The following is a 55,712-nucleotide window of genomic DNA, read 5'->3' as shown; positions in this document are numbered from 1 at the left end:
TCACACGGGCGGTCTCGGCCTCGAGGGCGGCCACTCCGCCGTCGATGACGAAGGCTCCGGTGTGGCGGCCGCGGTGGTGCGGCGTCCCGGCGAGCAGCAGGCGCGCGCTCGGACGCCCGGGCGTGGCGAACCGGCTGGCCATCACCGCCTGGTCGCCGGAGAGCAGGGTCACCGCCCAGCGGTCCTGGCGCAGCAGCACCTCGCACAGGTACCCGGTGGAGGCCAGGCTGAGCAGCACCATGGGCGGGTCGGCCGACAACGAGGTGAACGTCGTCACCGTCGTGCCGATGTCGTCCCGCTCGTCCCGCACGGCGACCACCACGACCCCGGCGGCCAGCTGCCGCATCGCCTCCACGAACTCGTTCATGGCCCCCACTCCTACCACCGATCACCGACCCCCCGGCGCCCCGGGCGCGCCAGACCACGCCGACCCTGGCGCGTCGGTCCACGCCGACCCGACACCCCAGCCCCACGCCGCCCCGGGCGCCCAGCCCACGCCGACCTGGTCGCGTACGACCCATGCTGACCTGGCCGCGCCCAGCCCGCGGGGGTGACAGCGGGTCATACCCTGCGGGGTATCGCCGCGGGCACGGCGGCTCGGATACAACGGGGCGGTGAGCACGACAATGGAGGACACGCGGTTCGGCGAGGAGCTACGGCGCTGGCGCGAGCGCCGCAGGGTGAGCCAGCTCGAGCTCGCCATCAGCGCGGGCACCACACAGCGCCACCTCAGCTACATGGAGCGGGGCCGTTCGATGCCCGGCCGCACCATGGTCGTGCGGCTGGCCGAGTCGCTCGGCCTGTCGCCGCGCGAGCGCAACGGCCTGCTGCTCACCGCCGGATACGCGCCCGTCTTCCCCGAGTCGCGCCTGGACGAGCCGCTGCTGCGCCCGGTGCTCGACGCCCTGACCGGCGTCCTGGACGGCCACCTGCCCTACCCTGCGGTGGTCCTGCGCCCGTACGGGGAGGTGGTGGCGGCCAACAGCGCCATAGCCGTGCTCACCGAGGGGGCCTCGCCGGAGCTGCTCCGTCCGCCGGTCAACGTGCTGCGGCTGGCCCTGCACCCCGACGGCATGGCCCCGCGCGTGCGCAACCTCGCGGCCTGGGGCCGGCACATCATCGAGAACCTGCGGGCCATGGCCGCCAGGAGCCCCGACGCGCGGCTGGAGGGGTTCATCGCCGAGCTGTCCGGCTACGTCCCCGCGGCCGACCCGGGGCCCGACCACCTGGGCTTCGCCGTGCCGCTGCGCCTGTGGTCGCCGGAGGGCGAGCTGCGCCTGCTCACCACGATCACCTCCTTCGCCACGGCCGTCGACGTCACCCTGGCCGAGCTGCACCTGGAGGCGTTCCTGCCGGCCGACGAGCCCACGGCCGCCCTCCTGCGCGCCCGAGCGGCCCGCCACTGACGAGCACCCCACCAGACGGCGGCCCGCCACTGACGAGCGCCCGCCCGACGGCGGCCCTCCGCCCCGGCTGTGTGCCGGATGTGATCGGCGCCGGGTCGGCGGGTCGTCATGCGGCGATGCCGGCGCCGGCTACGGCGCCCGGCCCCGGTGAACGCTCGTGGAGGCCCACCGGGGCCTGTTTCCTGGATCTTGCTTTCGAGACTGTGACCTGGCGTGCGTTTGATCGTTTTCGCATAGTTTGGCTCGTGCAGGTCAGTCGGGGGTGTGGATGCGTTCTGAGTCGGGCTGGGTGGATGAGGCCACCGCGGGCGATCTGTTGGCTGCGGCCCGGGAGGGTGATGGGGAGGCGTTCGGACGTCTGGTGGGGCCCTTGCGGGAGGAGTTGCGGGCGTACTGCTACCGGATGCTGGGGTCGGTGCATGACGCGGATGACGTGGTGCAGGACACGTTCGATCGGGCCTGGCGCAGCCTGGGGCGGTTCGAGGACCGCGGATCGATCCGACCGTGGCTGTACAAGATCGCAACGAACAGGTCGTTGACGCTCATCGAGCGGCGGGGGCGGCGAGAGCTGCCCACCGATCTGAGCCCCCACGGCACATCGCCGGCCGAGGCCGGATGGCTGGAACCGTACCCGGACCGGCTGATGAGCTGGACGGCGGATCTGGGCCCGGAGGCTCGTGTGGTGGCGCGAGAAAGCGTGGAGCTGGCCTTCGTCGCGGCGCTGCAGCATCTGTCGGCGTCGCAGCGGGCGGTTCTCCTGCTGCGTGAGGTTCTCGGGTACGGCTCTGGGGAGGTCGCCGAGCTGTTGGAAACCACAGTGGCGGCGGTCAACAGTGCGCTTCAACGGGCCCGGAAGGCCGTCGCCGGTCTGCTGCCTGAGACGACCCAACAGCAGGTGTTGAGCTCGCTGAGTGAGGCGGCGCGGCGGGAGGTGGCCCGGCGGTATGTGGCCGCCTGGGAAGCCGGAGACGTCAACGCCATTGTGGCGATGCTCACCGAGGACGCGAAGTACTCGATGCCGCCGCTGACGGCCTGGTATGAGGGCCATGACGGCATCCGCGGCTTCCTGGCTCGAACCGCGGCGACGCGACGCTGGCGCTTCTTGCCCGCGCGGGCGAACGCGCAACTGGCGTTCGGCACGTACCTGTGGGACGAGGACCGGGGCGTGTACGTCGCCGCAGGTCTGGATCTGCTCGTTCTGCGCGGGGGGCGGATCGCCGAGGTGGTCTCCTTCTTGGGCGCCGATTTCTCGATGTTCGACCTGCCGGCGGAGCTGAGGGCAAGTGATTCCGCGGCGTGCGATGATTTCGGCGATCCGGGCGGGTTGTAGTCGTGACGAACCCGTTGACCCGGAAGGACGCGGTTGAGCCATGGCCACCGACGAAGAACAGATCCGCACCCTGATCGAGCGTTGGGCCGAGGCGGTCCATGCCGGTGACATCGACAAAGTCGTGGCCGACCACGCCGGCGACATCGTCATGTTCGATGTGCCGCCGCCGTATGAGGGCGTACGCGGCTTGGACACCTACCGCGAGACCTGGCCGCCCTTCTTCGAATGGCAGGCACAAGGTGCCTCGTTCGAGATCGAGTCGCTGGACATCACCGTCGGTGACGTCGTCGCGTTCGCGCACGCCCTGCTGCGGTGCGGCATGCCCGAGCAGTTCGCCGACAACCCCGACCTGCGCCTACGGTTGACCCTGGGCCTGCGCAAGGAACACGGCCAGTGGGTCGTCGCTCACGAACACCACTCGTTCCCTGTCGTCGACCTCGCGCGCGATGACGCCGCCGAGCAGGAGATACGCCGGCTGCACCAGCGCTGGTCCGACGACACCGCCGCCAGGGACCTGGACGGCATGATGGCCGCCATCGCCGATGACGTCGTCTCCTACGAGCACGAAGAACCTCTTCAGCACCTCGGTGTCCAGGCCGTACGGGACGTCTGTGAACGGAGCTTGGACGCCTCCGCCGATGCCATGGTGACCTGGGACGTTCCGGACCTGAAGGTCATCGCACGGGACGGCCTCGCTGTCGCATGGGGGCTCAACCACGTTCGGGTCGAGCACGCCGACGCCCAGGCGTTCGACGGTTGGTCACGCGGAACGCGGGTGTTCCGGCGAACGGAGGGCACATGGGTGATGATCCATCAGCACCTGTCCGTGCCGTTCGACCCCGCCACCGGTGAAGCGAGGACCGCCCTGCACCCCGAATGAACCGCGACAACGGCGAGTACGGTCGACCGGCACTCGCCCAGGCGTGACACGGTCGACCGGGACCCGCCCGGGCGCGTCGCGGGCTGCCGGCGTCATTGCGTACGGTCGTCGTATGACCGAGACGATGCGCGCGGTGGCCTACCGCAGATCCCTTCCCGTGTCCGACCCCGGCAGCCTGGAGGACGTCGAGCTGCCCGTTCCCACGCCCGGACCGCGTGACCTGCTCGTGCGCGTCGAGGCGGTGTCGGTGAACCCGGTGGACACCAAGGTCCGCAAGGGCGACGATCCCGGGGGCACGCCGAAGGTGCTCGGCTGGGACGCCGCGGGGGTCGTCACCGCCGTGGGCTCCGAGGTCACGCTGTTCGAGGTGGGCGACGAGGTGTACTACGCCGGCTCGATCACCCGTCCCGGCTCCAACTCGCGCTACCACGCCGTGGATGAGCGCATCGTCGGCCACAAGCCGCGGACGCTGGGCTTCGCCGAGGCCGCCGCGCTGCCGCTGACCACGATCACCGCCTGGGAGACGCTGTTCGACCGCTTCCGGCTGGACGCCGGCAGCACCGGAACCCTGCTCGTCCTCGGCGCGGCCGGCGGCGTCGGCTCGATGGTCGTCCAGCTCGCCCGCGCGCTGACCGGCCTGACCGTCATCGGCACCGCCTCGCGGCCCGAGTCGCGCGAGTGGGTGCTCGGCCTGGGCGCCCACGAGATCGCCGACCACCACGACCTGGTCCGCAGCGTCCGGGCCGTGGCGCCCCGGGGAGTGGACTACGTGTTCTCCCCCAAGACCGACGGCCAGATCGAGGCGTACGCCGAGCTGCTGCGGCCCGGCGGGCACATCACCGCCATCGACGAGCCGGAGGGGCTGGAGCTGCTGCCCCTGAAGTCCAAGAGCATCGCCTTCCACTGGGAGCTGATGTTCACCCGGTCGCTGTACGAGTCCGACGACATGATCGCCCAGCACGACCTGCTGGAGAGGGTCGCCGAACTGATCGACGCGGGCACCCTGCGCACGACCCTCACCACCGAACTGGCCCCGATCGAGGCCGCCACCCTCCGCAAGGCCCACGAGATGCTGGAAAGCGGCCGCACAATCGGCAAGGTGGTCATCACCGGCTTCTGACCGCCCCTGCCGCCGGCCCTTATGGCCGGCGGCATCCATGACCCATCGGATCCGAGAGAACCGGCTGTCGTCGGTGACGCTGCTGCGCCGGTTGGGCAACCACTCCCGCAAGAATCGCCTGTATCGGGCCTTTCGCAGCGGGCGCGCTCGCGCACGTTTCCGTTCCATCACCCCCGCGCCTTCGGCGGCGGGTCCACAACCGGAAGGAACGCCGCTTGTCGCCACCGCCGCCCGCACGGGCTCAGAACCGGTAGCGGAGAATGCGTGCCCCTTGCCGAGACAAGGCCGTACTGCGGGCGGTGAGACGGGTCAGCGCGCGCAGGGGTTGCGGGAACCCGGCTATTTCCGGTGCGCGGGTGAGGATCTGCTCCTCGATCAGTTCGAGGCCGGCGTCCCAGGACTCTGGTTCGCGTGGGTCGTCGAAGCCCTGGGCGGCTTTGATGCCCAGGGCCTTGATGGTCGGGTGGTACTTCATGGCCCAGGCCGCGAATCGGGTGTAGCCGTTGAGCGCGAGCTCGCCCGAAGGGAAATGGCCGGTCAGCGCGCGGGTCATCGCCTGGAAGGAGTCGCCGGGCACGAAGGGGAGCAGCCCCTCGGCGACGATCATCGCCGGCCGGTCACCGGGGATGGCTGTGAGCCAGTCGGAGCTGGTGAGGTCGGCTCCGACCAGGTGGGAACGGCCGGGCAGACATTCGGCCCGCAGGTCCACCACTTCCGGGAAGTCGATGTCGTACCAGTCGACGCCGGGCGGAGGATCACAGCGGAACATCCTGGTGTCCAGGCCGCAGCCCAGGTCGAGCACCACGCATCCGGGGTGCGCGGCGACGTAGGCGCGGACGACACCGTCGAGCTTCTTGGCGCGCAGTGCCGTGGTGAGGACGAGGTTGGGCTTGACCTTCAGCTTGCCGAAGTCGTAATCGATTCTGCCGGCCAGGTCGGCGGAGAGCGTGTCGCCGAGGATCGGGCTGGCTTGCCCGGCGTCCAGGGCTCTGGCGTGGAGAGTGAGCAGCAGCGTTTCCTGGATCAGTCCGAGTTTCGGTTGCCGGCGGTGCATTGGGTTCCTCAACGGTGTAGCGGATGGCGGGCCGCGAGGTTCTGCAGCCACGTCAGGGAGTCGTGGGCGGCCTTGATGCGCTCGGTGCGGTGCCCCTCGCCGCCCGCGATGTCGAGCCCTTCGTCGGCGATCTCGCCGAACGCGCTCAGGCTTTCGAGCTTGCGCTGGATGACCTTCTGCCAAGCGTCGTCTTCAATGCGGTAGTAGGAGACGCGATCGCCGGGCCTTCTCACCTTCTTGACCAGGCCGATGGCCGTGAGGAAGCGCATGTTGGAGGTGAGCGAGGCCCGGCTGGCCTGGATGACGTCCGCGATCTGGCCGGCGGACTGCTCGGCCGGGTCGCAGATCATGAGCCAGCCGAGGATGCGTCCGGTGATGGGCGGCAGCCCCCACTCCTCGACGCAGAAGGCGGCCACCCGTTCCACCCAGCGGAGCAACCGGTCCTGCGGTTCCTCAGTGCTCATCGTCGCGTCCTCTGTTGTCGATCGTGTGCCGGTTCACTCGAGGCTGTTGAAGGTCACATGTTCCATGGATCGCTCCCTACACAAGATAGCTAGCAATTTCAAACATGACTGAAATAGCTAGCAATGTCAATCTGGAAGGCCGTACAGGGTAAGGGAAGAGGTGGCGCACCGCCGCTCACGCCGGCGCATCGGCGGCATCCACGAGTGACAGGGTATTTCCATTACCTGTCACATCTGGCGTGTCGGCGCCGCGTCCGCCCAGCTCACCGCTCGCCCCGGCCGGGCCGGCGCAGCCGCTGACGGCAGGCATCTACGCCACGCGGTGTGTACCTGGCGTACCACGGCCGGACCCGATGAAGTCGACAGGTTCCGGCATCTTGATCGTGGACGTGGACCGCATCGGCCCGCGTCTGGCCGATGACGCGCGAGCATCGGGGGCTCACCCAAGAGGCACACTCACGGGCGCCCGGCCCTCTACGCCCCTTTGCCCAGCGGCTGGGAGTCAAGCCCCGCTAGTCCACCCCGAAACTGACACGCTCTGTGTCACTCCGATCACAGGCACCCCCAGTGGGGCGCAAGGTCGTGTGGCGGGAAGTCGAAGTCTGACCTTCCGGGCAGGTCAGATCACTTTGGGAGGCTCCGGTAGGCCGAGAGCCGCCCTCCTGGTGGTAGGGCGGCTCTCGGGGGTGGTTCTGTGTCGACGGCTCTGTCGGGTCACGGGCCGCTGTCAGGGGCGGGCCAGTCGGTCAGGCCAGGCCGTTTTTGGTCAGCCAGTCCTTGGCGACGGCCGGCGGGTCGTCCTTGTCGACGGCCACGCGCTTCATCATGTCGACGAGCCCCGCGGTGTCGAGCTTGGCGGAGATGGCGTTCAGCGTCGTGCGCACGGTGTCGTTCGCGCCGGCCTTGTTGACCAGCGGGGTGACGTTCTGGGCGCTGAAGACGCTCTTGGGGTCCTGCAGCGGCACCAGGCCGTTGATCAGGATCTTCGGGTCGGTGGTGAAGACGTTGCCGACCTGGACGGCGCCGCTCTTGATGGCGTCCGCGGTGGTGTCGCCGGTCGGCTTCCACTCCTTGAAGGTCAGGCCGTAGACGTCCTTGAACTGGGCCTCACGGCGCTTCTTGAACTCCGGCGGGCCGCCGACCGCGAAGTCCTTGGCGACCTTGGCCAGGTCCTCGATCGTCGTCAGGCTGTACTTGGTGGCGGTGTCCTTGGTGACCGACAGCGAGTCGTTGTCCTCGGCCGGGGAGGAGTCGAGGATCTCCAGCTCGGAGGCGAGCTTGGACTTCAGCTCGGTGTTGACGTCGTCTTTGCTGGCGGCGGTGCTCTTGGGGTCCAGGAAGCTGAGCAGACCGCCGTTGTACTCGGGCAGGACGGTCAGCGCGCCGTTCTTGACCTGGTCGTAGATGACCTCGCGGCTGCCGATGTTGAACTTCTCCTCCACCTGGACGCCCTTGGCCTGCAGGGCCTGGGAGTAGATGGAGGCGAGAAGGACGTTCTCCGGGAAGTTGGCCGAGCCGACGACGACCTTGGCGGCCGCGGCGGAGCCGGAGCCGGTCGAGCTGGGGGCCGCGCTGGCGCCGGTGTCGCTGAGCGGGTCGCCCCCGCCGCACGCGCCCAAGGAGAGCACCGCGGTCAGCGCGACCGCAGCGGTGGTAATAATTCGCCTCATAAGTGACTTAAATCCCTTCCAAATCGGGGGGTATTACAGGTTACCGGAGCCCGGAACGGCGGCTCACCCCAGGTGAGACCACCACACGCTGCAGTAACGCGAAACAGAGCTGCACGACCAGGGCGAGGGCGGCCACGAGGACCGCTCCCCCGATCGTGCTGGGGAAGTCCTTGGTCGCCAGCCCGTCGATGATGTAGCGGCCGAGCCCGCCGAGGCCGACGTACGCGGCGACGGTGGCCGTGGCCACCACCTGGATCGCCGCGACGCGCAGGCCGAGCAGGATCAGCGGCATCGCCACCGGGACCAGCACCTTCATCAGCACCTGGCCGCCGCGCAGGCCCATGCCGTACGCGGCGTCGCGCAGGTCGTCCTCCACGCCCCGGATGCCCTCGTAGGTGTTCACCAGGATGGGCGGGATCGCGAGCGCCACCAGCGGGAGCAGCACCGGCCAGGTGGTGCCGACCCCGACGAGCAGCACGATCAGCACCACCAGCCCCAGGGTGGGCAGTGCGCGGGCGGCGTTGGCGGCGATCACCACGAGCACGGCGCCCCGGCCGGTGTGGCCGATCAGCAGCCCGAGCGGGATGGCGATGAGCATCGACAGCAGCAACGCCACCACCGAGAACTCGACGTGCTCCAGCAGCCGGGCCGGGATGCCACCCGGCCCCGACCAGTTCGCCGGGTCGCCGAAGAAGTCGATCAGCCAGTTCACGCGGTCCTCCTGGCACGGGCCCACGGGGTGAGCAGGCGCTGGGCGAGCACGAGCAGGCCGTCGGCGAGCACGGCCAGCACCACGACCAGCACGATGCCAACGATGATCGGCGTGGAGAACTGGCGCTGCCAGCCGTCGATGAACAGGTAACCGAGCCCGCCTCGGCCGATCAGCGCGCCCACGCTGACCAGGCTGATGCTGGACACCGTCGCGACCCGCAGTCCGGCCAGCACGACCGGCACCGCGATCGGCAGGTCCACCTGGAGCAGTCGCCGCATCGGCCCGAAGCCCATGGCCACGGCCGACTGCCGCACGTGGTCGGGCACCGCCGCCAGCCCGTCCACCACCGCCGGGATCAGCACCGCCAGCGAGTAGAAGGTCAGCGGGATGATCACCGTGGTGCGCTCGGCCAGGCCGGTCAGCGGGATCAGCACGATGAACACCGCCAGCGACGGCAGGGAGTAGACCACGTTCATCAGGCTCACCGTGGGCTGGTAGAGCACCCGCCAGCGCGCGCTCGCCAGGCCCAGCGGCAGCGCGATGAGCAGCCCGAGCAGCACCGGGACCAGCGCCATGACGACGTGGTCCACCAGCAACTGCTGGATGCTCGGCCAGTTGCGCCCGATCCACGCCCAGCGGATCAGCGGCTCGCCCTCACCCATGGGACGCCGTCCCCTCACCGGGCGACCGGCGCGCGCCGGCGCCGGCGAGCGCCTCGTCCATGGCCTGCCGGGTGACGACGCCCTCGAAGCGCCCGTCGCCGTCCACCGCGATCGCGCACCCGGACGGCGCGAGCAGCGCGGCGTCCAGCGCGGCGCGCAGGGAGTCGGTGCGCGGGTCGAAGGTGCCGAACGGCAGCAACCCGTCGGAGGCGGGCGACCGTCCCGGGTCGTCCGCGCCCGGAGATTCCTCGGCGCCGCCCGTCCCGGAGCGGGAGGCGCCGGTGGCCGAGCCGTCCGCGCGCCAGCCCAGGGGGCGGCCGTCCGCGTCGAGCACCACCGCCCAGCCGGGGACGTCCGGCTCGCGCCGCACCGCCACCCCCTCGGCCGGGACGAACGACAGCCGCCGGATGCCGCGGTCCCTGCCGAGGAACCCCTCGACGAAGTCGTCCGCGGGCTCGGCCAGCAGGGTCGAGGGATCGGCGATCTGGGCGAGATGACCGCCCACCCGAAGCACCGCGACGGTGTCGCCCAGCTTGATCGCCTCGTCGATGTCGTGCGTGACGAACACGATGGTCTTGTGCAGCTCGGCCTGGAGCCGCAACAGCTCGTCCTGCAGGCTGGTGCGCACGACCGGGTCGACCGCGCTGAACGGCTCGTCCATCAGCAGCACCGGCGGGTCGGCCGCGAGGGCCCTGGCCACACCGACGCGCTGCTGCTGCCCGCCCGAGAGCTGGAACGGGTAGCGGCCGGCGAGCTTGGTGTCGAGCCCGACGCGCTCCAGCAGCTCCATCGCGCGGGCGCGCGCCTTCTTCTTGTCCCAGCCGAGCAGGTACGGCACGGTCGCGACGTTGTCCACGATCTTGCGATGCGGGAACAGGCCCGCCTGCTGGATGACGTAGCCGATGCCACGGCGCAGAGTGGGAGGATCGATCTGGCGGACGTCCTGGTCGTCCAGCAGGATGCGCCCGGACGACGCGTCGATCATCCGGTTGATCATCCGCAGTGACGTCGTCTTGCCGCAGCCCGAAGGCCCGACGAAGACGGTGATCGCCCCGGTCGGCACTTGGAGACTGAGATTGTCGACGGCCACCGTCCCGTCGGCATAACGCTTGGTGACGCCTTCAAATGTGATCACGCACGACCTCGTGCTTCTCGGCCGGGCCCCGTGGCCCGGAAACGTCGAGTCGGCTGCGCACGGCTACCACCCGCTCGGCAGCCCCCACGGTAGGTGACGGCCCGACCGCGGGTCCACTTGATCTTTCCCGACACAGCCTATGGGGATCTTCGACAATCTGTCCCAAGACCTCGCTCATGCCTACTTGTCAGCATTTCCGAAAAGGGGCATCGCGCCGTGTGCGTGCCCTTCTTCCTGGTACTTTCGCGATATCTATCAAAGTGGCATCGATTAGTGCGGTCCTCGGCCGCCCCTTGACATGATTGGCCCCCACGCTTCCACTGACGCTCCCTCTGACCTCTGCCGTCACACCCAACCCCCCGACCCCGCTCGAGAATTCCAGAGGTACCGGCTGTGACTCCATCGCTCATCGATCGCCGCCCTCGTGGCGAGCTGGTCGCCGAGCTCTACGACCGTCACGCCGCCGGGCTGTTCGCGTACTGCCACGACCAGCTCGGTGACACCGCCTCCGCCGCCAACACCCTGGTGGCCGTTCTCACCGGCGTCCCGGCCATCGAGCCCCCGCGCGCCGCCCTGTACGCGCTCGCCCGCCGTGAGATCTACCGGCGCGATGTCGCCTACTCCTTCCCCTCGGTGGACCCCGCCGCCGACCCGGTGACCGCGCTGGTCGAACGGGTGGTGCGCGAGGTGCGCCCGCACCAGCGCGAGGTGCTGCTGCTGTCGGCGGTCTGCGGGCTCGACACCGTGGAGCTCGCATGGGTCCTGGACGTCGCGGCCGACACGGCCGAGCAGCTCATGATCAGTGCGCGTCACCGCTTCGCCCGTTCCCTGGCCTCGGCCGTCTCCTCCGCGCGGGCCACCACGCCCTCCGCGCGGCTCGCCGCCGAGTACGACGTGCTCGGGGTCGCGCCCGCCGAGGAGTCCCTCGGCCGGCTGCCCTGGCGCACTCCCGCGCCGTCCCTGCGCACCCGCGTCCTCGCCGCGGTGCCCGAGGAACCCGCACCCGACACGGCCAAGGCGTCCGCGCGAGCCCCGCAGCAGAAGCGGTGGCCCACCACGCCGCGCTGGCCTCTGCCGCTCGCCGAGCCCAACCCGGTCACCAACGCCGGCGTCTTCCCCGCGCCGGAGCTCACGCCTCCGGCCCCCGGCCGCAGATCCAAGCACGAGGCCACCACCGAGCCGATGCCCAGACTCCGCGGCGCCTCCCGCCCCGCCGGAAAACCGGCTCGCGCGTCTCGCTCCCGTTTCCGCGCCACCGAAGCCCCCACGCCATCCTCCACGCACGCCCCCTCCGGCACGGCCGACGGCCCCGGCGTCACGTCCCGCACGACCGACGCCCCGGGCGCCCCCTCTCACCCCACCGACGTCTTCGGCGCCGCTCCCCACTCCACCGATGTCTTCGGCACCGCTCCCCTCTCGCCCGACGTTTTCGGCGCCGCTTCGCACTCCACCGACGCCCTGAGCCCCACGTCCCGTACGACCGCTCCCTCGGACACCACGTCCCGCTCCACCGGCGTTCCGGGCACCGCATCCCACGTGGCCGGCGAAGCCCGGCCCTCCTCTCAGTCGGCGGACGAGCCCCGCACGTCCTCGCGTCCGGCCCAGGAACGGCGCGGCGCGTCTCGCCCGGACAGGAAGCGGGGCGCCCCTGGCGGCGAGGGCTCGCTGTTCAAGAACGCCCTGGCGAACGGCCAGTGGCCCACCCTGCAGCGCACCTTCAGTGTGGGCCCCACCTCCCCCCAGGAGCCCGCCGAGCACGGCCTCGTCCCATCCGCGCCCGCCCGGCCGGACCTGTTCCCCTCCCGGCCCGCCCCCTCCCGCGCCTCTCACGGCGCGGACGACCTCTCCGGAGGTCAGTCGCCTCCGCACCCGGCCGGTGCCGACCCGGAGTCGCGGGACAGGCCGAAGTCTCCCCTGGCGGCGTTCCTCGCCGGAGCGCGGAACCTACTCAGGCGCACGAAGACCCCGGCATCCCCCGCTCCTACAGCCTCCCCCACGACGCCTCCCGTGCCCGAGGCCTGGCCCATGGGATCGTCCACGGCCTGGCCCGCGGAACCATCCGCGCCTCGGGGAGCAGCCTCGGCGCCTCCGCTGCCCGCTTCCGGCGCCACCTTCGTCGCCCCTACGGCGGCCCACGACGGGGTACCCGCGTCATCCCAGCGCCCGTTCCCCGCCGTGCCCACGACGTCCCACGTGGCAGCGGCCTCTAGCGCGCCCCCGTTCCCTGAGGCTCCCCTGTTCCCCGAAACCGGCCCGGCCTCCGGTGCACCCCCGCTCCTCGATCTGGGGTCGGCCTTCGGCGCACCGCCGTTCCCCCCGGGCGGCTCGGCTTCGGGCGCACCGCCGGTCTTCGCGGCGCCGCCGCCCGCGTTCGGCGCGGCCTTCTCCGCGTTGGAGGCGCCGCCCGCACAGGACGGCTTCCCCGCCGCCGACGCCGACGCCGACACGAGCTTCGGGGACGGCCCTTCGACGGTCGAGATGCCCGCGATCTCCGCGTCCATCCCCGCCGCCCACGCCGAGGCCCCCGCGTCCACCGAACCGGCGATCGCGTCCACCTTCTCCCCTTCCCCGGAGATCCCGGCGCCGGACGCCGGACCGGCGGCCATCGGACCCGCGCCGGCCTCCATGACCCCGGAGCCCGCGTCCACGAACTCCGAACTCCCCACCACGGACCCCGCATCCACGCCCACGAAGAATGGGTCCGCGTCCACGGCATCCGGGGCCGCGTCCCTGGACTCCGGGGCCGTGGACGCGGACGGGGACGACCCCGCGTCCGAGGCCGCCCCGGCGAGCGTCACGGCCACGGCCACGACGTCCGGCGGAGTGACCCGGCCGCGCCGCCACGACCGGCTGAAGCCGATCAAGATCGGCGAGCACCACTACGACTGGCTCTGGGAACTGGCCGGTTTCCTGCTGTGCGTCGCCATCGCGATGCTCGTCTTCTTCACGGTCCCGACGATCGTCACCCCATAGTGCTGCGACCGGCGCACGTGCGCGGGTCACCCACCGCACACGCGCGCCGGATTCGCCGCCCCTCGTCCCGCCGACCCGGCGCCGGAGAAGGTCCAGCCATGGCGGGGAGAGCATCGCACCCCGGCGACGGCGAAGGCCCCGCCAGGGCCAGGCGAGCACCACCCCCAGCAAAAGCGCAGGCGCCCGCCAAGGCGGCAGTGCTTTGAGCCCCGCGAAGCTACACAAGGCCCCGCCGAAGCCAGAAGAACACCACACCCAGCGACAGCGAAGGCGCCCGCCACGGTTGGTGAGGGGTGGGGCACGAGCGGCCTGCGCCGGAGGGGGGTCGGGTGAGTCTCATCCGATCCACGAGGTCGAAAGCGAAAAACCGCCGACCGGCCTCGCTTGTCGGGCGGTCGACTCAGGGGGCGGACTTCCGGCGCGACAGGCTAAAGCTCCGGTGGCAGGCCGCATGCCGGGAACAGGTCGGCGTCGAGGAAGGCCACGACGTGCCCTACGCCCGCGGCGGTGACGGTCAGCACCTGCAGGGCGTGCGGCCGGTGGACGCCGTCGTCGCCTCGCGCGTAGGAGCCGAAGGCGGGTTGTTCGTTCACGCGCGCCGCGACCATCCGGTAGCCGCCTCCGGCCAGGATCCTGGCGCCGAGGAACCGTCCGACCGTCTCGCGTCCGCTGAACCAGGTGGGGATCGGCGGCATCTCCCAGACGACATCGTCGGCCAGCACCGCCATCAGGGCGTCGACGTCGGCGTTCTCGAACGCGGTCGCGTACCGGTCGAGCAGCCCGCGCTGGGCCGGGTCGTCCGGCTCGGTGAGCCCTTCCGCGGTGGGCGCGATCTGGCTGAGCTGCGCCCGGGCGCGCTGCAACGCGCTGTTGACCGCGGCCGTCGTGGTGCCGAGCAGGTCGGCGACCTCGCCTGCCCGCCAGGCGAGCACGTCGCGCAGGATCAGCACCGCGCGCTGCCTGCCGGGAAGGTACTGCAACGCGGCGATGAACCCCAGCCGCATGGTCTGCCTGGCCTCGACGATGACGGCCGGATCGTCGGAGGCGGTACCGAACAGTGCGCCGGGAGCCGGTTGCAGCCATGGCACCTCGGGCAGCCGGGAGCGCGGCGATGCGTCCGGGTCGTGGCTCGGGCCGCCCAGCCCGGAGGGCAGCGGCCGGCGGCCGTTGCCCTCCAGCGCCTTGAGGCAGGTCCGCGTCGCGATGCGGTACAGCCAGGTGCGCATCGAGGAGCGGCCTTCGAAGCCGGCGTACCCGCGCCACGCCTGCAGGTAGGTGTCCTGGAGCGCGTCCTCGGCGTCGTGGACCGAGCCGAGCATCCGGTAGCAGTACGCCAGCAGTTCCCGCCGGAAGGGTTCGCTGAGCCGGGCGAACCCGTCGTCGGACGCTCCGGACGCCGGGTCCGCCGGCAGCCGCGCCGTACGCGTCACGGCACCTCCGCTCATCCCATCGTCCAGAACATGAACGCCATCGCCGCGGCCATGAGCGCGTGAGCGACGTGGGAGATCCTTTCGGCGGCGCCCCGTGCCCCGTCGCCGGAAGCGGGTCGCGCGCCGCGGAACAGGAACCACAGTCCTGTGGCCGCGAACGCCAGTATGAGCGTCCATCTGAGTGGTATCGACTCGATCATCGCAGGACTCCATGTCCGGGACGGAGGGGTGACGCCCCGTCGGTGGGGGCCTCACCCGCCTTGCCGCCCGCGTGCTCAGTGGTGGTGGGCGTGGTGGTGGTCGTCGCCCGCGCCGTCGCCGTAGGTGTCGTGGTAGGGGAACTGGTTGACGTAGCGGTCCCGCCCGAGGGGCGTCAGGTCGAGGTAGTGGTAGGTGCTCAACAGCACCTCGGCGCCGCGCCCGTAGGTCGAGTAGGTGTGGAAGACGGCGTCCTGGTCGCGGACGAAGACGCTCAGGCCCTGCGCGTCGCCGTTGACCGCGTACTCCAGGCCCTCACGTTCCATGGCGGCCCTGTTCTTGTAGTTGTACTGGACCGGTGCGACGGACTCGTCGTTGGTGACGTGGAAGTCGTGGTTGAAGTCGCTCCCGGCCGAGGAGTACCACGGGATGGTCCATCCCATCCGCGCCCTCCACCTGTCGATCTTCGACAGCGGCGCGCGGGAGACGAGCGCGAACGTGGTGTCGCTGCCGTGCAGGTGCTCGAGGCGGCCCACGTTGTCGACCGCGAACGAGCAGCTCGGGCAGCCCTCTTCCCAGCCGTCGTTCCACATGAAGTGATAGACGATGAGCTGGCGGCGGCCCTCGAACAGCTCGCCGAGGCGCGCCTTGCCGGCCGCGCTCTCGAACTCGTACTCCTTGTCGATCTTCACCATGGGCAGTTCGCGGCGCTGTGCGGTGACCGCGTCCTGCGCCCGCATGACCTCCTTCTCCCTGTCGAGCAGTCTCAGCCGGGCTGCCAGCCACTCGTCACGGGACGCCGTCCGCGGAAGAGCCATCGTCTTCCCTCTCTACTGAAGTCGATCACGATGTGGGCGGACGGCGGAACCTGCGGCCGTGGCCTCGGCGAGCCTGACCGACCGGCCGGCATCGGACACCGGATCGCGCGGTCGGCGAGCCGTCCACATGTACAGAGGCGCCATGGCGCGAAAACTCATCGGAGAGGGTCCGGAGAGCGAGCGGCGTCCTGTGCGCGCCCTTCAGCGGGCCCGCGCAAGCCGGTCGCGTGAGGCCGGTCGCGCGTCGCGTGGCCGGGCGCGGGGATCGCGTGGTCGGGCGCGGGGATCGGTCGCGCGAGTCAGTCGCGGGAGAGGATGAGGCCGCTGGTGGGGACGCCGGTGCCGGCGGTGACCAGGACGTTCTGGACGCCGGGGACCTGGTTGACGGAGGTGCCGCGCACCTGCCGCACGGCTTCGGCGATGCCGTTCATGCCGTGGATGTACGCCTCGCCGAGCTGGCCGCCGTGCGGGTTGACCGGCAGATGGCCGTCGATCTCGATGCCCCCGCCGGCGATGAAGTCGCACGCCTCTCCCCTGGCGCAGAAGCCCAGCTCCTCGAGTTGGGTGAGCACGAACGGGGTGAAGTGGTCGTACAGGATGGCCGTCTGGATGTCCTGCGGCGACATGCCCGACATCTCCCAGAGGCCGCGCGCCACGACGCCCATCTCCGGAAGTCCCGCCATGTCGTCGCGGTAGAAGCTGGTCATCATCATCTGCCCGGCGCCCGACCCTTGCGCGGCCGCCGTGATGACCGCCGGTGAGCGCCGCAGGTCCCTGGCCCGCTCGGCCGAGGTGACGACCAGGGCCACGGCCCCGTCGCTCTCCTGGCAGCAGTCGAGCAGGTGCAGCGGCTCGACGATCCACCTGGACGCCTGGTGCTCCTCCAGCGTGATGGGCCGCTGGTAGAACCAGGCCGCCGGGTTGGCCGCCGCGTGACGGCGCATGGCCACGGCGACGCGGCCGTAGTCCTCGGAGGTGGCTCCGTAGGTGTGCATGTACCGCCTGGCGAACATCGCGACCCACGCGGCGGGGGTCAGCAGCCCGAACGGGGCGTGCCACCCCATCTCGACGCCGAGCGAGGACGGCTCGCCGCCGAGCCCGGCGTTCGGCTGGCCGAATCTGCGCCCGGACCGCTCGTTGAAGGCCCGGTAGCACACCACGGTGGAGGCGACGCCGGTGGCGACGGCCATGGCGGCCTGGAGCACCGTGCCGCACGCCGCGCCTCCCCCGTACTCGACGCGGGAGAAGAACGACAGGTCGCCGATGCCGGTCTCGCGGGCGACGGCGATCTCCTGGTTGGCGTCCTGGGTGAAGGTGACCAGGCCGTCCACGTCGGACGGCGAGAGGCCGGCGTCGTCCAGCGCGGCGAAGACGGCCTCGGCGGCGAGCTGGAGCTCCGTGCGGCCGGACTCCTTGGAGAACTCGGTGGCGCCGATGCCCGCGAGGGCCGCGCGGCCGGAGAGCGAGTGCACGTGGTGAGCCCTTTCTGGTGACGTCGGCCCTGGCGGGGAGCACACCCTCCTGCGGAGGGCGGGGCGCCGGTCAGCGGGGGAGGTTGAAGCGCACGGTGCCGATGGCGTGGTCGCCCAGGCTGACGGCGCCGCGGACCTCGACGGTCACCTCGCCGTCCCGCCGCTCGGTGACGACGCCGCTGAAGGTCAGGGTGTCCCCGGCGTACGCGGGCACGCCGAGGCGGACGTTGATGCCGCGGATCAGGGCCTCGGGCCCGGCCCAGTCGGTGACGTACCGCTCGACCAGCCCCATGGTGGTGAGGATGTTGAGGAAGATGTCCGCCGACCCCTGGGCCCTGGCGCCCGCGACGTCGTGGTGGACCGGCGTGAAGTCCATGGTCGACAGGGCCGTCGCGATGACGGTGGTCGGTGTGAGCTCGATGCGCAACGGCGGCAGCGCGGTCCCGCGCTCGATCTCGTCTTCGGTCAGTGTGCGCATCAGGACTCCCGGGGTACCCACATCGGCAAGGTCAGCTTGTCGTCCATTTCGCGGTATGCCACTCGTACCGGCATACCGATGCTCACGCTTTCCGGTGGGCATTCCACGACATTTCCGACAATTCGTATTCCCTCCGGCAGCGCGATCACCGCCACCACGAAAGGCGGGTCCAGCCCCGGCATCGGAGGAGCGTGGTGCACCACGAAGCTGTAGACCTCGCCGACCCCGCTCGCCACGGCGTACACCCGGTTCGCCGACCGGCAGGACGGGCAGATCGGTCCGGGCGGGTGCCGCAGTTCGCCGCAGTCACCGCATTTCTGGATGCGCAACTCGCCTTCCCGGACACCCTCCCAGAAGAACGCCGTGTCCCGGTTGACGGCCGGCGTCAGAGGGTAGGCCACGCGCTTCTCGGGCGCGGCTTTCTCCTCCCGCGGACGAAACTTCAATACCCGGAACATCATCTCCGCGACGGGTTCGTGATCGGAGTACCAGGTGACCAGCCAGGTCACGAAATATCCGGTTCCGAGCGCCGTGGTCTTCGGCCCGCTCAGCCCGGTCAGCCGCGTGGCCGGCACCAGCCGCTCCCCCAGCCGCACGTACCGGTGGTAGGTCTGCTCGCAGTTGGTGGCCACCACGCCGGTGAAGCCGCCCTCGTCGAGCGTGCGCAGCACGTCGTCCACCGGGGTGCCCGCGCCGCCGGGCGGGCCGAGCCCGGCCATCGTCCACACCTGCGCCATCGCGGGCGGCGCGACGATCTCCCCGTGCACGCTCGCGGCGGCGAACGCCTCGTCGGTGTAGACCGGGTTCGCGTCCCCCATCGCGGTGGTCCAGTGGCGGATCATCGGCAGGTTGACCGGATCGGCCGCCGGGGCGCCGCGGACCTCGCCCACCGCGATGCGCGCCTCCGCCAGGGCGACGAGCCGCTCGTGCAGGTCCTGCCCGGCCGTCGTGGTCATCTCCGTCCTCCGCCCGTGCTCGTCGTGCCCATCGCGCCCATCACCGTCTCGGCCCTCCCGCGTCCCTGTCGTCCTCGCGCGTCCCTGTCGTCCTCCCGCGTCCCTGTCGTCCTCGCGCTCACCGGGGCGGGCGGGGCAGCCCGAGGCCGAGCATCGCGATGAGCTCGCGCTGGACCTCGTTCACCCCGCCGCCGAAGGTCAGCACGATCGCCCCCTTGACCGACCGGTCGAGCTGCTCGGCGAAGGCGGCGGTCTCCGGGTCGGACAGGTCGCCGAACCGCGCCAGCGTCTCCCCGACGATCCGCCCGACCTCCTGCATGCGCTCGGAGCCGTAGATCTTGGTGGCGGAGGCGTCCGGCGCGCCGAGCCAGCCGAGGCCCATGTTCGCGGCGACCTGCCAGTTGAGGAGTTCGTTGGTGCGGAAGCAGGCGTAGACGCGGGCGATGGCCCGGCGCACGGCGGGCTCGTCGATGGCGCCGGTGCGCCGGGCCCAGGCGGAGAACCGGTCGTACACGCGGGCGAGGTTGCCGGCCGGGCCGAGGGTGACCCGCTCGTGGTTGAGCTGGTTGACGATGAGGTCCCAGCCCTTGTTCTCCTCGCCGACCAGCATGTCCGCCGGCACCCTGACGTCGGAGTAGTACGTCGAGTTGGTGTGGTGGCGGCCGTCCATGGTCACGATCGGCGTCCAGGAGTACCCCGGGTCGCGGGTGTCGGCGATCAGCATCGAGATGCCGCGATGCTTCTTGGCACCGGGGTCGGTGCGGGCGGCCAGCCAGATGTACCCGGCGTAGTGCGCGCCGGAGGTGAAGATCTTCTGGCCGTTGACGACGTAGTGGTCGCCGTCCCTGACCGCCGACGTGCGCAGCGAGGCCAGGTCGGTGCCGGCGCCCGGCTCGCTGTACCCGATGGCGAAGTGGCAGTCGCCGGCCAGGATGCGGGGCAGGAAGAACTCCTTCTGCTCCGTCGTGCCGTACTGCATCAGGGTCGGGCCCACCGTCTGCACGGTGATGATCGGGTACGGCACGTCGGCGCGGGCGATCTCGTTGGCGAAGATCTGCTGCTCCAGCGGCCCGTAGCCGCCACCGCCGTACTCCTCGGGCCAGCCGAGCCCGAGCTTGCCGTCGCGGCCCAGCCTGCGGCAGTGCTCCATGTACGCCTCGCCGAACGGGTCCTCGGAGATCTTGGCGCGATCTTCGCCGGTCAGGCAGGCGGCGAAGTACTCCCGCAGTTCCTCGCGGAGCCGCTTCTGCTCGGGGGTCAGGTCGATCAGCATCAGACGAGGGCTCCCATCATGTCGAGCCGGGCCTCCGCGCCGCCGAGCAGGTGCGCCCGGTGCTTGCCCCAGGCGAAGTGGCGGTGCAGCGGGTAGGTGACGTCCAGGCCGAGGCCCCCGTGCAGGTGCTGGCAGGTGTAGAGGGCGGCGAGGGCGGCGTCGGCGGCCGTGTGCGCGGCGACCTCGAGGTCCACGTCGGCCTCCTCGGCGAGCCCCTGGTCCACCCGCCACGCGCCCGACCAGACGGCCACGTCCAGCGCCCGCCCGGCGATATAGACGTCGGCGATCTGCATGGTCACCGCCTGGAACTCGGCCAGGGCGCGGTCGAACTGCCTGCGGGTCTTGATGTGCTCGGTGGTCAGGGCCAGCGCGCCCGCGAGGACGCCGGAGGCGCTCGCCGTCAGGGCGACCAGCGCCAGGCGCCGAAGGGCGGCGAACGCGGCGCCGTCCGGCTCGCCGAGCGGCTCGGCCGGGGTGTCGGAGAGGATCAGCGTCGCGGCCGGCTCGCCGGTGGAGGTGGGCGCCGGCGCCAGGGACGCCGCCCCCGGCTCGACGAGGAAGAGCCCGACGCCCCGCGGCGTCACGGCCGGGACGACGATCGCGGCGGCCTCGGCGGCGTAGGAGACCATGGTCTTGCGCCCGGAGAGCGCCCACCCGCCGCCGGCTCCGCCGGGACGGGCCTCGGTGAGCGGGAGCGTGCCGAGGTCGCGGCCGGGTTCCATGAGCGCGGCGGTCAGCACGACCTCGCCCTCGGCCAGGCGCGCGGCGAGCGCGCGCTGCGCGGCCGAGCCGTACCGGCCGATCACCATGGCCGCGACCAGGCCGTCCTGCAGGGGGACGGGGACCACCCGCGCCCCGGCCTCGCGCGCGACCACGGCCATCGCCACGGCGCCGAGCCCGGCGCCGCCGGCCTCCTCCGGCAGGCAGGCCCCGATGAGCCCCGCCCGCGCCACCGCCCGCCACAGTTCGGCGTCGTAGGGCTGCCCGCTCTTCTCGTGGGCGGCCAGGCGGTCGGGCCCGGCCTCCCGGCCGAACAGGCCCGCGGCCAGCTCTTTCAGCTCCGCCTGCGTCTCGTCGAGGTCGAAATCCATCACGACGCCTTCCGTGCGCCCGGTCGAGCCCGGTGGGAGTCCAGTGGCAGTCCGGTCAGCCGCAAATTAGAACAGATTCTAATCTGTGTCCATAGCGATTGCGCGTGACCCCGATCCGACACATGCGCGCAACACAAAGGTCATGCAAGACCGGCCTTCCTTGTGACCGGTGAGTAACAAGCCCTACCTGCGGGTCATCCGGTAACGTGTTCTCATGCGCACCTCGCATGCCGGCGCCGCCGCCGTCCCGGCCTCCGGTCCCGGCGGCGACGACCAGGCGGCGCCGCCGTCCCCGGCGGCCCGGGTCTCCTCCGGCGTCCGCACCCGCAGCCAGCACCAACGGCGCAAGCGCATCGTCCAGGCCGCCGCGGCCCTCGCCTCGCGGGGCGGCGTCGAGGCGATGCAGATGCGGACCGTCGCCGAACGCGCCGGGGTCGCGCTCGGCACCCTCTACCGCTACTTCCCCTCGAAGATGGATCTCGTCGTCGCGGTCGTCGGCGAAGAGATCGACCTGCTCGAGAACAGCATCGAGCGGCGTCCGCCGAGCGCCGAGACGGCGGCGGGGCGGGGGGTGGACGTGCTCATGCGCGCCACCCGCGGCCTCATGCGCGAGCCAGAGCTCGCCGACGCGCTCATCCGCTCGCTGATCATGGCCCAGGTCGAGGTCCCGTTCGGCGACCGCATGGCCGGGCTGCTGCTGCGCGTCTCGGGCAACGGCCTCACCCTCGAGGCCGCCTCCGAGGAGCAGTTCGCCCTCGTCGGCTCGCTGGCCGGGGTGTGGGTGAACGAGCTGCTGGAGATGCTGCGCGGCCGGCGCACCTACGAGCAGATCCAGCGTCGCATCGAGATCGCGGCCGAGCGCCTGCTCGCCGACTTCGACGACCGCGACGACCGCGACGACCGCGACGACCGCGACGACCGCGACGACTCCGACGCCTGAGAGGGCCTCGGGCATCCGCGAGGGCTTCCCGCTTCCGAGAAGGCTTCCGGCTTTCGGGAGGGCTTCCCGCTTCCACGAGGGTTCCAGGAGGGCTTCCCGCTTCCACGAGGGTTCCAGGAGGGCTTCCCGCTTCCACGAGGGTTCCAGGAGGGCTTCCCGCTTCCAGGAGGGTTCCGGGAGGGCTTCCGGCGCCCGGCAAGGCTTTCGCGGCAAATTAGAACCGGTTACAGTCGCGGCGGAACCTTGTTCTGATGGGAAGGAGGCCGCATGGGCAGGCCCGTGATCGTCGAAGCCGTACGCACCCCGATCGGCAAGCGCAACGGCTGGCTGGCGGGGGTCAAACCGCAGGCCCTGCTCGGGGCGGCCATGAACGGCGTCGTCGAGAGGTCCGGCATCGACCCCTCCGCCGTCGGGCAGGTCTTCGCGGGCTGCGTCACCCAGGCCGGCGAGCAGGGCGGCCACGTCGGCAGGCACGCCTGGCTCTACGCCGGCCTGCCGTACCAGACCGGGGTGACGACGGTGGACGCCCAGTGCGGCTCCTCCCAGCAGGCCGTGCACCTGGTCGCCGCGCTCATCCAGGCCGGGGTGATCGACGTGGGCATCGCCTGCGGCGTCGAGTCCATGTCCCGCCAGCCGCTCGGCAGCAACGTGCTGCCGGCCAACCCGCGCCCCGGTGACTGGTCGATCGACCTGCCCGACCAGTTCACCGCCGCCGAGCGCATCGCCCAGCGGCGCGGGTTGACCCGGGAGCGGCTCGACCGGTTCGGCGCCCGCTCGCAGCGGCAGGCGGCCAAGGCGTGGGCCGACGGCCGGTTCGAGCGCGAGGTGATCCCCGTGACCGCGCCCGTTCTGGGCGAGAACGGGGTTCCCACGGGAGAGACCCTCGCCGTGTCCAGGGACCAGGGCCTGCGCGAGACCACGGCCGAGGGGCTGGCCAGGCTGAGGCCGGTGCTCGGGGAGGACGCCCTGCACACCGCGGGCACCTCCTCGCAGATCTCCGACGGCGCCGCCGCCGTGCTGCTGATGAGCGAGGAGGCCGCGGCCCGGCACGGCCTGCGCCCGCGCGCCCGCATCCTGGCTCAGGCCCTGGTCGGTTCCGAGCCCTACTACCACCTGGACGGGCCGGTGGACGCGACCGCCAAGGTGCTGGCCATGTCGGGGATGTCCGTGCGCGACATCGACAGGTTCGAGGTGAACGAGGCGTTCGCGGCCGTCGTGCTGTCCTGGGCGGAGGTGCACGCCCCGGACATGGAGCGGGTCAACGTGAACGGCGGGGCCATCGCGCTCGGGCACCCGGTGGGCGCGACGGGCGCCCGGCTGGTCACCACGGCGCTGCACGAGCTGGAGCGGGCCGACCGCGCGACCGCGCTGGTGTCGATGTGCGCCGGCGGCGCCCTGGCCACCGCGACCATCCTCGAGCGCGTGTGAGGACGCGCCGCAGGGCCTACAGCGCCCAGCGTCCCGCCGACCTGGGCGGCGCAGTGTGGAGCGTGCCGGTGCCGATCCCCGGCAGCCCGCTCGGGTACACGCTGGTGTACGCGGTGGAGTCCCCCGCGGGGCCGGTGCTGGTCGACGCGGGCTGGAACCACCAGGACGCCTGGACGGCGCTGCGCGACGGGCTCGCCGCGTGCGGCGTGGACGTCCGGGAGGTGCGCGGGGTGGTCGTCACCCACTACCACCCCGACCACGCCGGGCTGGCCGGGCGGGTGCGCGAGGAGTCGGGCGGCTGGATCGCGATGCACGAGGCGGACGCCGCCATCGTGCGCCTGATGCGCGGCATGCCGGTGGACTCCCATCGCGAGTTCCAGGCCGAGATGATGCGCCGGGCGGGCGCGGGGGCGGAGGCGGAGGCCGTCCGGGCTTCCGAGCGGCCCGACCCGCCCGCGCAGCCCGACAGGGAGCTGCGCGACGGGGACCTGATCGACCTGCCGGGGCGCGTGCTGCGTGTGGTGTGGACGCCGGGCCACACTCCCGGGCATGTGTGCCTGCACCTGGAGGACGCCGACCGGCTGTTCACCGGCGACCACGTCCTGCCCGACATCACCCCTCACATCGGCATTTATCCGTACGACCGGCAGGACGTCGATCCGCTGGAAGACTTTCTCGGGTCCCTCACCCGGGTGGCCGGGCTGGGAGAGGCGCAGGCGCTGCCGGCGCACGAGGAGCCCTTCGCGGACGTCGCCGCCCGCGCGGCCGAGATTCGTGCCCACCATGAGGACAAGCTCCTACGTCTGCGCGACATGATGACAGGGGACGCGGCCGAGCCCCTGACGATCTGGCAGGTCGCCGAGCGAATGACCTGGAACAGGCCGTGGAGCGACCTGGCGCCCGTGCAGCGCGGCCTCGCCGCGGGCGAAGCGGCGGCGCATCTGCGGACGCTGGAGTCCCGCGGCGCCGTCCGCCGCGCACCTGGGGCTCCCGGCGATCCCGTCCGGTTCACCGCCACGTCACAATGACCCCATACACTCATAGACATCCGATGTCTGCGGATGAAGCGCGAAAAGCAGAGGTGGTGTCTCCGTGGCGGTCACGGACGCGGCGATCGACAAGATCAAGGGAATGATCGTCTCGGGCGAGCTCGGCCCGGGCGCGCGGCTCCCCAAGGAGGCCGACCTGGCCGAACGCCTCGGCCTGTCCCGCAACTCCCTCCGCGAGGCCGTCCGCGCGCTCGCGCTGATCAACGTGCTGGACGTGCGGCAGGGCGACGGCACGTACGTCACCAGCCTGGAGCCCCACCTCCTGCTCGACGCCCTGTCCTTCGTGGTCGACTTCCACCGCGACGACACCGTGCTGGAGTTCTTCCAGGTGCGCCGCATCCTCGAACCGGCCGCCACCGGCATGGCGGCGCTCGCCATGACCGACGGCCAGGTCGAGGACCTCCGGTCGATCCTGGACGCCCTGCCCGACGACCCGAGCATCGAGCAGCTCGTCGCCAACGACCTGGAGTTCCACCAGCTCATCGCCAAGGGATCGGGCAACACCGTGCTGTGCTCGCTCATCGAGAGCCTGTCCGGGCCGACCACCCGAGCCCGCGTCTGGCGCGGCCTCACCCAGGAGGGGGCCACCGTCAAGACCAGGGAGCAGCACGCCGCGATCTACGAGGCCATCGCCGGCCGTCAACCCGACGTCGCCCGCGCCTGGGCCACCGTCCACGTCGCCGGCGTCGAGGAATGGCTGCGCCGCGCTCTCTGAGCCCCCGCGCCGCAGAGGCCGAGAGAAATCTCCGGCGGAGTTCCGCCGTCCTGTCGATCCGAGGGAGACCCACGCGTCGGGATGGATGTCCGGCCCGCGAACCGGGGCGGACGAGCTCCGACGGACATGGACGAACACGGAAGGACCGCATCATGGCCAAGTACCTGGTTCTCATCTACGAGGACGAAGCCTCCTACGCCGCCGCCACGCAGGAGGACCACGACCGCGTCTACAAGGAGCACGTCGTGTTCGCCGAGCACAACGGGCCCAAGCTGCTGGGCGGCGACGCGCTGCACCCGACCGGCACCGCCACCTCCATCCGCAAGGACTCCTCCGGCGAGTTCCTGGTCACCGACGGGGCCTTCGTCGAGACCAAGGAGGCCATCTGCGGCTACTACCTGATCGACGCGGCCGATCTGGACGAGGCGATCGCCGTGGCCAAGCAGGTTCCGGCGCCCTACGGCGGCGTCGAAGTCCGCCCGGTGCAGATCTTCGACTGAGGTGACCCCGGAGGCGGCGGCCGCCGTCGCGGACGCGCACCGCCGCGAGTGGGCCTTCGTGCTCTCCGCGGCGGTGCGCGTCACCCGCGACATCGACCTGGCCGAGGAGTGCGTGCAGGACGCCTACGCCAGGGCGCTGACCGCCTGGAGCGCCCAGGGCGTCCCGGCCAGCCCGGGGGCCTGGCTGACGACGGTGGCCAGGAACCGCGCTCTGGACCTGCTGCGCCGGGACGCGACCATGCGCCGGTCGCTGCCGTTGCTACTGGAGGACCAGGTCGAGCCGGGGCCGGACGAGACGCCCGCCGCGCGGGCGGGCGACGACCGGCTCCGGCTGATCTTCACCTGCTGCCATCCCGCCATGGCCCTGCAGGCGCAGGTCGCCCTGACCCTGCGCCTGCTGTGCGGGCTGACCACGGCGGAGGTCGCCCGCGCCTTCCTGGTGAGCGAGCCGACCATGGCGGCCCGCCTCACCAGAGCCAAGAAGAAGATCGCCGCCGCGCGCATCCCCTACCGCGTGCCGCCGCCGGAGGCGCTCCCCGGGCGCATCGACGCGGTGCTCACCGTCGTGCACCTGCTGTTCACCACCGGGCACACCGCCCCGGCCGGCGAGTCGGTCGTCCGCCGCGACCTGGTGGAACGCTCGCTGGACCTGGCCCGCATGCTGCGGGTGCTGCTGCCGGACGACGCCGACGTCGCCGGCCTGCTCGCGCTGATCCTGCTCACCGACGCCCGCGCCGCCACCCGGGTGGCCGGCGACGGGCGGCTGCTCACGCTGGACGAGCAGGACCGCACCCGCTGGGACCGTCCGGCCATCGCCGAGGGGGTGGCGCTGGTCCGCGAGGCGCTGCGGCGCCGCCCGCCGGGCCGCTTCGCCCTGATGGCCGCCATCGCCGCCGTCCACTCCGAGGCGCCCACCTGGGACGACACCGACTGGCGCGAGGTGCTCGCGCTCTACGACCTGCTCGTCTGCGTCTGGCCGTCGCCGGTCGTGGCGCTCAACCGCGCGGTGGCCCTGGGGTTCGTCCATGGTCCCGCCCGCGGGCTGAGGGAGCTGGACTCGCTCGCCGGCGAGCCGCAACTGGCCGGGTACGGCTACCTGGCCGCCTCGCGCGCCGACTTCCTGCGCCGCCTCGGCCGCATCGCGGAGGCCCGCACCGCGTACGAGGAGGCACTGCTGCTCACCGAGAACGCCGCCGAGCGCCGCTTCCTCGCCGAACGCCTCCGAGGGCTCCGGCCTTAGGCGCCGCCGTGTCCTCCGGCCGGCGTCGGCGGCCCAGGCCACCGACACGGGAACAGCTCGAGCGTCGCCCACGAGACGCCGGTGACCACCGCGTCCCGGTGTTCCGCGCGGAAAACCGCTGGCCGCGCCGCCGGAGGCGTGGTTAGACTTCCCCGGCTCATCGCCGACCGTCCCTCATCCGGGGGGACCTGGCGTCTGGAGGGGGACGGGACATGGCGGGCGGCCGGCTGCTGATGGACGTGCGTCCCCTGCGGAGCTCTCCCGCGTTCCGCCGCCTGTGGGCGGGGACGCTGCTGTCGGCCGTCGGCGGGCAGATGACGACCTTCGCCGTGGTCCTGCAGGTCTACACGATGACCGGCTCGGCGGTCGCCGTCGGCGCGGTCGGCCTGGCGAGCGCCGTTCCCTCGATCGTGCTCGGCCTCGCGGGGGGCGTGGTCATCGACGCGGTCGACCGGCGCAAACTGGTGCTGGTGACCAGCGGCTGCCTGGCCGTTGTGTCGGCGCTGTTCGCCGTCCAGGCGTTCGCCGGGTTCGGCCAGGTGTGGCCGCTGTACTGCCTGGTCGTGCTGCAGTCGGCGCTCGCCGCGGTCAACAGCCCGGCGCGCGGCACGTTCCTCGCCCGGCTGCTGCCGCCCGAGCAGGTCCCGGCGGGCGCGGCGCTCACCATGTTCACCTTCCACTTCAGCGGGACGGTGGGCCCCGCCCTGGCCGGGGTGATCGCCGCCGGCTGGGGCCTGCGCACGTGTTACCTCATCGACGCGCTGAGCTTCGCCTTCGCGCTGTACGGCGTCGCGCGGCTGCCGGCGATGCCGCCGGAGGGCGGGGGCACCAGGCCGGGCCCGCGGGCGGTCGCCGAGGGGCTGCGGTTCATCGGGAGGAACCGCGTGATCGGCGGCGCCTTCCTCGCCGACATGAGCGCCATGCTCCTCGGCATGCCCTACGCGCTGTTCCCGGTGATCAACGCCGAGCGCTTCGGCGGGTCGGCCGAGACGCTCGGCCTGCTCACCTCCGCCGTCGCGGCCGGCGGCCTGGCCGGCACGGCGCTGTCGGGATGGGTCGGGCGGGTGTCCCGCCAGGGCCGGGCCATGCTGGTGGCCGGGGCGATCTGGGGAGCCGCCGTCGCCGGCTTCGGCCTGACTCCCACTCTGTGGCCGGCGCTGGCGCTGCTGACCGTCGCCGGCGCCGCCGACGTGGTGAGCGTGGTGTTCCGCACCTCGGTCGTGCAGGTGGCGACGCCCGACCGCTACCGGGGCCGGGTCGGCGCCGCCGAGTACCTGGTCGGCGCCGGCTGCCCGCAGCTCGGCAACTTCCGCGCCGGCGCGCTCGGCTCGGCGCTGTCGCCCACCGTGAGCGCGGTCGGCGGCGGCCTGGCCACCATCGTGGGCGCCGGGCTGATCGCCCTGGCCATGCCGGCGCTACGCCGATACGCCGCTCCCACGACGACGACCGCTCCCGCCGCGACGACGACCACACCGGCCGGGACGACGGCCGCTCCGGGCGGGACGGCCACCACGCCGGACGGCCCGCAGAACGATGTAGCACCACTACACGAATCACTTTAGAAGAAATAGCTGGACTGAACCGCGGCACGCGTCGAAACTCCAGGGGTGCGCCCCCTTCACTCCTTCCTCGCCATCGCCGTCGCCGTCCTGTGGGGCGTCAACTTCGTCGTCATCGACATCGGGCTCGAGCACTTCCCGCCGCTGCTGTTCGCGGCGCTGCGCTTCACCCTGGTCGCCGTCCCGGCGGTGTTCCTCATCCCGCGCCCGGCGATCCCGGTCCGCTGGATCGTCGTCGTAGGGCTGTTCCAGTGGGCCGGGCAGTTCGGGCTGCTGTTCACCGCCATGTACCTGGGCCTGCCCGCCGGCCTCAGCTCCCTGGTGCTCCAGGCGCAGGTGATCTTCACGGTGGCCGTCGCCGCCGTGGTCCTCGGCGAGCGTCCGGGACGCCGCCGGCTCGCCGGCATCGTGGTCGCCTCCGCCGGCATCGCGGTGATCGCGGTGGGCAGGGGCGCCCAGGTGCCGCTGTGGCCCCTGCTGCTCGCGCTCGGGGCCGCGGCCTCGTGGGGCGTCGCCAACGTGTGCGTCCGGCGGGCCGGGGCGCCCGGGGGGCTCGGTCTGCTGGTGTGGTCCAGCCTGGTGCCGCCGCTGCCCCTGCTCGGGCTGTCGGCGCTGTTCGAGGGCCCGGACCGCATCCGCGGCGCGTTCTCCTCCTTCGCCCCGGGGTCGGTCGCGGCGCTGGCGTACGTGGTGGTCCTGTCGACCTTCGTCGGCTTCGGCATCTGGAACGCGTTGCTGCGCCGGTACCCCGCCTCGGCCGTGGCGCCGTTCACGCTGCTCGTCCCGATCATCGGCATGGCGACGGCCGGCGTCTGGCTCGGCGAGCGTCCCGGCGCCGGCGAGTTGCTGGGCGGCGCCATCGTGCTGACCGGCCTCGCCGTCCTGGCCGTGCGGCCGTCCGCGCGGAGGGCCGCCGCGTCCCTCGGCACCCCGGAAGGCCCGCCGCCCGGCGGAGCCCTGCGCGGAGCCGGGGCCGGCTGACGCGCCGATGGTCCTCCGCGCCGGTTCCCGCTCAGAAGTCGACGTTGATGCAGGCGAGCCTGGCGCCCGCCTGGCCGGCGTGTCCGGGGTCGGTGTGGGTGTGGTCGGCGTGGACGATCACCGAGTGCGGGCGCCGGTCGGTGAACCTGCGCTCCAGCGCGGCGCGGGAGAACCCGTTGCCCTGGCCGTCGGTGGTGAAGTCGAGCCAGATCTCGTTGCGGGGATTGGCGAACTTCGGATCGGTGGAGGGCGTCTTCGGGTCCTGGACGTGCTGGAAGTGCGGCCCGGCGTCCTCGCCCTTGGACCCGCAGGCGTTGGTGTGCACGTGCGCGCCGTACCTGCGGTTGGGCAGCAGCCCCTGCGCCCTCAGCTGCACGCTGGCGTGCCCGTCGGCGATGGGGACATAGGCGACGGCCGCCGCCGCGCCGGAGGGGACGAGCTTGGGGTCGTAGGTGACGGCCGTCTGCCCGGGGCCGTAGCCCGCGAAGCGGCCGAGCGCGAGGACCGGCTCGGGGCCGCGGCTCAGCGGCTCCGGCTGGGGCCTGGCCGACGCCATGGCGCCTCCGCCCAGCAACGTCACCGGCATGACCATCGCCATGACTCCCGCGCGCACCGCCATCATGAGCCTCTCCCTTACCCTGTTCGGACCTTTCCGTCAGCATTTGCGGATATACCCGACGTCGCACCCAAAAGGGCCAATATGCGGCTAAGAATGAGCAATCAGCGTTAACCGCCGGGATTATCGCGCAGGGCGGGTAAATCGAAACCCTTTCCCCGCCGTGATTCACGAATGCTGCCATGAACGCCGGGCAAAGGCCCGCGTTTTCCGAGATCAGGACATGCTCTTGCGCCCGCCTGACCTCAGGCGGGCGCACGGGAAAGGGAAACGCGACCCCGGCCCCCGGGACCGCGCCGGCTCAGGAGGGCAGGTCGTACGCCACCCGGGCGTTGCCCGCGAAAACCAGCTCGCGCTCCGCGGCGGAAAGGCCGGCGGTCAATTCCCGGGCCAGATCGACGACCTGTTCATACGAGGCCGCGAGCTCGCACACCGGCCAGTCGGAGCCGAACATCACCCGATCGGTCCCGAAACAGCCGAGGACGTGCTCGGCGTACGGGGCGAGGCGCGGCGCGTCCCAGTCGTGCCAGTCGGCCTCGGTGACCAGGCCGGACAGCTTGCACATCACATTGGGCGAGGCGGCCAGGGCCTTGATCTCGCTCGCCCACGGCTCGACGGCGCCGGACGCGATCGGCGGCTTGGCCGCGTGGTCCAGCACGAATCGCATGCCCGGCAGGTCGCGCACGAGGTCGCGGGCCGCCGGGAGCTGGTGCGCCAGCACGAGCAGGTCGTAGGCCAGGCCCGCCTGGCCGACCGCGCGGACGCCGTGCCGCACGTCCTCGCGGTACAGCCACTTCGGGTCGGTCTCGCCCTGCACCGGGTGGCGTATCCCCACCAGGAGCTCGCCGCCCGGCAGGGAACGCAGGCGCATGAGCTCGCCGGCCACGTCCGGCGCGGTGAGGTCGACCCATCCCACGACGCCCGCCACCAGCCCGTCCGAGGCCGCCGCGGTGGCCAGGAACTCCTCGGTCTCCGCCGTCTCGCCCACGGTCTGCACCAGCACCGTGTGCTCGACGCCGCGGGCCGCGCACCCGCGCCGCAGGTCCGCCAGGCCGTACGGGCGGCGCAGCGGGGCCATCGCCGCGCCGCTCAACCACGGGTAGTCGCGCGCGGCCGTGTCCCACAGGTGGTGATGGGCGTCGATCATGAGCTGCTCTCCATCCGGCTAGCCGAGGGTGACCAGGGACTCCTCGGCGAGCGCGGTCCACAGCTCGCCGGGGACGGGGACGGCGGCCAGGGCCGCGTTGCGCTCGACCTCCGCCGCCGAGCGGGCGCCGGAGACCACGCAGGACACCGCCGGGTGCCGCAGCGGGAAGGCCAGCGCCGCCTGCGGAAGCGTGACGTCGTACCGCTCGCACACCGCCGCGATGCGCCGCGCCCGCTCGACCAGCGGGCCGGGGGCCGGCGCGTACTCGTAGGTGCCGGCCGGCTCGTGGGTGGCCAGCAGCCCGCTGTTGAAGACGCCGGCCGCGAACACCGCGACGCCGCGCTCCTGGCAGAGCGGCAGCAGCCGCGCGCCGCCCGACTGGTCGAGCAGCGTGTAACGCCCGGCGAGCATGACCACGTCGAGGTCGGTCTCCTTGACGAAACCCTCCAGCATCTCCCACTGGTTCATGCCGGCGCCGATCGCCCTGACCACGCCCTGGTCGCGCAGCTCGGCGAGTGCCGGGTAGGCCTCGCCCACGGCCTGCGCCCAGTGGTCGTCCGGGTCGTGGATCAGCGCGATGTCGACCGCGTCCAGCCCCAGACGCGAGAGGCTCTCCTCGATGGAGCGGCGCACGCCGTCGCGGGAGAAGTCCCAGACCCGGCGCCGCGTCGCGGGCACGTCGAAGCCCTGGTCGTCGCGTCCGCCCTCCCCGGGCGGCTCGTGGCCGGCCGCCGCGTCCTCGGCCGGGACGATGAGCCGCCCGACCTTGGTCGACAGGGCGTAGGAGTCGCGCGGCCGGTCGCGCAGGGCGGCGCCGAGGCGGCGCTCGGACAGGCCGAGGCCGTAGTGCGGGGCGGTGTCGAAGTACCGCACCCCGGCCGCCCACGCCGCGTCGACCGCCTCGCGCGCCTCGTCGTCGCCCACCGCCGCGAACAGGTTGCCGATCGGCGCGGCGCCGAATCCGTACCTGGTGACCTGGACGCCGCGTCCCACGGTCCGGCTCTGCATCGCTTCTCCTTCGTCGGTCGCCGCCGGCTCAAGGAGCCGGCGCCTCCATCTGCCGGACCATGCGCATACCCGCGGCCGAGGGGTCGAAGTCCCCGTCCAGCAGGCGGTTCATCCGGCGTTGCCGCGCTGGGTCAATCTTGTGCCTTGCCACTGGTCACCCGGGCGAGCATCAGCGCGATGAGGATGATGCCTCCGTAGATCGCCTGGATCCACTGCGCGGAGACGCCCGCCAGCGTGAGGATGTTGTTGATCAGTCCGAGGACGAGCACGCCGCACAGCGCGCCGAACAGCGTGCCCTTGCCGCCGTCGAGGCTGACCCCGCCGATGACCGCGGCCGCGAACACCGTGAAGATCATGCCGTCGCCCTGGGCGGCCGCCACCGACCCGAGCCGGCCGGTCATGAGCAGGCCCGCCAGCGCGGCCAGCAGGCCGCCGATCATGAACACCGTCCACAGGACCCGGTCGGTGCGCACGCCCGCGGCGCGGGCCGCGTCGACGTTGCCGCCGATCGCGTAGATCGAGCGCCCGTGCCGGAAGTACCCGAGCGCGACGATGCCGACGGCGTAGGCGACCACGCAGATCCAGATGGAGGCCGGCAGGCCGAGCCAGCGGGCGTTGCCGAGGTACAGGAACGACTCGGGCAGCGCGAAGAGGTTCTGGCCACCGGTGAAGCCGATCTGCAGGCCGCGCAGCACGATCAGCATGCCGAGCGTCACGATGAACGCCGACAGCTTGAACCGCATGATGAGCATGCCGTTGAACGCCCCGACGAGCACGCCGATCAGCAGGCAGATCGGCACGCCCAGCCAGGTCGGCCATTCGGTGCCGAGCCCGTTGGAGGCCGCCGGGATGACCAGCCCGACGCCGAGCGCGGGCGCGAGGCCCACGGTGGACTCCAGTGACAGGTCGAACTTCCCGGCGATCAGGATGATCGCCTCGGCGAGCACGAGCAGCGACAGCTCGGTCTGCTGCTGGAGCACGTTGGTCAGGTTGTCGGCGCTGAGGAAGGCCGGCTCCAGCAGGGCGCCGACGACCATCAGCAGCAGGATGGCCGGCACCAGGGCGAGGTCGCGGAACCGCGCGAGCGGCACCCTCGCCGGGCCCCGCGGCGTGCCCGCCTCCGTGCGCGGGGACTCGCCGGGGCTGCCGGGGGAGGCCACGGTCGTTTCCGTCATCGTGCGTCGACACCTTCCATGACCGCCACGAGCTCGGCGTCCGCCCAGCCCCGTGGCACTTCCTTGACGATGCGTCCATGGAACATCACGACGACCCGGTCGCAGATGCGCAGGTCGTCCAGCTCGTCGGAGACGAGCACGGCCGCCGCGCCGCGCTCGGCCGCGTCCTCCACGGCTCCGAGCAGCGCCTGCTTGGCCCGCACGTCCACCCCGGCGGTCGGGTCGATCACGACCAGCGCCCTGGGGTCGTCGGCGAGCGCCCGCGCCATGACGACCTTCTGGGCGTTGCCGCCCGACAGGTCGCCGACCGGCTGGGAGGGCCCGGTCGTCTTGATGGTGAGATCCTCGATCATCCTCTCGGCCTTGGCGCGGCGCCGGGCCGGGGACACCGCGCCGAGGCGGCCGAGCTTGTGCGCGATCGGCAGAGTGGCGTTCTCGGCGATCGACAGCAGCGGCACGAAGCCCTCCTTGTGCCGGTCCTTCGGGACGAAGCCGAGCCCGGCGCGCAGCGCCGAGGCGACGTCCCCCGGCCGGGGCCGGGCGCCGTTGACGGTCACCGTGCCGCTGTCGGCGGCGAGCAGGCCGACGAGCGTCTCGGCCAGGCTCACCTTGCCGCTGCTGCCCGACCCGGCCACCCCGACGATCTCCCCGGCGCGCACGGTGAGGTCGACGTCCTGGTAGCGGCCGGCCAGCGTGAGCTTCTCGGCGCTCAGCACGGCCGGCGCGCCGGCGTCCGCCGCCCGGGCCCTGGCCTGGTAGCCGGCCGCGGCCTCGCCGGTCATCGCGGCGACCAGCTCGTCGTGCGGCAGGTCGTCCACCGCGCTGGTGAGGACGTGCCGGGCGTCGCGGAAGACCGTGACCGACTGGCACACCCGGTACACCTCCTCCAGGTGGTGGGAGATGAACATCATCGTGACGCCCTGCTCGCGCAGCGACCGCATGCGGTCGAACAGCCGCTCGATCGCCGGGCCGTCGAGCTGCGCGGTCGGCTCGTCCAGGATGATGAACCGGGCGCCGAACGACAGCGCCCGGGCGATCTCCAGCAGCTGGCGCTGCTCGACGTTGAGATCGCCGGCCAGGCGCCCGGCGTCGACCGCCACCCCGTACTGCTCCAGCACCTCGTGCGCCCGTGCCCGCAGCGTCCGCCAGTTGATCGGGCCGCGGGCCGACTGGCGGTTGAGGAACAGGTTCTCCGCGACGGTGAGCGTCGGGATGATCGTGGACTTCTGGTACACGCAGGCGACGTTGCGGCGCCAGCCGTCGCGGTCGGCGACCGGCGGGGCCTGCCGGCCGGCGAAGCGGACCTCGCCCGCGTCGGGGCGCTGGAGCCCGGTCAGGATGGACACCAGCGTCGACTTGCCGGCGCCGTTGCGGCCGACCAGGGCGTGCGTCTCTCCCTCGGCGATGACGATGCCCGCGTCGTCGAGCGCCGTCGTCGGCCCGTACCGTTTGGTGATGTTACGGGCCTCGACGGCCGGGGTGGCGGATGACGACATCATTTGACCTGGTTGCCCCAGAGATTGGGGTCGTCCACGTTGTCCTTGGTGACCAGCGGCGCGGCGAGCTGGTCCTCCAGACGACCGCCGCCGACGTCGACGATCGTGCTGTCGTGGTCGGTCTGGCCCGGCGCGAAGGTCTTGCCCTCCAATGCCGCCTTGGCGTAGAAGAGCGCCCACTTGGCGTACAGGTCGGCGGGCTGGGAGACGGTGGCGTCGATCTGCCCGTCCCGGATGGCCTGGAACTCCTGCGGGATGCCGTCGTTGGAGACGATGAAGATGTGCTTGGGGTCGGTCGGCGGCACCACCAGGTTCTTGGACTTCAGCAGCTGGAGGGTGGGCGCGAGGAAGGCGCCGCCCGCCTGCATGTAGATGCCGTTGATGTCGGGGTGCTGGGTGAGCCGGGTCTGCAGCGCGGCCGAGGCCTTCGGGCCCTCCCACTCGGTGGGCTCGGCGAAGACCGTGATGCCGGGGTAGTTGGACTTCATGCACGCGCCGAACGCCTCGGAGCGGTCGCGGCCGTTGACCGACGACAGCGAGCCCTGGAACTCCACGACCTTGCCCTTGCCCTTGAGCTGGTCGCCGAGGAACTTGCAGGCCTTCTCGCCATAGGCGCGGTTGTCGGCGCGGACCACCATGAAAGTCTTGCCCTTGTCGGGCCGGGTGTCCACGGTGACGACCGGAATGTTCTTCCCGGCGAGCTGGTCGAGGGTGGTGGCGATCGCGCCGGTGTCCTGCGGGGCCATCACGATGGCCTTCGCGCCCTGGCTCACCAGCGCCTGGGTGTTGGCCACCAGCTTGGCGATGTCGTTCTGCGAGTTGGTCGGCGGCATCAGGTCGATGCCGAGCTGGCTCGCCATCTGCGGGACGTACTTGTTGTAGGAGTTCCAGAAGTCGGTGTCGGCGCGCGGGAAGTCGATGCCGACCTTGCCGCCACCGGCGGCGGCGGTCGAACCGCCCCCGGCCGAGGACGAGGGGCTGGACGGCGTCGACGACCCGCACGCGGCGAGGGTCATGGTCGCCGCGAGAAGTGCCACACCGTAGGTGGCCGAGGATCGTATTGTCACTTGTCGCCTCGATTCAACGGGAAATGCGGGGGGTTGCGGGGCGCCTCGGTATGAGGGCGCGGCGCCCCGGGAGGGCGGGTGCGGGACGTCGGGGCCGCCCCGGGGACGTAGGGGCGGCGGGGTGGGCCTCCGGGGAGGTGAGGAGCGGCGGGCCTGGGGACGGTGGGACCGGAAGGCTAGGTCTTGGGACGCAGCCGCAGGCCGTGCATGCCGCCGTCCACGTCGAGCACGGTGCCCGTCGTGCTCGACGCCAGCGGGCCGGCGAGGTAGGCGATGGCCGCGGCGACCTCCTGGGCGCTGACCAGCCGGCCCATGGGCTGACGGGCCTCCAGCGCGCGGCGTTCGGCCTGCGGGTCCGGCGCCACGGCGAGCAGCCGCTGCACCCAGGGGGTGTCGGCGGTGCCCGGGTTGACGCAGTTGACGCGGATGCCCTCGCCGATGTGGTCGGCGGCCATGGCCAGCGTCAGCGACAGGATCGCGCCCTTGGACGCGCTGTAGAGCGCGCGGTCGGGCAGTCCGGCCGTGGCCGCGATCGAACAGGTGTTGACGATGGCCGCGTGGGCGGACGCGCGCAGGTGCGGCAGCGCGGCCCTGGTGACCCGGACGATGCCGAGGAGATTGACGTCCAGGACGCGGAACCACTCCTCGTCGGGGTTGGACTCGACCGTCCCGGCCGCGCCGATGCCGGCGTTGTTGACCAGGATGTCGATGCCGCCGAGCCGTCCGGCCGCCGCCGCGACGGCGGAGCGGACCGCGGCGTCGTCGGTGACGTCGGCCTTGACGCCGACGAACGGCTCGCCCGGCGGGTCGAGGTCCAGGCAGGCCACCCGGGCGCCGCGCTCGGCGAGCAGCTCGGCGGTCGCCAGGCCGATGCCCGAGCCGCCGCCGGTGACCAGCGCGGACAGCCCTTCCAGCTCGCTCATGCGGCCCCCTCCTCGACCTCGCCGCCGGCCCAGACGCGCCCGCCGGGGAAGGTGTGGGCGGAGATCGACTCCGGGCGCATAGCGGCGCTGAACCCGGGCGCGTCGGGCGCCTGGTAGCGGCCGTTCTTGACCACCACGGGGTCGACGAAGTGCTCGTGCAGGTGGTCGACGTACTCGATCACCCGGTCCTGCCGGCTGCCGCTGACCGCCACGTAGTCGAACATGGCCAGGTGCTGCACCAGCTCGCACAGGCCGACGCCGCCGGCGTGCGGGCAGACGGGCACGCCGAACTTGGCGGCGAGCAGCAGGATCGCGATGTTCTCGTTCACCCCGCCGACGCGGGCGGAGTCGAGTTGCACGATCGACATCGAACCGGCCTGGAGCATCTGCTTGAAGACCACGCGGTTCTGCACGTGCTCGCCGGTGGCCACCTTGATCGGCGCCAGGGCGCGGGCGACGGTGGCGTGGCCGAGCACGTCGTCGGGGCTGGTGGGCTCCTCGATCCAGTACGGGTCGTACTCCCTGAGCGCGTTCACCCAGGTGATGGCCGCGCCGACGTCCCAGCGCTGGTTGGCGTCGATCGCGATGCGGAAGCCGGGGCCGCAGACCTCGCGGGCGATGCGCATGCGGCGCAGGTCGTCGTCGAGGTCGGCGCCGACCTTGAGCTTGATCTGGGTGAAGCCCGCGGCGATCGCCTCCCTGCACAGGCGGCGCAGCTTGTCGTCGTCGTAGCCGAGCCACCCCGGGGAGGTGGTGTAGGCGGCGTAGCCGTTGGCCCGCAGGTCGGCGGCGCGCTCGGCGCGGCCCGGCTCGGCGCGGCGCAGGATCTGCAGTGCCTCGCCGGGGGTGAGCGCGTCGCTGAGGTAGCGGAAGTCGACCAGGTCGACGAGCTCCTCGGGGGACATCTCGCTCAGCAGTTGCCAGAGCGGCTTGCCCTCCAGCTTGGCCTTGAGGTCCCACAGCGCGTTGACGACCGCGGAGATCGCCATGTGCATGACGCCCTTCTCCGGGCCGAGCCAGCGAAGCTGGGAGTCGTGCACCATCTCCTTGTACAGGGCGCCGAGGTCGTCGGGGCGGCGGCCCACGACGAACGGCTCCAGGGCGGCGATGGCGGCGGTCTGCACGTCGTTGCCGCGGCCGATGGTGAAGGCGAAGCCGTGGCCGTCGACGCCGCCGTCGGTCCGCAGGACCACGTAGGCGGCGGAGTAGTCGGGGTCGGGGTTCATCGCGTCGGACCCGTCCAGCTCCTGGGAGGTGGGGAACCGGATGTCGTGGGTCTCCAGGGCGATGATCAGCGGTGCGCGGCTCATGCCTGACCCACCGTCTGGCGCTGGCGGCCCAGGCCGTCGATCTCCAGCTCGACCACGTCGCCCTTGACCAGGTACGGCTGGCCGGGCATGCCGAGGGCGACGCCGGCGGGCGTGCCGGTGTTGATCAGGTCGCCGGGCTCCAGGACCATGAACTGGCTGAGGTAGCGGACGATCTCGGCCACCCCGAAGATCATGTTCGCGGTGCTGCCGTCCTGCCGGGCCTCGCCGTTGACCCACAGCCGCAGGCCGAGGCTCTGCGGGTCGGGCACCTCGTCGGCGGTGACCAGCCAGGGGCCGAGCGGGTTGAACGTCTCGCACGACTTGCCCTTGTCCCACTGACCGCCGCGCTCGAGCTGGAACTCCCGCTCGGAGACGTCGTTGGAGACGGCGTAGCCGGCGACGCAGGCCAGCGCCTCCTCGTGGGTGCCGAGGTAGCGGGCGGTCCTGCCGATGACGACGCCCAGCTCGACCTCCCAGTCGGTCTTCACGCTGCCGCGCGGGATGAGGACCTCGTCCTCGGGCCCGACGACGGTGTTGGGGGCCTTCATGAAGATGATCGGCTCGCCGGGGATGGACGCCCCGGTCTCCTCGGCGTGGTCGCGGTAGTTGAGGCCGACGCAGACGACCTTGCCCGGACGGGCGATCGGCGCCCCGACGCGGCCCTCCGTGGTCCCGGGCGCGGCGTCCTCGTCGAGCGGCGGCAGTTCGCCGGCCCGCAGGGCGATCGCCACACGTTCGATCCGGCCCGAGGCGAAGAAGTCCCCGTCGAAGTCGACGCCCTGCCCGAGGACGCCGCGCAGGTCACGCGGGCGGCCGGCGTCGTCCAGGACGGCGGGCCGTTCCTCTCCGGGCGGTCCGACTCGCAGCAGCTTCACGCGTCTCCCCCATATTCATCGGATGTGTTGGAAAAGAAGACTACGCGGAGATGCGCGCACGTCAAGAGGGTTGGCGAGGCTGTCCGCCTATTCATCCGATGGCTGTGCCGTCATCGCGACAGTGCTTTCACCATCTCGTAACCTGACCCCTGGACGTGGTGGTACGACGGCCCGGCAGGGTATTCCCATCCTGGCGTGCCTTGACGGGCTCCGGCGGCCGTAATAGAACACGTTTCAGAAAACCTGCCGACCAAGCGCTTGATCAACTCCCCCGGGCGGTCATATGGAAATCAACCTCGTCGACCAGGACCACTACGCGCGCTCCGGCGTCCCGCACGAGCAGCTCAGGTGGCTGCGCGCCAACGATCCGGTCTTCTGGCACGAGGGCGAGCAGGAGCCGGGCTGGCCGGGCTTCTGGGCCGTCACCAAGCACGAGGACGTCGTGCACATCTCCCGCCGTTCCGATGTCTTCTCCTCCAGCAGGAGCCTGGCCCTGTTCAACGAGATGGCCGAGGAGCAGCGCCAGCTCCAGCGGATGATGATGCTCAACCAGGACCCGCCGGAGCACACCCGCCGGCGCTCGCTGGTCAACCGCGGCTTCACCCCGCGCCAGATCGGCATCCTCGAGGACCACATCCGCGACATCTGCCACGGCCTGGTGGACGAGGCGACCGCCAAGGGCGAGGTCGACTTCGTCACCGACGTGGCGGCCCCGCTCCCCCTGTACGTGATCTGCGAGCTGCTCGGCGCGCCGGTCGAGGACCGCGACAAGCTGTTCCAGTGGTCCAACCGCATGATCGGCAGCCAGGACCCCGACTACGCCACCAGCCCCGAGGAGGGCCAGGCGGCGGCGATGGAGGTCTACGCCTACGCCAACCAGCTCGCCGCCCGGCGCCGTGAGGAGCCGCGCGACGACATCGTCACCAAGCTGCTCCAGCCGGGTGACGACGGCGAGTCGCTGAGCGAGGACGAGTTCGACCTGTTCGTCCTGCTGCTGGTCGTCGCGGGCAACGAGACCACCCGCAACGCCGCGTCGGGCGGCATGCTCGCCCTGTTCGAGCACCCCGAGCAGTGGGAGCGGCTGGTCCGCGACCCGTCCCTCGCCCGCACCGCGGCCGACGAGATCGTCCGCTGGGTCTCGCCGGTCAACCTGTTCCGCCGCACCGCCACCCGCGACACCACCCTGCACGGCAAGCAGGTCAAGGAGGGCGACAAGGTCGTGGTGTTCTACTCCTCGGCCAACCGCGACGAGGACGTCTTCGCCGCTCCGGGCGGCTTCGACATCGGCCGCGACCCGAACCCGCACATCGGCTTCGGCGGCGGCGGCGCCCACTTCTGCCTGGGCAACCACCTGGCCAAGCTGGAGCTGCGGGTGCTGTTCGAGGTGCTGGCGCAGCGCATGCCCGACCTGCGCCCGGCCGGCGAGGCCAAGCGCCTGCGGTCGTACTTCATCAACGGCATCAAGAGCCTTCCCGTCCAGATCTGACCGGCCGGGCCGGTTCTCCGCCTCCGAGTGGAACGCCCGCCTCCTCCCGCCGAGCGAGGCGGGCGTTCCACTTCTCCATGCACTCCGGACGTACGTGCACAGGTGACGCCCGCGGCCGTCTCGCCTGCCCTCGTCACCGCTCTCACCGCCGCGGGGATGCTCGCGGACGCCCGCGGACGCCCGGCACGGCCGTGAAAGTTTCGCGCCGCGCTCCCGGGGGGCGTGGTGGCCGCCGGAGCGGCCGGGCGTCACCCCAGGTCGGATGGTTCGTTCTCTCTCCGCGCATGACGGATGACGCGTAATCGCTTGTCAGGAATTTGTCGGATATATCAGGGTGTCCTGGTGATGGAACGCACCCCACCACGCGAGCCGGTCCGGACCGCGTCCCTGCCCGCCGCCGCGTCCGGGCCCGAACCGGCCCCCGTGACCCCGCGGGACACCGGCACAGCGCCCGAGACGGTCGCCGAGCCCGTGCCCGAGAAGGCCCCCGCGCCTCCGCCCGAGGCCGCCCGCGAGCGCGTGCCCGAGACGTCCGGCGCCGACGGGTCCGTGACGCTCGCCCGAGACGAGGTCGAGACCGTCGCCGAAGACGAGGCGGCGGCCGGCGGACGCGCGAACGGGACGGCGACCGACGGACGCGCGGACGAGCGCGAGCACCAGCAGCAGGAGGACGACACGGGAGACGGCGGGACGGCCGTCCAGAGGCGGTGGTGGCCGCCGCGATTCGTCACCGACGCGACCGACCGCAAGGCGCTGCTCATCTGGCTGTGCTCGCACGTCGGCTTCCTGATCTACGCCTACCTGGCCGCACCGGGGCGCACCACCGACCCCTTCATCAACCGGCTCACCCGCTGGGACGCCGAGAACTTCATCGCCATCGCCGACTACGGCTACGACGGCCCGCCCGGCATGCAGGACAGCGCCAAGCTTCCCGCGTTCTTCCCCGGCATGGCGCTGCTGATCAGGCTGCTGAAGCCGATCGTCCACGACGGCCGCCTGGCCACGGTGCTGATCTCGCTGGTGGCCAGCGCGGTCGCCGCCGTGGCGCTGTCGCGGCTGGCCGAGCACATGCTCAAGGGCAGCGGCCCCTACGCGGTGGGCGCCCTGTTCTTCAGTCCCTTCGCCGCCTTCCTGTTCACCGGCTACTCCGAGTCCCTGTTCCTGGCGCTGGCCTTCCCGGCGTGGCTGCTGGCCCGCAAGGGCCGCTGGGAGGACGCGGCCCTGTGCGCGGCGGCGGCCGCGGCGGTCCGCATCTCCGGGCTGTTCCTGGCCGTCGGCCTGGTGGTCATGTACCTGGTGGCCGCCAACGGCCGCAAGGCTCCCGAGAACCGGCGCGCGTGGCCCTGGCTGGCCCTGCCCGCCGTCCCGGTGGCCCTCTACACCCTGTACCACTGGACGCGCACCGGCGACCCGCTGGCCTACAACAGCGTCCAGGCGCAGTACTGGGGCCGGCACACCGTGTGGCCGTGGGAGGCGTTCCTCAACACCTGGAACATGTCCGACGACGTCCCCTCGCTGACCACCTCCTACTACGAGGAGATCGCCGCCGCGGCGGTGCTGCTGGCCCTGGCGGTCTGGCTGGCGGTGCGCCGCCGCTGGCCGGATCTGGCGTACATGGTGCCGCAGGTGCTGTCGTTCCTGACCCTGTCGTCGTTCTACCTGTCCATCGGGCGGGCGTCGCTCACCTGGTTCCCGCTGTGGCTGGCGCTCGGCTGGGCGGGCGTGAAGCGACCATGGCTCTTCTGGACGATCATGGCGATCATGCTGCCCGTCATGGCGATCAACGTCGGCAACTTCACCACGGGCGCGTGGATCGGCTGAACGCCCTGAACGCCCTGATCGGCTGATCGGCGCGGCCGGTGCTACCGGTGCGCCGATCAGCACAGGATGGGCCGGCCCGGGATCGGCCGCGCCGACCGGCTCAGGGCCAGGAGGAGTCCTGCTCGGGGTCGGCGCCCTGCGACAGCAGCCGGACGTCGGACTCGACCATCATCGTGACCAGCTCCTCGAAGGTCACCGCGGGCTCCCAGCCGAGCTGGACGCGGGCCTTCTTGGGGTCGGCGCACAGCAGGTCCACCTCGGCGGGCCGGTGCAGCGTCCGGTCGGCGACCACGTAGCGCTCCCAGTCGAGCTGCGCCGCCTCGAACGCCGCGACGACCAGTTCGCGCACCGAGTGCGTGCGGCCGGTGCCGATGACGTAGTCCTCCGGGGTGCCGGCCCGCAGCATCAGCCGCATGGCCTGGACGTAGTCCCCGGCGAACCCCCAGTCGCGGCGGGCCTCGAGGTTGCCCAGCCGCAGCTCCGAGGCCAGGCCGAGCTTGATCCGCGCGACGCCCAGCGTCACCTTGCGCGTGACGAACTCGGCGCCGCGCCGCGGGGACTCGTGGTTGAACAGGATGCCGGAGACGGCGAACATGCCGTAGGACTCGCGGTAGTTCTGGGTGAGGAAGTGCCCGTACGCCTTGGCCACGCCGTAGGGGGAGCGCGGGTGGAACGGCGTGCGCTCGTTCTGCGGGGTCTCGCGCACCTGGCCGAACATCTCCGACGAGGACGCCTGGTAGAACCTGATCTGGCCTGAACCGGAGGCGCGCGAGGAGGTGATGCCCGAGCAGACCCTGATCGCCTCCAGCATGCGCAGCACGCCCATGCCGGTCACCTCGGCCGTCAGTTCGGCCTGCTCCCAGGACATCGGCACGAACGAGATGGCGCCCAGGTTGTAGACCTCGTCGGGCTGGACGCGCTCCACCGCGCTGATCAGCGAACCCTGGTCGAGCAGGTCCCCCCGGACGAGCTGGACGTCCTGCAGCAGCCGGCGCACGCGCGAGACCCGCGGGTTGGCCTGGCCGCGCACCAGGCCCCAGACGTCGTAGCCCTGGTCGAGCAGATGCTCGGCGAGGTAGGAGCCGTCCTGCCCGGTGATGCCAGTGATCAGCGCACGCCTGGCCAACGGGTCCTCCTTGTTCTCCGGGCTCGGCGGCTCGCGCGGCCTCACCCGAACTGTGAGCTGTAAGACGCGAATGTACCGCCAAGGGGTGCGTCGAGCGCCATGGGCTGCCGAGGCGCTACCCCTCCACCTCGGTAGAACAGGTTCTACCGAGTGACGTTCGGTAACTCTAACGTCCCAGCTCGTGAGGTGTGAGAGCCGTTTGGGGCCTAATTCCACATTAGGTGCTGGTTCACACCTAGATGGTAGGCTTCGCGGCTAAGATCGGCTTTGCGGTGTGCCCGGGCGGCGACCGCCGAGCACCGCTCTCGAAAGGGGTGTCCGTGGAGGTTCCAGACGACCAGCGGGAGCGGGAACCGGGCAGGCTGCGGGTCGCCCTCCTGTCGTACCGGAGCAAGCCCACCTGCGGCGGCCAGGGCGTCTACCTGCGCCACCTCAGCCGCGAGCTGGTCGCGCTCGGACACTACGTCGAGGTCTTCTCCGGCCCGCCCTACCCGGAGCTGGACGAGGGCGTCGTGCTCACCAAGGTGCCGAGCCTCGACCTGTACCGCGACGAGGACCCCTTCCGCACCCCCGCCCGCGACGAGTACCGCGACTGGATCGACGTGCTCGAGGTCGCCACGATGTGGACCGCCGGCTTCCCCGAGCCGCTGACCTTCAGCCTGCGCGCGCTGCGCGAGCTGAAGAAGCGCCGCGGCGACTTCGACGTCGTCCAGGACAACCAGACGCTCGGCTACGGCGTGCTCGGCATCCAGAAGCTCTTCCCGGTCGTCGGCACCATCCACCACCCGATCAGCGTCGACCGGCGCATCGAACTGGAGGCCGCGCCGCTGCGCAAGCAGCTCTCGATGCGCCGCTGGTACGGCTTCGTCCGCATGCAGAGCATCGTCGCGCCCCGCCTGAAGCCGATCCTCACGGTCAGCGAGTCGAGCCTGGCCGACATCCACCGCGACTTCAACGTCCCGCAGAGCAGCATGCGGCTCATCCCGCTCGGCGTTGACACCCGGTACTTCCACCCGCGCCCGCACCTGCCCAGGCGCAAGGGATCGATCGTCGCCGTGGCCAGCGCCGACTCGCCCATGAAGGGCGTCGCCACCCTGCTGCGCGCGGTCGCCAAGCTCGCCACCGAACGCGACGTCAACCTGACGGTGGTCAGCAGGCCGACGCCCGGCGGGCCCACCGAGAAGCTCGTCCAGGAACTCGCGCTCGGCGACCGGGTGCGGTTCGTGCACGGCATCAGCGACGACGAGCTCGGCGAGCTGATCGCGACCTCCGAGATCTCGGTGGTGCCGTCCCTCTACGAGGGCTTCTCGCTGCCCGCCGTCGAGCACATGGCCTGCGCGACCCCGCTGGTCGCCAGCCGCACGGGCGCGCTGCCCGAGGTGGTCGGCGACGCCGCCGTCCAGGTCGCCCCCGGCGACCCCGAGGAGCTGGCCGCGGTGCTGCGCCGCCTGCACGACTCACCGCAGGAGCGCGAGCGGATCGGCCGGGCCGGATACGACCGGGTGATGGAGCGCTATACCTGGCACGTGGTCGCCAAGCGGACCGTCGAGGCCTATCACGAGGCCATCGAGGCCCGCAGGAAAGGGGAGCGGTAAGTGCTGACCGTCGACTTCGGCAAGCTTCCGGTCGGACCCGGGGTACGGGTGCTGGACCTCGGCTGCGGCGGCGGCCGCCACGCCTTCGAGGTGCTGCGCCGCGGCGCCGACGTGGTGGCCTTCGACCAGGACGCGGCCGAGCTGGAAGGCGTCGCGAACATGTTCGCCGCCATGGACAAGGCCGGCGAGGTGCCCGCCGAGGCCACCGCCGAGACGGTGACCGGCGACGCGCTGGCCATGCCCTTCCCGGACGCCTCCTTCGACCGGGTGATCGCGGCCGAGGTGCTGGAGCACATCCCCGACGACATGACGGCGATGCGCGAGATCCTGCGGGTGCTCAAGCCGGGCGGCCGGGCGGCGATCACCGTGCCGAGCTTCCTGCCCGAGCGCATCTGCTGGGCGCTGTCGGAGGACTACCACACCGCGCCCGGCGGCCACGTCCGCATCTACACGCTGGCCGAGCTCACCGCCAAGCTCAAGTCGACGGGCTTCGTGGTGGGCCCGCACCACCACGCCCACGGCCTGCACTCGCCGTACTGGTGGATCAAGTGCGCGGTCGGCGTGAACGACGACGACCACCCGCTGGCCAAGGCCTACCACGAGCTGCTGGTGTGGGACATCATGAAGCGCCCGCCGCTGACCCGGGTCGCCGAGTCCCTGCTCAACCCCCTGATCGGCAAGAGCGTGGTGGTCTACGTCCGGAAGCCGGCATGACCGAACCGGTCTCGACGGGCGCCGTCCCGGCGGTACCGGGCATCATCACCGCAGAACAGGTCCTCGCGACCGCGCGCAGCATCGCCGCCGTCCAGCAGCCTGACGGCGGCGTGCCGTGGCCGGAAGGGCACGTCGACGCCTGGAACCACGTCGAGTGCCTGATGGCCATGAGCGCCGCCGGGCTCACCGCCGAGGCCAGGAAGGGCTACGACTGGCTGGCGCGGCGCCAGCGCGACGACGGCTCCTGGCCGATGAAGATGGTGCGCGGCGCGGCCACCGAGGCGAACGGCGAGAGCAACCACGCCGCGTACCTCGCCGTGGGCGTGCGCCACGAGCTGCTGGTCACCGGGGACGAGCACTTCGCCCGCGCGATGTGGCCGGTCGTCAGGAAGGCGCTGGACTTCGTCGTCGGCCTGCAGACGGCCCGCGGGGAGATCGTCTGGGAGCGCTCGGCCGCCGGAGTCCCCGCGCAGTACGCCCTGCTGACCGGGTGCTCGTCGATCTACCAGGGACTGCGCTGCGGCGTGCTGCTCGGCGAGCACCTGGGCGACCCCCAGCCCGACTGGGAGCTCGCCGCCGACCGGCTCGGACACGTGCTGGCCGCCCACCCCGAGGCGTTCGCCGACAAGAGCCGCTTCTCGATGGACTGGTACTACCCCGTGCTGGGCGGCGCGGTGCGCGGGACCGACGCGCTGGTGCGGCTGGAGGAGGAGTGGGACACCTTCGTCGTCCCCGGCCTCGGCATCCGGTGCGTGTCCGACCAGCCGTGGGTGACCGGAGCCGAGTCGTGCGAGCTGGCGCTCGCGCTGGACGCGGCCGGCGAGCGGGAGCGGGCCCTCGCCGTCTACCGCGACATGCAGCACCTGCGGCACGACGACGGCTCGTACTGGACCGGCTGGCAGTTCGTGAACGGGGCATGGTTCCCGCACGAGCAGTCCGCCTACACCGCCGCCGCGGTCGTCCTGGCCGCCGACGCCCTCTCGGGCGCCACACCGGCGTCCTCGCTGTTCCGCGACGCGGGCCGCTTCGCCGTCCCGGTGATCGACCCCGACGCCTGCGGCTGCTCCCCCGCCTCCAGCCGCACCTGACCGCCGCCGAAAGGCGGTCCGGGGAACCGTGACGCCTGCGCCCGGGGGCTCGCCGCCATATTGAAGACTTGCCTTATATAAGGCATGGCTGATACACATTACTCGTGCATGCGTTCGATGTGCTCGGCGACCCGGTGCGCCGCAGGATCCTGGAGCTGCTGCTCGCCGACGGAGAGAAGACCTCCGGCGCGGTGAGCGCGGTCATCCAGGATGAGTTCGGCATCTCACAGCCGGCCGTCTCACAGCACCTGCGGGTGCTGCGCGACGGCGGGTTCGCGACGGTGCGCCCCGAGGGCGCCCGCCGCCTCTACGCGGTCAACCTCGACCCGCTTCGCGACATCGACGCATGGCTCGACCGCTTCCGGCGCTACTGGACTCCGCATCTGGACGCGCTGGCGACAGAGGTGGCCCGCGGCAAGCGCGAACGCCGGCTCCGCGGCCCAGACCAAGAACCAAGGCAAGGAGATACCCGATGATCGACGTCAACCAGCAGATCAACGCCGTCCGGCGGCAGGTCGGCTCCCGTGTGATCGAGGCCGGCGAGGCCGTCACCGTCACCATCGCCCAGACCTACGACACCACCGTGGAAGAGCTGTGGGAGGCCTGCACCGACCCCGAGCGCATCGCCCGGTGGTTCCTGCCCGTCTCCGGCGACCTGCGCCTGCACGGCCGCTACCAGTTCGAGGGCAACGCGGGCGGCGTCGTCGAGCGCTGCGACCCGCCGAAGGGCTTCTCTGCCACCTGGGAGTTCGGCGGCAACGTGAGCTGGATCGAGGTCCGCCTGACCCCCGAGGGCGACGGCCGCACCCGGTTCGAGCTGGAGCACATCGCCCTGCCCGAAGACCACTGGGAGCAGTTCGGCCCCGGCGCGGTCGGCATCGGCTGGGACATGGGCCTGGTCGGCCTGGCCCTGCACCTGTCCAGCGGGCAGCCCGTCGACCTCGCGGCCGGAGCGGCCTGGGCGGCCTCCGAGGAGGGCAAGACCTTCACGGCGCTCAGCAGCGACCGCTGGGCCGACGCCGACATCGCCGCCGGCACCGACGAGGCCAAGGCCCGCGCCGCGGCCGCGCGCACCACGGCCGCCTACACCGGCGCCCCGGCCCCCGACGCTCCCGCCGAGTCCTGAGCTCAGGCCTCGGTCACCGACGTCCCGACCTCAGCGCACGGGAGTCCGTCCGTGGCGCGGGAGGGCGCTGACGCCGCCACCTCGTCGCCTCTCCGTCCTGTTCGTCCTGTTCGTCCTGTTCGTCAGGCGGAGAAGCCGACGCGCTGGAGCACGCGCAGCGAGCCCTCGGCCGCGACCTCCTTGAAGTCGCCGGAGGCCAGCGCGCGCTCGAAGACGCGGAGCGGAGCCTGGCCGCCGTCGGCGGGGTCGGGGTAAATGTCGTGGAACACCAGGGCCCCGCCCACCATGACGTGCGGCGCCCAGCCCTCGTAATCGCTGGTCACCGGCCCCTCGGAGTGCCCTCCGTCGATGAACAGCATCGCCAGGCGGGTGTTCCAGTAACGGGCCACCGTCTCCGACCGTCCCACGACGGCGATGACCTCCTCCTCCAGCCCGGCCTTGGCGATGGCCGCCCGGAAGAAGGGCAGCGAGTCCATCTTCCCGAACCGCGGGTCCATCAGGGTGGGGTCGTGGTGGGCCCAGCCGGGCTGGATCTCCTCCGAGCCGCGGTGGTGGTCGACGGTGAAGACGACCGACCCGACCTGCCGGGCGGCGGCGCCGAGGTAGATGGCCGACTTGCCGCAGTAGGTGCCGATCTCGCAGATGGGACCGAGGGATCCGTACGTGTACGCGGTCTCGAAGAGGGCCTGGCCCTCGTTGGAGGGCATGAAGCCCTTCGCGCGCTCGGCCACGTGACGCAGGTCCGCCGGCATGGACACGTGAGTCATGATTTTTCCTCTATGTGCGGCCAATGCGGATGCACCCTATCTATCAACACCGCAGCCGCCTGAAAGGTGCCCCCCTTCCCCACCCAAACCCCACCGAATAATGTTCCAGTGAGCCTCTCTCGGGTGGGGGGGTGGGGGCGCATCCTGTGCCGATCATGGCCGCGGCCGGCACCGCGATGATCACCGCCGGAGGCGGGCGCGCCCAGGTCGGCTGCGCACCACACCACGCACGCACCACGCACCCGGAGGCCCATCACGACTCCGCGCCCGGGCCCACACCTTTGACCGACCGGAAGAGCCACGTCAACCGGGGGCGCTCACCTCGAACCAGACGGTACGGCCGGTCTCGTCCTCCCGCACGCCCCAGGCGGAGGCGATGTGCTCGACCAGCCACAGCCCCCGGCCGTTGTCGCTCTCGGAGCCGGCCTCCCGGACGCATGGCGCACCGTCCCGCGATCCCTCGTCCAGCACGTCGACGCGCAGGGAGTGGCCGTTGTCGGTGACCGTCAACGCGACGAGCCCGTTCGGGCGGCGACCGGAGTCCGAGTACCGAACGGCGTTGGTCACCAGTTCGCTGACCAGCAACAGCACGTCGTCGACTTCGGCCCATCCCGCCGCCCCCAGCAGCTCGCGCACGAAGGCCCGCGCCACCGGCACCGAGATCACCCGGCCTGGCAGATGGACGCCGCCGAGCAACCCGACCGTCCTCACTGCGCCACCTCCCAGACCCGGTCGGCCGCGTCGTCCGCCAGCGCCCGGACCCGGTGGGCGCGCCCGCGCCCCCAGGTGAAGAACCACCTGCCGTCGAGCGCGACGGCCATGATCCTCACCGGGCCGGGCATCCGGGCAAGCAGCAGAACGGGCTGTTCCCGGCTCGGCACCTCGATGGCCACCCCGAGCCCCCGTTTCCGCAGGTCCCAAGCGAGCCGTACCAGATGAATGAACTGTTGTTCTTGCGGCGCGGGAGATGCTGCCACCTTGCGACCCCTCCATAACGGCCGATACTGCGAACGGCAAGACGGTCACGTTCGGTCGCGGCTAACATACTGACTGTCACGAAGCCGTATTGGCAAGGTGCCAAAAACAACTTCCCACTCATCCATCTGTGTCCTTGTGGAACTCCCTCCGGGACCGTCCGACCGCTGTGAGGTGACAGCGTTGACCGCTGGAAGCAGCCCCACCGTCAGGCGGAGAAGACTCGCCGCCGAGCTTCGCCGCCTGCGCAAGGAGGCGGGACTGACCGCCGAGACCATCGCCGAGAAGCTGGAGATCGACCCTTCCTGGATCAGCCGCATCGAAACGGGACGACGGCGCATCCGCCCCATCGACCTGCGCGCCCTCCTCGATGTCTACGACGTCCAGGGCACGGCCAGGGAAGAGCTCCTCGTCCTGGCCCGGCAGGCACGACAGCGCGGCTGGTGGCACACCTACGGCGACGTGATCCCCGAGTGGTTCCAGATCTTCGTCGGCCTCGAAGCCGAAGCCGCGGAGCTGCGCAGCTACGACCCAGAACTGGTGCCCGGCCTCTTGCAGACGCCGGACTACTACCGGGCCTACATCAGCACGGCTCCGATGGCCACGAGCCAGGAGGAGATCGACCGGAAGATCGACTTCCGGATGGCCAGACAGGCGCGCCTTACGGCCCCCGACCCCTTCCGCCTCTGGGTCATCATGAACGAAGCCGCGCTCCGTCGCCCCATCGGGACTGGCCTCACCATGCGGGCACAACTAGATCATCTGACCGGCATGTCGGAACGGCCGAACATCACGGTGCAGATCCTCCCGTTCACCGCTGGACCGCATCCGGCCATGGACGGCGGGTTCGTCATCCTTGCCTTCCCCGAGGCTCCCGATCCGGATGTCGTCTACGTGGAGAACCAAGTAGGCAGCCTGTATCTAGAGGAGCCTTCTGCGATTGATCGATATAACCTGGTCTTCAACCACCTGCGAGCGAAGGCCCTCGATCCCGATCGCAGCCGAGGTCTGATCGCTCAAGCGGCGAAGGAAGCGTGATGACCCATGAGTGTTCTCCGCTCTCGGTTACAGACCGATCCGTTCAGTCCCGAATGGCGCAAGAGTAAGTACAGCAACAACGGCGGCAACTGCGTTGAGGTGGCCAGACTGGACACCGGGTCGACGGTCGGCATCCGGGACAGCAAGGTGCAAGGCCCCGCCGTCCTGTTCGTCCCCTCCCTCGAGTTCGCCGCCTTCCTCCAAGGCGTACGCTCCGGCACCCTGGGCCCCTGACCCTCACGCCGTAACCTCGCATGGTCGGGTCACATCCCGCTCGACCATGCGACCATGCACTATCAAGAACATTCGTGACGCTGGTCAGGGTGGTGGACCCACCCGTTGCCCATGCCGCCACTCTTGAATGCCGCGCCCACCCGACCTCACCGCCTCCGGCGGCGACGGTCGCGGCGTGACGAGCGGGGCCACACGCTCCGCTCGACGGGAGTGCGACGCCGCCGGGCCCGCCGTAGCGGTCGCCAGGTGGGCGGTCCGCTCGACGGGAGTGCGACGCCGCCGGGCCCGCCGTAGCGGTCGCCAGGTGGGCGGTCCGCTCGACGGGAAGCGACGCCGCCCGGGTTCACCGTGGCGGGCGTCAGGCGTCTTGGCAGTGTTGGAAGGATGCCGCCTGGCCCACGAGGACTCCGTCTTCCACCAGGTTCCACATCGTCACGTTCTCGATCCAGAAGCGGCGTCCGGACTTGGCGATGCGCTGTCCCCGGTAACCGGTCGCGAAGCCGTCGCGGTGGACGGCGTCCAGGAGCCACTGGCGGTCCTCCCGCCGGTCGGGTTCCGCCGACAGGCGGGAGGGCATGCCGACGAACTCCTCCCAGTCGTATTCGAAGCATCGCTGGGCGGCGAGGTTCGCGTAGGTGAAGCGGGGGTCGTCCCCAGCGTCGTGTGCCAGCACCCCGAAGGGCGCGTCCTCGTACAGCCAGCGCGCCGTGGTATCGGGGCCTACCAGCGGGGTGCCGACCAGGCGCAGGTGACAGCCCGCCAGCAGGTCGAAGAAGTGGGAGTTCACCGGACAAACCGTTCTTTTAGTGCATTTCCGGTGCAAATGGTAGGGCATCGGGAAGCGCCCCCAGACGGCGAGACCGCCGTCGGCGGCCGCCGGCTCAACCGCCGCCGACTTGTCGGCGTGCTCTCAGGCTCGGACGTATGGCCGAGGAGGCAGCCCCATCGCACTCCCACTGGCCAGGGCGTCCTCAAGGTAGGGTGCATCTACGTAGATGGCATCTACATAGGAGGGGCATGCCGAGGACGGCGTTCGTCGGGCGCGGGGCGGAGCTGGGAGCTCTGGGGAAGCGACTGGAGCGCGTACGGGCCACGGGCGCCGGCGCCGCGGTCGCGATCCGGGGGCGCCGCCAGGTCGGCAAATCACGGCTGGTGCAGGAGTTCTGCGATCGCGCGCAGGTGCCCTACTTCTTCTTCACCGCCACCAAGGGCATGTCTCCGGTCGAGTCCGTCGACGCCTTCTGCGCCGAACTGCGTGAGTCCCCGTTGCCCGCCCGACCCGAGGCCGTGCCCCAGGCGGGCGCCGGCAACTGGCCCGACGCGTTCCGCATCCTTTCGACGACGCTTCCCGATCACCCGTCGGTCGTGGTGATCGACGAGGTGCCGTGGCTGGCCGAGCAGGACGAGTTGTTCGACGGCGCCTTGCAGACGGCGTGGGACAGGCTGCTGAGCGACCGGCCGGTCCTGTTGCTGCTGCTCGGCAGCGATCTGCACATGATGGAGCGCTTCACCGCCTACGACCGTCCGTTCTTCGGCCGGGCGGACGCCATGGTCCTCGGGCCGCTGAACCCCGCCGAGACCGCCGACGCGCTCGGGCTGAGCGGCGCCGACGCCATCGACGCCTATCTCACCTCCGGCGGTCTGCCGGGCATCCTCCGCGCCTGGCCGCACGGCACCCCCGCCCTGGAGTTCATCCGGCAGGAGTGCGCCGATCCGGCCTCCCCGCTCTTCAACGTCCCCGAGGCGTCCTTGCTCGCCGAGTTCCCCACGCCTGATCAGGCCCGCCGGGTCCTGGAGGCGGTGGGCAGCGGGGAAAGGACACAGGCGAACATCGCGGCGACGGCCGGGGGACGCCAGGGCGCTCTGGCCTCCGGCTCTGTTTCCCCCCTCCTGCGCCGCCTGACCGAAGAGAAGCGCGTGCTGGCCGTTGAGGAGCCCTTGTCGACGCAGCCGGGCAAGCCCCCCCTCTACCGGGTGGCCGATCACAACCTGCGCCTGTATCTCGGGGTTCTGCGCGCCGCCGCCGAAAGGTCGCGACGCGGCCAGTTGGACGCCGCGGTCAAGCTCGTCGAACGCCGCTGGTCCTCACTGCGCGGTCGCGCGGTCGAGCCGGTGATCCGGGAGGCGCTGACGATGGCCGCCGCGGCCGAGCGCCTTCCGTGGGACGACGTGGAGGCGGTGGGAGGGTGGTGGAACCGGCGCTTCGACCCGGAGGTGGACCTCGTGGGCGCCGACCGGGCGCCGGTCGCACGTCATGTGCGCTTCGCCGGTTCGATCAAGTGGCTGGGCACGGCCTTCGACGCCCATGACCTGCACCGGCTTCGTGAGTCCGCCGCCCAGATCCCCGGCCACGACTCGGGCGGGCTCGTCGCGGTGTCCCTGTCGGGGGTCGTTTCCGGGCTGGATCTGGACCTGGTGTGGGGGCCGGACGACGTCGTCGCGGCCTGGAGGTAGGCACCGTTGGGGGTGACCGGCGGGCGATCCGAACAATGTTCCGTCGGGCCCTTGTCGGGTGCGGTGGAACGTGTTCTACTTCCTGGGTGAACCAGCGTGCTCGCATAGTGATGTCCGATGACGAGGTGGAGGCGTTCCTGCGGGAGTCGCGGAAGTTCCAGCTCGGGACGATCAACGCGGACGGGACGCCGCACATGGTGACGATGTTCTACGGGCTCACCGAGGGCCGGCTGACGTTCTGGACCTATGGCAAGGCCCAGAAGACGCGCAACCTCGCCCGCGACCCTCGCGCGTCCTGCCTGGTCGAGGCCGGCGACGACTACGCCGAGCTGCGGGGCGTCCTGCTGTACGGCACGACGCGCCTGGTCACCGAGCCGGAGGCCGTCCTGGACATCGGCATGGACATCACCAAGCGCATGACAGGACTGACCGACGCCGACGTGACTCCGGAGCTTCGCGGGTACGTCGAGCACACCGGCCGCAAGCGCGTCGCCTACATCGTCGAGCCGACCCGGGTGGTTTCCTGGGACCATCGCAAGCTTTCGGCGCCCGCCACGGCCTAATCTCGGCTGTGAAGGGTCCGTATTGCGAGGAAGGCTCCGATGAAAATCAAGGTCGACTACGACGTCTGCGAGGCCAACGCGGTCTGCATGGGACTGGCCCCCGAGGTCTTCGAAGTGGACGACGACGACAACCTGCACGTTCTGCTCCCCGAGCCCCCGCCGGAGATGCTCGACCGCGTGCGCCACGCGGTCCGATCCTGTCCCAAGGCCGCGCTCTCCCTCGAGGACGAGTAGGCCGAACCTCAAGGAGGTCCCCCCATGCGAGCCGCCCTGCTGCACGCCGTCGGTGACGACAAACTCGACATCCGCGACGACTTCACCCTCACCCCGGTGGGGCCGACGGACGTCCGGGTGAGGATCAAGGCCACCGGCGTCTGCCACTCGGACCTGTCGGTGCTGACCGGCGTGCTGCCGATGCCCCTGCCGGTGATCCCGGGACACGAGGGCGCGGGCGAGGTCGTGGAGGTCGGGGACCACGTCACCACCGTCCAGCCCGGCGACCACGTGATCATCAACTGGACGCCGGCCTGCGGCACCTGCCCCAACTGCCTGGTCGGCCAGCCGTACCTGTGCATGACCTACGTCATGGAGAGCTTCACGCTGGCGCGGTTCCGCTACGGCGGCGAGAGCTCCGCGTTCGGCATGGCCGGCTGTGGCACGTGGGCCGAGGAGATCGTCGTCCCCTGGCAGGGCGCGATCAAGGTCGACCCGGAGGTGCCGTACGAGGTGGCGGCGCTGATCGGCTGCGGCATCACCACGGGCGTCGGCGCGGCGATCAACACCGCGAAGGTCCGTCCGGGCTCCAGCGTGGCCGTGATCGGGTGCGGCGGCGTGGGCCTGTCGGTCATCCAGGGGGCCCGGGTGTCGGGCGCGACGACGATCCTGGCGGTGGACCCGCTCGAGTCCAAGCACGCCCTGGCCAAGAAGGTCGGCGCGACGCACGCCTGCACCCCCGACCAGCTCATGGGCGCCATCGGTGAGCTGACAGGGGGACGCGGGTTCGACTACGGCTTCGAGGTGGTCGGCAAGTCGGCGTCGATCATGTCGGCCTGGCAGGCCACCCGCCGGGGCGGGGACGTCATCGTGGTCGGGGCCGGCGCCATGGACGACACGGTGCCGCTGTCGGCGTTCAGCCTCCTGTTCGAGGGCAAGAACCTGCTCAGCTCGCTGTACGGGGGCAGCGACGTGCGCCACGACTTCCCGTTCTTCGCCGAGTTGTGGAAGGCCGGGAAGCTCGACCTGGAGAGCATGATCAGTTCGCGGATCAAGCTCGCCGACCTCAACGACGCCGTCGCCGCCCTGCGGTCCGGCGAGGTGCTCCGCCAGATCGTCGTCTTCGACTGATCCCCTCCCCCTCGGCGGCGCCACCGGCCGGTGGCGTCGCCGAAGGCGTGCCCGGAGGGCGGGTCAGTCTGAGGAGAAGGCGGCGTCGAAGGCGGCGGTGGGCGGGGTGATGGCGTTGAGGCCGCGGACGTAGGCCAGGGCCTCGGGGGCGCCGGCCAGGCGGTCCATGCCCGCGTCCTCCCATTCCACCGAGATCGGCCCGTCGTAGCCGATGGAGTTCAGCGCCCGGA

At 71.5% G+C, this 55,712-nt stretch carries 55 protein-coding genes and 1 pseudogene (1 of these 56 running past the window's edge); 26 read left to right on the top strand and 30 right to left on the bottom strand.

What is annotated here, in order from left to right; all coding sequences use genetic code 11:
- Nucleotides 1-367 carry the 5' portion of a flavin reductase family protein gene (locus ACFQSB_RS36260; protein WP_380831526.1) on the bottom strand. Its footprint begins 113 nt before the window's first position, so only the first 367 of its 480 coding nucleotides appear in the window; its start codon is at nt 365-367; the stop codon falls past the left edge of the window.
- Nucleotides 368-614: 247 nt separating this feature from the next.
- On the opposite strand from ACFQSB_RS36260, the gene ACFQSB_RS36255 reads away from it, so the two are divergent.
- The 4 genes from ACFQSB_RS36255 to ACFQSB_RS36240 all read left to right on the top strand — a co-directional run bounded on the left by ACFQSB_RS36255 (nt 615) and on the right by ACFQSB_RS36240 (nt 4,736).
- A complete protein-coding gene (locus tag ACFQSB_RS36255) occupies nt 615-1,406 on the top strand; it encodes a helix-turn-helix domain-containing protein (RefSeq protein WP_354927957.1) in 792 nt (263 codons plus the stop codon).
- 268 nt (nt 1,407-1,674) lie between these two features.
- Nucleotides 1,675-2,736 carry a sigma-70 family RNA polymerase sigma factor gene (locus ACFQSB_RS36250; protein ID WP_380831524.1) on the top strand — a complete coding sequence of 354 codons (1,062 nt, stop codon included), beginning with the start codon at nt 1,675-1,677 and terminating at the stop codon, nt 2,734-2,736.
- Between the two features lie 40 nt (nt 2,737-2,776).
- Nucleotides 2,777-3,616: an SgcJ/EcaC family oxidoreductase gene (locus tag ACFQSB_RS36245; RefSeq protein WP_380831522.1), complete on the top strand. Its 840-nt coding sequence runs from the start codon at nt 2,777-2,779 to the stop codon at nt 3,614-3,616.
- 112 nt (nt 3,617-3,728) lie between these two features.
- The gene (locus ACFQSB_RS36240) at nt 3,729-4,736 is read left to right on the top strand and encodes a zinc-binding alcohol dehydrogenase family protein (protein WP_380831520.1); all 1,008 of its coding nucleotides are present in this window, start codon (nt 3,729-3,731) and stop codon (nt 4,734-4,736) included.
- A gap of 241 nt (nt 4,737-4,977) precedes the next feature.
- Here the strand turns inward: ACFQSB_RS36240 and ACFQSB_RS36235 are convergent, their stop codons facing one another.
- The 6 genes from ACFQSB_RS36235 to ACFQSB_RS36210 all read right to left on the bottom strand — a co-directional run bounded on the left by ACFQSB_RS36235 (nt 4,978) and on the right by ACFQSB_RS36210 (nt 10,433).
- A complete protein-coding gene (locus ACFQSB_RS36235; RefSeq protein ID WP_380831518.1) occupies nt 4,978-5,790 on the bottom strand; it encodes a class I SAM-dependent methyltransferase in 813 nt (270 codons plus the stop codon).
- A gap of 8 nt (nt 5,791-5,798) precedes the next feature.
- Nucleotides 5,799-6,254, bottom strand: a complete 456-nt coding sequence (locus tag ACFQSB_RS36230; RefSeq protein WP_380831517.1) for a GbsR/MarR family transcriptional regulator — start codon at nt 6,252-6,254, stop codon at nt 5,799-5,801.
- Between the two features lie 746 nt (nt 6,255-7,000).
- On the bottom strand, nt 7,001-7,924 hold the full coding sequence (locus ACFQSB_RS36225) for an ABC transporter substrate-binding protein (protein ID WP_380831515.1): 924 nt from the start codon (nt 7,922-7,924) through the stop codon (nt 7,001-7,003).
- A gap of 40 nt (nt 7,925-7,964) precedes the next feature.
- Nucleotides 7,965-8,636 (bottom strand): ABC transporter permease, encoded by a 672-nt coding sequence (locus tag ACFQSB_RS36220; protein ID WP_354847143.1) that lies wholly within the window; start codon nt 8,634-8,636, stop codon nt 7,965-7,967.
- A complete protein-coding gene (locus tag ACFQSB_RS36215) occupies nt 8,633-9,298 on the bottom strand; it encodes an ABC transporter permease (RefSeq protein ID WP_354927981.1) in 666 nt (221 codons plus the stop codon). Before ACFQSB_RS36215 ends, ACFQSB_RS36220 begins: the two co-directional genes overlap by 4 nt.
- Nucleotides 9,291-10,433: an ABC transporter ATP-binding protein gene (locus ACFQSB_RS36210; protein ID WP_354847137.1), complete on the bottom strand. Its 1,143-nt coding sequence runs from the start codon at nt 10,431-10,433 to the stop codon at nt 9,291-9,293. Before ACFQSB_RS36210 ends, ACFQSB_RS36215 begins: the two co-directional genes overlap by 8 nt.
- Before the next feature lie 393 nt (nt 10,434-10,826).
- On the opposite strand from ACFQSB_RS36210, the gene ACFQSB_RS36205 reads away from it, so the two are divergent.
- Entirely contained in the window at nt 10,827-13,406 is a 2,580-nt protein-coding gene (locus tag ACFQSB_RS36205) for an RNA polymerase sigma factor (protein WP_380831513.1), read from the top strand.
- 428 nt (nt 13,407-13,834) lie between these two features.
- On the opposite strand, the gene ACFQSB_RS36200 is transcribed toward ACFQSB_RS36205, so the two are convergent.
- The 8 genes from ACFQSB_RS36200 to ACFQSB_RS36165 all read right to left on the bottom strand — a co-directional run bounded on the left by ACFQSB_RS36200 (nt 13,835) and on the right by ACFQSB_RS36165 (nt 21,122).
- Nucleotides 13,835-14,836, bottom strand: a complete 1,002-nt coding sequence (locus ACFQSB_RS36200) for a sigma-70 family RNA polymerase sigma factor (RefSeq protein WP_380831511.1) — start codon at nt 14,834-14,836, stop codon at nt 13,835-13,837.
- A gap of 11 nt (nt 14,837-14,847) precedes the next feature.
- Nucleotides 14,848-15,036 (bottom strand): DUF5134 domain-containing protein, encoded by a 189-nt coding sequence (locus ACFQSB_RS36195; protein WP_380831509.1) that lies wholly within the window; start codon nt 15,034-15,036, stop codon nt 14,848-14,850.
- A gap of 75 nt (nt 15,037-15,111) precedes the next feature.
- Nucleotides 15,112-15,852: a DUF899 domain-containing protein gene (locus ACFQSB_RS36190; RefSeq protein ID WP_380831507.1), complete on the bottom strand. Its 741-nt coding sequence runs from the start codon at nt 15,850-15,852 to the stop codon at nt 15,112-15,114.
- A 299-nt stretch (nt 15,853-16,151) separates the two neighbouring features.
- Entirely contained in the window at nt 16,152-17,324 is a 1,173-nt protein-coding gene (locus ACFQSB_RS36185; protein WP_380831505.1) for a lipid-transfer protein, read from the bottom strand.
- Between the two features lie 70 nt (nt 17,325-17,394).
- Nucleotides 17,395-17,802 carry a MaoC/PaaZ C-terminal domain-containing protein gene (locus ACFQSB_RS36180; RefSeq protein ID WP_354927999.1) on the bottom strand — a complete coding sequence of 136 codons (408 nt, stop codon included), beginning with the start codon at nt 17,800-17,802 and terminating at the stop codon, nt 17,395-17,397.
- Entirely contained in the window at nt 17,802-18,758 is a 957-nt protein-coding gene (locus ACFQSB_RS36175) for a bifunctional MaoC family dehydratase N-terminal/OB-fold nucleic acid binding domain-containing protein (RefSeq protein ID WP_380831503.1), read from the bottom strand. The genes ACFQSB_RS36180 and ACFQSB_RS36175 overlap by 1 nt, the downstream gene beginning before the upstream one ends.
- 118 nt (nt 18,759-18,876) lie before the next feature.
- Entirely contained in the window at nt 18,877-20,031 is a 1,155-nt protein-coding gene (locus ACFQSB_RS36170; RefSeq protein ID WP_380831501.1) for an acyl-CoA dehydrogenase family protein, read from the bottom strand.
- Nucleotides 20,031-21,122: an acyl-CoA dehydrogenase family protein gene (locus ACFQSB_RS36165; protein WP_380831499.1), complete on the bottom strand. Its 1,092-nt coding sequence runs from the start codon at nt 21,120-21,122 to the stop codon at nt 20,031-20,033. Before ACFQSB_RS36165 ends, ACFQSB_RS36170 begins: the two co-directional genes overlap by 1 nt.
- A 214-nt stretch (nt 21,123-21,336) precedes the next feature.
- On the opposite strand from ACFQSB_RS36165, the gene ACFQSB_RS36160 reads away from it, so the two are divergent.
- The 8 genes from ACFQSB_RS36160 to ACFQSB_RS36125 all read left to right on the top strand — a co-directional run bounded on the left by ACFQSB_RS36160 (nt 21,337) and on the right by ACFQSB_RS36125 (nt 29,534).
- Nucleotides 21,337-22,062 (top strand): TetR family transcriptional regulator, encoded by a 726-nt coding sequence (locus ACFQSB_RS36160; protein WP_380831497.1) that lies wholly within the window; start codon nt 21,337-21,339, stop codon nt 22,060-22,062.
- 267 nt (nt 22,063-22,329) lie between these two features.
- Nucleotides 22,330-23,490: a steroid 3-ketoacyl-CoA thiolase gene (locus ACFQSB_RS36155; RefSeq protein WP_354847107.1), complete on the top strand. Its 1,161-nt coding sequence runs from the start codon at nt 22,330-22,332 to the stop codon at nt 23,488-23,490.
- Nucleotides 23,487-24,518 (top strand): MBL fold metallo-hydrolase, encoded by a 1,032-nt coding sequence (locus ACFQSB_RS36150; protein WP_380831495.1) that lies wholly within the window; start codon nt 23,487-23,489, stop codon nt 24,516-24,518. The genes ACFQSB_RS36155 and ACFQSB_RS36150 overlap by 4 nt, the downstream gene beginning before the upstream one ends.
- A gap of 64 nt (nt 24,519-24,582) precedes the next feature.
- Nucleotides 24,583-25,254 (top strand): FadR/GntR family transcriptional regulator, encoded by a 672-nt coding sequence (locus tag ACFQSB_RS36145; protein WP_354847101.1) that lies wholly within the window; start codon nt 24,583-24,585, stop codon nt 25,252-25,254.
- 152 nt (nt 25,255-25,406) lie between these two features.
- Nucleotides 25,407-25,754 carry a YciI family protein gene (locus ACFQSB_RS36140; RefSeq protein ID WP_354928021.1) on the top strand — a complete coding sequence of 116 codons (348 nt, stop codon included), beginning with the start codon at nt 25,407-25,409 and terminating at the stop codon, nt 25,752-25,754.
- Between the two features lies 1 nt (nt 25,755).
- A complete protein-coding gene (locus tag ACFQSB_RS36135) occupies nt 25,756-26,994 on the top strand; it encodes an RNA polymerase sigma factor (protein ID WP_380831492.1) in 1,239 nt (412 codons plus the stop codon).
- A gap of 212 nt (nt 26,995-27,206) precedes the next feature.
- Nucleotides 27,207-28,556, top strand: coding sequence for an MFS transporter (locus ACFQSB_RS36130; RefSeq protein WP_380831490.1), 1,350 nt, complete (start codon nt 27,207-27,209; stop codon nt 28,554-28,556).
- Between the two features lie 45 nt (nt 28,557-28,601).
- Complete coding sequence (locus tag ACFQSB_RS36125; protein ID WP_380831488.1) at nt 28,602-29,534, top strand: EamA family transporter; 933 nt, start codon at nt 28,602-28,604, stop codon at nt 29,532-29,534.
- 31 nt (nt 29,535-29,565) lie between these two features.
- Here the strand turns inward: ACFQSB_RS36125 and ACFQSB_RS36120 are convergent, their stop codons facing one another.
- The 9 genes from ACFQSB_RS36120 to ACFQSB_RS36080 all read right to left on the bottom strand — a co-directional run bounded on the left by ACFQSB_RS36120 (nt 29,566) and on the right by ACFQSB_RS36080 (nt 39,151).
- Nucleotides 29,566-30,156, bottom strand: a complete 591-nt coding sequence (locus tag ACFQSB_RS36120) for a superoxide dismutase (RefSeq protein WP_380831486.1) — start codon at nt 30,154-30,156, stop codon at nt 29,566-29,568.
- A gap of 295 nt (nt 30,157-30,451) precedes the next feature.
- Nucleotides 30,452-31,297, bottom strand: coding sequence for an amidohydrolase family protein (locus ACFQSB_RS36115; protein ID WP_380831485.1), 846 nt, complete (start codon nt 31,295-31,297; stop codon nt 30,452-30,454).
- 18 nt (nt 31,298-31,315) lie between these two features.
- Nucleotides 31,316-32,305 carry an aldo/keto reductase gene (locus tag ACFQSB_RS36110; protein ID WP_380831483.1) on the bottom strand — a complete coding sequence of 330 codons (990 nt, stop codon included), beginning with the start codon at nt 32,303-32,305 and terminating at the stop codon, nt 31,316-31,318.
- Nucleotides 32,306-32,436: 131 nt separating this feature from the next.
- Nucleotides 32,437-33,480 (bottom strand): ABC transporter permease, encoded by a 1,044-nt coding sequence (locus tag ACFQSB_RS36105; RefSeq protein WP_354928048.1) that lies wholly within the window; start codon nt 33,478-33,480, stop codon nt 32,437-32,439.
- Complete coding sequence (locus tag ACFQSB_RS36100) at nt 33,477-34,979, bottom strand: sugar ABC transporter ATP-binding protein (protein WP_380831481.1); 1,503 nt, start codon at nt 34,977-34,979, stop codon at nt 33,477-33,479. The genes ACFQSB_RS36105 and ACFQSB_RS36100 overlap by 4 nt, the downstream gene beginning before the upstream one ends.
- Nucleotides 34,976-36,043: a sugar ABC transporter substrate-binding protein gene (locus ACFQSB_RS36095; RefSeq protein ID WP_354928054.1), complete on the bottom strand. Its 1,068-nt coding sequence runs from the start codon at nt 36,041-36,043 to the stop codon at nt 34,976-34,978. The genes ACFQSB_RS36100 and ACFQSB_RS36095 overlap by 4 nt, the downstream gene beginning before the upstream one ends.
- 176 nt (nt 36,044-36,219) lie before the next feature.
- Complete coding sequence (locus tag ACFQSB_RS36090) at nt 36,220-36,966, bottom strand: SDR family NAD(P)-dependent oxidoreductase (protein ID WP_354847066.1); 747 nt, start codon at nt 36,964-36,966, stop codon at nt 36,220-36,222.
- Entirely contained in the window at nt 36,963-38,276 is a 1,314-nt protein-coding gene (locus tag ACFQSB_RS36085) for an L-fuconate dehydratase (RefSeq protein WP_380831478.1), read from the bottom strand. The genes ACFQSB_RS36090 and ACFQSB_RS36085 overlap by 4 nt, the downstream gene beginning before the upstream one ends.
- A complete protein-coding gene (locus ACFQSB_RS36080) occupies nt 38,273-39,151 on the bottom strand; it encodes a fumarylacetoacetate hydrolase family protein (RefSeq protein WP_380831476.1) in 879 nt (292 codons plus the stop codon). Before ACFQSB_RS36080 ends, ACFQSB_RS36085 begins: the two co-directional genes overlap by 4 nt.
- A gap of 283 nt (nt 39,152-39,434) precedes the next feature.
- On the opposite strand from ACFQSB_RS36080, the gene ACFQSB_RS36075 reads away from it, so the two are divergent.
- Nucleotides 39,435-40,637: a cytochrome P450 gene (locus tag ACFQSB_RS36075; RefSeq protein ID WP_354847058.1), complete on the top strand. Its 1,203-nt coding sequence runs from the start codon at nt 39,435-39,437 to the stop codon at nt 40,635-40,637.
- A 345-nt stretch (nt 40,638-40,982) separates the two neighbouring features.
- The gene (locus tag ACFQSB_RS36070) at nt 40,983-42,458 is read left to right on the top strand and encodes a mannosyltransferase family protein (RefSeq protein WP_380831474.1); all 1,476 of its coding nucleotides are present in this window, start codon (nt 40,983-40,985) and stop codon (nt 42,456-42,458) included.
- Nucleotides 42,459-42,558: 100 nt separating this feature from the next.
- On the opposite strand, the gene ACFQSB_RS36065 is transcribed toward ACFQSB_RS36070, so the two are convergent.
- Complete coding sequence (locus ACFQSB_RS36065) at nt 42,559-43,584, bottom strand: GDP-mannose 4,6-dehydratase (protein WP_354847053.1); 1,026 nt, start codon at nt 43,582-43,584, stop codon at nt 42,559-42,561.
- A 320-nt stretch (nt 43,585-43,904) separates the two neighbouring features.
- Between ACFQSB_RS36065 and ACFQSB_RS36060 the strand changes: the two genes are divergently transcribed.
- From ACFQSB_RS36060 to ACFQSB_RS36040, 5 genes are all read left to right on the top strand, one after another.
- Nucleotides 43,905-45,179, top strand: coding sequence for a glycosyltransferase family 4 protein (locus ACFQSB_RS36060; RefSeq protein ID WP_380831472.1), 1,275 nt, complete (start codon nt 43,905-43,907; stop codon nt 45,177-45,179).
- Nucleotides 45,180-45,893 carry a class I SAM-dependent methyltransferase gene (locus ACFQSB_RS36055; RefSeq protein ID WP_354928069.1) on the top strand — a complete coding sequence of 238 codons (714 nt, stop codon included), beginning with the start codon at nt 45,180-45,182 and terminating at the stop codon, nt 45,891-45,893.
- Nucleotides 45,890-46,981 (top strand): prenyltransferase, encoded by a 1,092-nt coding sequence (locus ACFQSB_RS36050; protein WP_380831470.1) that lies wholly within the window; start codon nt 45,890-45,892, stop codon nt 46,979-46,981. Before ACFQSB_RS36055 ends, ACFQSB_RS36050 begins: the two co-directional genes overlap by 4 nt.
- 104 nt (nt 46,982-47,085) lie before the next feature.
- On the top strand, nt 47,086-47,457 hold the full coding sequence (locus ACFQSB_RS36045; protein WP_380831468.1) for an ArsR/SmtB family transcription factor: 372 nt from the start codon (nt 47,086-47,088) through the stop codon (nt 47,455-47,457).
- Complete coding sequence (locus ACFQSB_RS36040) at nt 47,454-48,107, top strand: SRPBCC family protein (protein WP_380831466.1); 654 nt, start codon at nt 47,454-47,456, stop codon at nt 48,105-48,107. Before ACFQSB_RS36045 ends, ACFQSB_RS36040 begins: the two co-directional genes overlap by 4 nt.
- A gap of 122 nt (nt 48,108-48,229) precedes the next feature.
- Here ACFQSB_RS36040 and ACFQSB_RS36035 read toward each other — a convergent pair whose 3' ends face one another.
- The 3 genes from ACFQSB_RS36035 to ACFQSB_RS36025 form a co-directional block, all read right to left on the bottom strand.
- Nucleotides 48,230-48,874 carry a class I SAM-dependent methyltransferase gene (locus tag ACFQSB_RS36035; RefSeq protein ID WP_354847036.1) on the bottom strand — a complete coding sequence of 215 codons (645 nt, stop codon included), beginning with the start codon at nt 48,872-48,874 and terminating at the stop codon, nt 48,230-48,232.
- 303 nt (nt 48,875-49,177) lie between these two features.
- On the bottom strand, nt 49,178-49,585 hold the full coding sequence (locus tag ACFQSB_RS36030; RefSeq protein WP_380831464.1) for an ATP-binding protein: 408 nt from the start codon (nt 49,583-49,585) through the stop codon (nt 49,178-49,180).
- Nucleotides 49,582-49,851 carry a hypothetical protein gene (locus tag ACFQSB_RS36025; RefSeq protein ID WP_380831462.1) on the bottom strand — a complete coding sequence of 90 codons (270 nt, stop codon included), beginning with the start codon at nt 49,849-49,851 and terminating at the stop codon, nt 49,582-49,584. The genes ACFQSB_RS36030 and ACFQSB_RS36025 overlap by 4 nt, the downstream gene beginning before the upstream one ends.
- Nucleotides 49,852-50,023: 172 nt before the next feature.
- Here ACFQSB_RS36025 and ACFQSB_RS36020 point away from each other — a divergent pair, with 172 nt between their 5' ends.
- Both ACFQSB_RS36020 and ACFQSB_RS36015 read left to right on the top strand, forming a co-directional pair.
- Nucleotides 50,024-50,887 (top strand): helix-turn-helix domain-containing protein, encoded by an 864-nt coding sequence (locus ACFQSB_RS36020; RefSeq protein WP_380831460.1) that lies wholly within the window; start codon nt 50,024-50,026, stop codon nt 50,885-50,887.
- Nucleotides 50,888-50,893: 6 nt separating this feature from the next.
- Nucleotides 50,894-51,121 (top strand): DUF397 domain-containing protein, encoded by a 228-nt coding sequence (locus ACFQSB_RS36015; RefSeq protein ID WP_380831459.1) that lies wholly within the window; start codon nt 50,894-50,896, stop codon nt 51,119-51,121.
- 358 nt (nt 51,122-51,479) lie between these two features.
- Here ACFQSB_RS36015 and ACFQSB_RS36010 read toward each other — a convergent pair whose 3' ends face one another.
- A complete protein-coding gene (locus ACFQSB_RS36010; RefSeq protein WP_380831457.1) occupies nt 51,480-51,908 on the bottom strand; it encodes an MEKHLA domain-containing protein in 429 nt (142 codons plus the stop codon).
- A 230-nt stretch (nt 51,909-52,138) separates the two neighbouring features.
- Here ACFQSB_RS36010 and ACFQSB_RS36005 point away from each other — a divergent pair, with 230 nt between their 5' ends.
- The 4 genes from ACFQSB_RS36005 to ACFQSB_RS35990 all read left to right on the top strand — a co-directional run bounded on the left by ACFQSB_RS36005 (nt 52,139) and on the right by ACFQSB_RS35990 (nt 55,482).
- The gene (locus ACFQSB_RS36005; protein WP_380831455.1) at nt 52,139-53,575 is read left to right on the top strand and encodes an AAA family ATPase; all 1,437 of its coding nucleotides are present in this window, start codon (nt 52,139-52,141) and stop codon (nt 53,573-53,575) included.
- 86 nt (nt 53,576-53,661) lie between these two features.
- Nucleotides 53,662-54,138, top strand: coding sequence for a pyridoxamine 5'-phosphate oxidase family protein (locus tag ACFQSB_RS36000; protein ID WP_380831454.1), 477 nt, complete (start codon nt 53,662-53,664; stop codon nt 54,136-54,138).
- Nucleotides 54,139-54,177: 39 nt separating this feature from the next.
- Nucleotides 54,178-54,372, top strand: a complete 195-nt coding sequence (locus ACFQSB_RS35995; protein WP_354847011.1) for a ferredoxin — start codon at nt 54,178-54,180, stop codon at nt 54,370-54,372.
- A 24-nt stretch (nt 54,373-54,396) separates the two neighbouring features.
- Complete coding sequence (locus ACFQSB_RS35990) at nt 54,397-55,482, top strand: Zn-dependent alcohol dehydrogenase (RefSeq protein ID WP_354847009.1); 1,086 nt, start codon at nt 54,397-54,399, stop codon at nt 55,480-55,482.
- 63 nt (nt 55,483-55,545) lie between these two features.
- On the opposite strand, the pseudogene ACFQSB_RS35985 reads toward ACFQSB_RS35990, so the two are convergent.
- Nucleotides 55,546-55,712 (bottom strand): annotated as a pseudogene (locus ACFQSB_RS35985) (sugar phosphate isomerase/epimerase); the annotation flags it as partial.

It is taken from the genome of Sphaerisporangium rhizosphaerae (genome assembly GCF_042665155.1).
Lineage (GTDB): Bacteria > Actinomycetota > Actinomycetes > Streptosporangiales > Streptosporangiaceae > Sphaerisporangium > Sphaerisporangium rhizosphaerae.
Note: the sequence above shows the minus strand (reverse complement) of the source record. Positions and strands in the feature narration are given on the sequence as shown.

Coding starts and splice junctions, on each gene's coding strand:
- ACFQSB_RS36175 (WP_380831503.1), bottom strand. CDS start 18,758: ATGACCACGACGGCCGGGCAGGACCTGCACGAGCGGCTCGTCGCCCTG.
- ACFQSB_RS36090 (WP_354847066.1), bottom strand. CDS start 36,966: ATGAGCGAGCTGGAAGGGCTGTCCGCGCTGGTCACCGGCGGCGGCTCG.
- ACFQSB_RS35995 (WP_354847011.1), top strand. CDS start 54,178: ATGAAAATCAAGGTCGACTACGACGTCTGCGAGGCCAACGCGGTCTGC.
- ACFQSB_RS36230 (WP_380831517.1), bottom strand. CDS start 6,254: ATGAGCACTGAGGAACCGCAGGACCGGTTGCTCCGCTGGGTGGAACGG.
- ACFQSB_RS35990 (WP_354847009.1), top strand. CDS start 54,397: ATGCGAGCCGCCCTGCTGCACGCCGTCGGTGACGACAAACTCGACATC.
- ACFQSB_RS36005 (WP_380831455.1), top strand. CDS start 52,139: ATGCCGAGGACGGCGTTCGTCGGGCGCGGGGCGGAGCTGGGAGCTCTG.
- ACFQSB_RS36085 (WP_380831478.1), bottom strand. CDS start 38,276: ATGAGCCGCGCACCGCTGATCATCGCCCTGGAGACCCACGACATCCGG.
- ACFQSB_RS36155 (WP_354847107.1), top strand. CDS start 22,330: ATGGGCAGGCCCGTGATCGTCGAAGCCGTACGCACCCCGATCGGCAAG.
- ACFQSB_RS36240 (WP_380831520.1), top strand. CDS start 3,729: ATGACCGAGACGATGCGCGCGGTGGCCTACCGCAGATCCCTTCCCGTG.
- ACFQSB_RS36075 (WP_354847058.1), top strand. CDS start 39,435: ATGGAAATCAACCTCGTCGACCAGGACCACTACGCGCGCTCCGGCGTC.
- ACFQSB_RS36250 (WP_380831524.1), top strand. CDS start 1,675: ATGCGTTCTGAGTCGGGCTGGGTGGATGAGGCCACCGCGGGCGATCTG.
- ACFQSB_RS36100 (WP_380831481.1), bottom strand. CDS start 34,979: ATGATGTCGTCATCCGCCACCCCGGCCGTCGAGGCCCGTAACATCACC.
- ACFQSB_RS36140 (WP_354928021.1), top strand. CDS start 25,407: ATGGCCAAGTACCTGGTTCTCATCTACGAGGACGAAGCCTCCTACGCC.
- ACFQSB_RS36015 (WP_380831459.1), top strand. CDS start 50,894: ATGAGTGTTCTCCGCTCTCGGTTACAGACCGATCCGTTCAGTCCCGAA.
- ACFQSB_RS36120 (WP_380831486.1), bottom strand. CDS start 30,156: ATGATGGCGGTGCGCGCGGGAGTCATGGCGATGGTCATGCCGGTGACG.
- ACFQSB_RS36050 (WP_380831470.1), top strand. CDS start 45,890: ATGACCGAACCGGTCTCGACGGGCGCCGTCCCGGCGGTACCGGGCATC.
- ACFQSB_RS36035 (WP_354847036.1), bottom strand. CDS start 48,874: ATGACTCACGTGTCCATGCCGGCGGACCTGCGTCACGTGGCCGAGCGC.
- ACFQSB_RS36105 (WP_354928048.1), bottom strand. CDS start 33,480: ATGACGGAAACGACCGTGGCCTCCCCCGGCAGCCCCGGCGAGTCCCCG.
- ACFQSB_RS36170 (WP_380831501.1), bottom strand. CDS start 20,031: ATGCTGATCGACCTGACCCCCGAGCAGAAGCGGCTCCGCGAGGAACTG.
- ACFQSB_RS36070 (WP_380831474.1), top strand. CDS start 40,983: ATGGAACGCACCCCACCACGCGAGCCGGTCCGGACCGCGTCCCTGCCC.
- ACFQSB_RS36180 (WP_354927999.1), bottom strand. CDS start 17,802: ATGCGCACACTGACCGAAGACGAGATCGAGCGCGGGACCGCGCTGCCG.
- ACFQSB_RS36130 (WP_380831490.1), top strand. CDS start 27,207: ATGGCGGGCGGCCGGCTGCTGATGGACGTGCGTCCCCTGCGGAGCTCT.
- ACFQSB_RS36040 (WP_380831466.1), top strand. CDS start 47,454: ATGATCGACGTCAACCAGCAGATCAACGCCGTCCGGCGGCAGGTCGGC.
- ACFQSB_RS36110 (WP_380831483.1), bottom strand. CDS start 32,305: ATGCAGAGCCGGACCGTGGGACGCGGCGTCCAGGTCACCAGGTACGGA.
- ACFQSB_RS36190 (WP_380831507.1), bottom strand. CDS start 15,852: ATGGCTCTTCCGCGGACGGCGTCCCGTGACGAGTGGCTGGCAGCCCGG.
- ACFQSB_RS36245 (WP_380831522.1), top strand. CDS start 2,777: ATGGCCACCGACGAAGAACAGATCCGCACCCTGATCGAGCGTTGGGCC.
- ACFQSB_RS36115 (WP_380831485.1), bottom strand. CDS start 31,297: ATGATCGACGCCCATCACCACCTGTGGGACACGGCCGCGCGCGACTAC.
- ACFQSB_RS36160 (WP_380831497.1), top strand. CDS start 21,337: ATGCGCACCTCGCATGCCGGCGCCGCCGCCGTCCCGGCCTCCGGTCCC.
- ACFQSB_RS36165 (WP_380831499.1), bottom strand. CDS start 21,122: ATGGATTTCGACCTCGACGAGACGCAGGCGGAGCTGAAAGAGCTGGCC.
- ACFQSB_RS36215 (WP_354927981.1), bottom strand. CDS start 9,298: ATGGGTGAGGGCGAGCCGCTGATCCGCTGGGCGTGGATCGGGCGCAAC.
- ACFQSB_RS36225 (WP_380831515.1), bottom strand. CDS start 7,924: ATGAGGCGAATTATTACCACCGCTGCGGTCGCGCTGACCGCGGTGCTC.
- ACFQSB_RS36195 (WP_380831509.1), bottom strand. CDS start 15,036: ATGATCGAGTCGATACCACTCAGATGGACGCTCATACTGGCGTTCGCG.
- ACFQSB_RS36235 (WP_380831518.1), bottom strand. CDS start 5,790: ATGCACCGCCGGCAACCGAAACTCGGACTGATCCAGGAAACGCTGCTG.